Raw genomic sequence first — 57,072 nt, forward strand, 5'->3', positions numbered from 1 at the left:
TGGATCTGCTCCCGCATCTGCTCAATCAACACCTTCAACTCCACCGCCGACTGCGTCACTTGAGAGTTAATCGACTTCGATCCAAGCGTATTCGCTTCACGATTAAACTCCTGCATCATAAAGTCTAAGCGTCGCCCAATAGCCCCGCCTTGCTGCATAATCTTATTCGTCTCGCTCACGTGCGAACGCAAACGGTCAATTTCTTCGGTAATATCTGATTTTTGTGCAATCAGCACCATCTCTTGCTCTACACGCGTATCGTCTAATTCAATCTTCGCTTCTTTAAACTTGTTGCGAATGCGGTCTTTTTGCCATTCCAGAATTTCAGGCATATGGCTTTCAATTGTCTTTGCTTCATTTTCAATACCGGTGAGGCGTTGCTCAATTAGCACTTTCATGTTTTCGCCTTCACTAGCGCGTGATGCAATAAACTCTTTCAAGGTAGCGTCAAATAAATCAAGCAGCTCTTTTTGCACGCCATCCATGTCGGCTTCAACACTATTCATAACGCCGGGCCAGCGTAAAATATCGGTAGGATTGATGTCGCCGTTTGCCCCTTGCGTCTGGCTCCACTTTGCAGCTTCAATTAACTGCTTTGCGAGAGCTTCGTTCACGCTAAATCCGGCGCTGTTGCCGTCATCTAAATTGATGCGTAGGGCGCACTCTACTTTGCCGCGCTGCAGCTTTTTACGCAGGCGCTCGCGTAAACTTGGCTCAAGGCCTCTAAAATTTTCAGGTATGCGGTAGAAGGTTTCTAAATATCGTTGATTAACCGATCTAATCTCCCACACTGCAGTGCCCCAATTGGCTTTGTGTTCTTTGCGTGCGAATCCGGTCATACTGAAGATCATGGGTGAGTCCTTAGTTTTTAGTCGCGTGGTGCTTCTTCGAACTGCAAGTTTACAACAAGTGATTGTGTTTTGCGCGCTCTTAAACCATGTAATCTAGTATTTATATAGGCTATAATCTACGCTTCTTAAAGGCTGTTTGTTGTTGCACCGTTAAGGCGTACTTATATCGCTTTTACGGCAATTTTCATCCTTACTCATTTTTTCAACACCCTAGGAGCTTTGTTTTATGCGCCCAAGTAGCCGCACCGCTAGTCAAATCCGCCCTGTTACCATTACCCGCAACTTTACTATTCATGCTGAGGGCTCGGTGTTAATCGAGTTTGGCGACACCAAGGTCTTATGCAACGCCAGTGTGCAAGAAGGCGTACCGCGCTTCATGAAAGGCCAAGGCAAGGGCTGGATAACGGCTGAATACAGCATGTTACCGCGTGCCACCCATACTCGCTCCGATCGTGAAGCGTCGCGTGGCAAACAAGGCGGCCGTACCCTTGAAATTCAGCGCTTAATTGCTCGTTCACTGCGCGCAGCGGTTGACTTAAAGCTCTTAGGTGAAAATACCATTACCGTAGACTGTGACGTTATTCAGGCCGACGGCGGCACTCGCACCGCGTCTATTACCGGCGCCTGCGTTGCCATGGTTGATGCACTAAGTTGGATGCGCGCCAAAGGCATTTTAAAAACCAATCCGCTAAAGCACATGATTGCAGCGGTATCGGTAGGCATTTATAAAGGCAACCCTATTGCTGATTTAGAATATACTGAAGACTCGGTTGCCGAAACAGATATGAATGTGGTCATGACTGAAACCGGCAAGCTTATTGAAGTGCAAGGCACCGCTGAAGGCGAACCATTTAGCTTTGACGAAATGCAAGAAATGCTTGATTTAGCACATGCGGCTATTAAAGAATTATTTGAGCTTCAGCGTAGTGCGCTTAACTAATTAGCAGACCCTTTAAGGAATGTCATGAAAGATTACAAACGCGACTTTATACGTTTTGCTATTAAGCGCCAAGTACTTCGTTTTGGTGAGTTTACGCTTAAATCAGGAAGAGTAAGTCCTTACTTCTTTCATGCGGGGCTATTCAATACAGGCAAAGACTTAGCTAAGCTAGGCGGTTTTTACGCCGCCGCTTTACATGCCGAAGGAGTTGAGTTTGATATTATGTTTGGCCCAGCTTATAAAGGCATTCCAGCCGTTACCGCAACCGCAATTGCCATGGCAAATAACTACGGTGAAGACATCCCTTATTGTTTTAATCGTAAGGAAGCTAAAGCGCACGGCGAGGGCGGCAATCTAGTTGGCTGTGAGCTAAAAGGCCGCGTAATGCTAGTTGATGACGTGATTACTGCAGGCACCGCTATTCGTGAATCTATGCTGCTGCTTGACGCTAATGGCGCGTCATTAGCCGGCGTGCTGATTGCCCTTGACCGTCAAGAAAAAGGACAGGGCACGCTGTCTGCTGTGCAAGAGGTAGAGCGCGATTTCAGCACCAAAGTGCTTTCTATTGTGACTTTGGGTGATATTGTTGAACACTTGAAAGCCGATAAGAGTAATGAAGGATCCATTGCGTCTATTAATAAATACCGCGAAACCTATGGCATTTAGGGCTATTGCTTATAAATACGACAGTAAGCCTAGCCGCGCGCTTAAGGATCATAGCGCTTAAGTATCATAGCGTTAAATGCCATGACGGTAACCATAACAACCATAAACGCGATAGAGTGAGTGAAGCGTGAAAGATGAACCTAATGTAAGCCCATTGGCATTGCCCGAGCCATTTTCCAAGGCTGATAAACACCTAGATGCTTTAGGCCTTCGCTGCCCCGAGCCTGTCATGATGATTCGCTTACAAGTCAGAAATATGCAGCAGGGGGAAACACTCACTATTGTGGCAGACGATCCCGCTACTACACGTGATGTGCCAAGCTTTTGCCGTTTTATGCAGCACACGCTGTTAGCTAGCGACACTCAAAATATTCCCTACACCTATCTGATTAGAAAAGGGATCCAATAACTTTATCGCGCACACAAAAAAAGCCTGCAGGTTCTTAAATATTACACTCAAGACCCTGCAGGCTTTTTGTTATAAGGTTTAGGGCTTCATAAACTTGAGCGTCCAACGATCGCTGTTACCCGTTACCGTCTTTGCACCTACCTCAAACCGTAGCTCATCATCTTCACGATAATGCAGGTCGCTGTAGTCGACTAACACAAAGCCCGCGTCTTGAATTTCTTTAATCGCTTGCACCGGATCCATGCGGCGGCGGTTGCTGTTTGTGGCCGGCTCCATATGACGTGCCGTATGGTCAATAACACCGTATATACCGCCCGACTTTAAGGCATCAAACGCGAGTTTGTTCATAGTGGCGCGGCCTGCATCGTTGAAGTTATGGTAGTTTCTAAAGGTAAGCACCATGTCTACATCGTTTACTCCGAGGCTTGATGCTTCTAAGGTATAAAAACCAGTGCCGCCTTCCTCAAGCGCAATTTGTGCGTCTTTAGCAATGACATTCATGCGCTCAAAGCCAGGCGCTTCTGCTAAATTATTTTCTATGCGTGTGGCGCCTATCGCACCATAGTAATTACCTTTTTCGTTCAACAAAGGTACTAATAGTCGGGTATACCAGCCACCACCGGGAACAAGTTCGACTACCGACATGTCATCTTTAATGCCAAAAAAAGTCAGTGTCTCTAATGGCTTGCGATTATCGTCGCGCGCTAGGTCAGAGGCGCTGCGTACATCTGAGGCCATTGCTGCTTTTAATTTATCTTGTACGCTTGCAGTACTTGTAAATGCAGCGGCGCTCATTGCGCAAATTAGGACAATGTTGGTAAGTGTTTTTATAGATGTTTTCATACAGTTTCCCTGTTTAGATAATGTTCTGCTTGTACGTAAATTAAGCACTAGGCCAAAACTGCAGGCCAAGAAATAACAATACTGCCAGCACGCCAATTACTATGGCCTGGGATTTATACTGGCGGATCAGCGCTTCGGTTTTATCGCCAAAATAATAAACGAGCAGTGCTAGGCCAAAATAGCGAATTATTCTGCTGCTGGTCACTGCTATCATATACAGGATCAAAGAATATTGCGACACGCCTGCTGCTAGCATGGCCAACTGCAGGGGCACGGGCGTTATGCCGGTGCTAAATATCAACCAAAAGCCTTGGTCTTTCATAGTGCCTTGAAAGATTTCAAACTGCTCTTCGCTGGTGATATAGTCCATAATGAAGTCGCGCGCGATATCAAAAAGGTAGTAGCCTACCGCATAGCCTAAAAGTGCGCCTAACATGCAGCCTAAGGTGGTAACTGTGGCAATTATCCAAAGCTTTTCACGCCTTTTTTGCATGAGCGGCACCAAAATAGCCTCAAGGGGTATAGGCACAATCGTTGATTCTAAGAAGGAAGCCGTGAATATACCTTTGAGCATGTGCTTTGAATGTATAAAAGATTTAATGCGCGCTTTGATTGACATAAATGTGTGCTGCTATCCATATTTTTATACGCACTAGCCTGCATTGAAGGCTCGCTGCAGGCTAAGGCGTATCACCAATGGGCTTGAAACCACACTAGTAATTATGCAAATGTAAAAATGTATGTATAGCGCTACTCTTGCGTGTGCTTGTAAACCTTACCGTCTTTCATCACAAAGCCAATATTTTCTAGCAGTGAAATCTTCTCCAGTGGATTGCCTTTCACTGCGACTAAATCGGCCAGCTTGCCCACTTCAATAGTGCCTAATATGTCATCAATTTTCAGCAATTTAGATGCATTGTAGGTGGCGGAGCGTATTGCATCCATTTGCGACATACCGGCCTCAACCATCAGCGCAAACTCTTGGCCATTGTCACCGTGAGCAGATACGCCCGAGTCGGTGCCAAAGGCAATCATTACGCCGTTTGCATGAGCTTTGGCGAAAGTGCCTTGAATAAGGGGGCCAATGGCGGCGGCTTTTGGGCGCACTATTTCAGGGAAGTAACCATCAATTTTAGCTTTTTCGGCCACAAAGTTACCCGCTAAAATGGTGGGTACGTAATACACGTTGTGCTTGCGCATCAGCTTAAATATTTCATCATCCATGTAGGTGCCGTGCTCAATAGAATCAACCCCGGCTAAAATGGCGCGCTTCATGCCTTCTTTACCGTGGGCGTGCACCGCTACTGTCATCTCGTAGTCTTTTGCGGTTTGGACAATGGCGGCAAGTTCATCGTCCATAAACTGTGGGTTTTGGCCACTTTTAGCCACCGATAAAACGCCTCCAGTGGCGGTGATCTTAATTAAATCAGCGCCGTCTTTATAACGCTGACGTACCGCTTCGCGTGCTTCATCTGCGCCGTTAATAACGCCGTCTACTGGCTGTGGTGAACCCATCAAGCGTTTGCTAAATGAGTTCGTTGGATCGGCATGACCGCCGGTGGTCGCGATTGATTTTGCGGCAGTATAAATTCTTGGGCCTGGCACTTTTCCGGCGTTTATGGCATTGCGCAGCGCCACGGTTTCGTTTAGCGAGTCGCCTAAGTTTCTGACCGTGGTAAAGCCTGACATTAAGGTAGTTTGCGCATATACCACTGAGTCTATGGCATAGTCAGCTTCGTTGTTTGTAAAACGCTTCATGTAGCCGGCAGGGCCTTCATTTTGAAACGATAAGTGCGTGTGCATGTCCATGAAGCCGGGCATAAGCGTGTAGCCGCTTAAATCAATGAAGGTGTCATCGTTGTCACCCTCAATTCTGCCGTCTTCAATGCTCACTATTTTATTGTTTTCGATAATAATTGTTTTATCAGCGCGAATTTTTGTGTCTTTGCTTGAAATTAGTGTGCTTGCAAAAATATGCGTCGCGCTTTGAACGGGCATGGCGGCAAACAGAAGTGCGCTGACAACTAGGCCAGACATGGCTAAGGTGTGGGTTGTGGAAGTGCAGATTTTAAGCATTGTGATAACCTTTATATGTAGTTATCACACCATAAGACAAATTGAACAGCAAATCAAAGCTTTAGAATGGCTTGCTTGATTTATTTCAGAAAACCGTCGGCAAAATAAGAAAAGGTACAAGCCACTATATAAGTGCCACACGCAGCTTAGCGACGCTACGCCGCGATTTAAGGTGTATCCGCCACTGTCTTATATTTAGCTAGCGGCGCTTATCAACACCGCTACGCGACTATTCTTTAAATGTGCCAATGGCGAAACTATAGTCTCCACTGCTAAGATGCAGCGCGGTGGTGTTGTTTTGCTTAACTTGTTGGGCTTGATCGACCCATCTATACAGCACGTTTTGGTGCACGCGCGCCCACAAGTTTCGCCGAATGTGGCAATAGGGGACCAAATTCCCCTCAAACTCTCTTATTTCCACCGGATGCTCTTTACTTATGCGCACTGAGTCGCCGGTTAGGGTGTCTACTTGAATAAGGCCGCTAGCCTCATCAAGCGACGCATCTATTATCACAAATGGAACATCTTCTACGGTAATGCCTATCTTTTCACCGGGAGTGACTAAAAAGTACTTTTCGCCCTCTTTTTTTACCACACTTGCTAGCAGCGCAATTAGTTTAGCACGGGTAAAAGGAGTACCTTCGTGCCACCATTGGCCGCTTCGCTTTATCACTAGGTTCATGTCACCACAAAAAGGCGGATCCCATTTGTCTACTGGAGGCATTGATTGTGCGCCGCTGCCTGCCGCTGAAATTTGTTTTTGAAGCTGTGCTATATCCATACCTTCTCCAACTTACCTATTCATTTCTATCTTCTAAGCTTTCTCTTAAATTGTGCAATACATCTTTTATCCGGCGCATGTTCTCAGGGCCGGTTCTAAGCAATTGCTTTTGTGGCCCCGACAGTCGCTCTAGGCGATCATCTTTAAATTTAAACATAGCGCTTTCGGTATACACCTCAATTGGAACGGGCACCTGTGGCGTATCTAAAAGTGTATTTATAGCGTCAATGAGCGCTGAATCGAAGTTTTGGCCAGGACGGCTAATTTCCGCATATTTATTTTTGATATTAGCTTCATAGCTATCAAATAGCGCTAACAGCTGGTCAATATCAATAGATTCTAGTGCGTCAATGTATCGGTTATAGCGCTGAAAGCTAGCGATATCTATCCAGGTTCGGTCCGCCTGTTGATAGGTTTTAAATTGCTCAACTGGAGGTGTTAGCAAAGTGTCTTTCACAGAAAGCTGTGCGTTTGCCAGGTTGTCTACGTTGATAACAAATTTCTCAATTAAACGCTCGTTTACTAGCAGTGATGCTAGCGCTGGAGACGAGGCAACGGCCGCTATTGAAGATTTTACGAGAGCATCGTCTAAGCCAAGCACTAGGTCTACCTCTACTTCCACCACCTCAATTTGAGTCACTTCCATATCAGGTGAAATAACCATTTCGGCGGGTTTTGGCGGTGCTTCAAATACATCAGGTTCAGGCGCGTCGTTTATGTCATCGGCTTCAATGGTGGTTTGACCAAGGTCAATTGCAATAGGGACTGGGCCAGTCTTTGCATCGTCTGAGGTAGGCCACAATATAACTGTGAGTAATACCACAAATAGTAAGCCTGCCACGATTAAATACGGCTTCATTTTTTCTATCTGATTCGGTTCACTAGACATATAATTCTCCTTTTTCTGGCATAACGTGTGTGATGGGTTTGTAATACAATGCCATTTACCAACCTCAATGCGTACACCTAGTATACACAAAAAATACGACCCTATATTTATCAATTAATTCGCTGTTGCTAAATGTTTTTATGTCGCTATTTTTGAACTCCTCATATTTTTTGGCGTATACCAATATTACCAAACGCGCTGTGTTAAGGCTCAGTACGCACATTTATAGTCTAATAAGAGATGTAATTTTGATGATAAAATTCCTAATGTCGAGTATTGCGAAGCAGCCAATAAGTATCGACAAGCTTGAAGTACAATCGTTTGAGATGAACGTTTATTTGGTCAAACTGCACACACTACATAGTGCCGGTTTTGTATATGATAAAAACGACCGTCCTATGCGTTTCCACAACTCTCAGCAAGTGCGCGATGCGTTTGAACAATGTGATGTAAAAGAAGCGGTTATGGTGCACGATTCTCCTTATGACGAAATGGTGGGCAACCCCAATAAGGCTGAGCAGTCCACGGAAATGCCGTTTTCAATGCAGCAGCCTTATTAGTGTGCTAAGGCTGAACTTACGGTAAACCAATGCTTGCTCTATAGTTCAGCACTTAACAATTCAGCACTTTACAATTCAACACTTTACAATTCAACACTTGCAATAAACGGTGCCAGTAAGCAGCGCAGGCGAACATCAGCATTCACTTTATTGGCCAGCATCACTGCGCCGGTGATTTTGCGATTTATCAAGGCAATGTCAACGTCGGGAGATGCCACCGCGCTTTTATCACTTAGCAGTACCATGGTTTCTTGCTGCAGGCGCTTAATGATTAGGCTTTGTTTGAAATTATAGCGGTCGACCTTTAGGCTTTCACCCGCCATTAAGCAGGCACTTTTGACTATTTGCTTAACATGCGCGGGCGAATCACGTCTTAACAGTCCTAAATGAAGTAGCGCTGCTAACATGGCTTCCCCATCGCCTGCTTGCATTGCAGCGGCCATTTGCTTGTATGCCTTGCTTGCTTTATCGCTTATTGTTGTGCACGCGCCAAAGTCTAGCAGCACTAGCTTTTGGGTGTCTTGTTGATATAAAAAGTTAGCAAAGTTGGGATCGCTTTGGGTAAATTTAAACGTAAACAGCTCGTTAAACACCAGTTCCATTAAATGTTCAGTAATAGTGTTTTTAAGCTCGCTAGGGGCTTCATCTAGCTGCGCGATAGGGCTGCCTTCCACAAATTCCATGCACAAAATAAATTCATTGCTGAGCGCTTTGTAGGTGCTTGGCACTATGTAGCGCTCATCATGCTGCAGCAGGCTTTGGTATTTTTCTAAATAGGCTAGCTCAATGCGGTAGTCGGCTTCTTGTTTGAGTTGCGCTTTAGCTTGAATGAGTATGGTATCAATGTCGATGCTTTTGGGGATCAACCGAGCAAGCTTTAGCAGCCTAGCCACGTTGTCTATGTCGCTGTCGATAGAGGTGGATACGCCGGGATATTGCACTTTTACGGCTAAGTGTTCGCCTGTTTTTAGCTGCGCTTTATGCACTTGTCCTATAGAGGCTGCCGCAATTGGCTCAAACGAGAAATATTCGAATTTATCAGCCCAATCGCTGCCCCAGTGCAGGTTTAACATACTAAGTAACTGGTGTTTCGGCATGCTGTTAGCCTGTTCTCGCAGCAGCGCTAGTATAGGCTCCCAGGCAGGAGGCAGTATTTCACCGGCATCCATGGAAAGCATTTGTCCTATCTTCATGGCCGCACCGCGCATTTGCGCTAAATGCTTGGTAAGCGTTTGTGCATTGTTAGTATTTAGTAAGGTGTTTTGCACGTTGGGCTTTTGCGCACTAAACGCCGCCGATACCGAATTTTTAATCACGTTACCGGTGAGCGAGCCGGCTAAGCTTCCTAGCGAAGTGAAGCGAGCGATACGCGAGCTAGGCACTGATTTTTCGGTGAACTTGTTGGGCATTTTTACTCTTTTTTAACGGTGAGGTTCGATTTATATAGCCTCTACTAATAGTTTACACACAAGCTAAAGATCATACTATTACACATAGTGTGTGTGCACTGATTTATCGTACATTTTTTATAAACCGCCTTGCATTTTTTCTCGTTTAAAAAGGATATGAAGTAGTCTTGATAGTCGCTGCGCGAGCGCAAATAAAAAGCGAGTGCAGATGTGTACCTAAAACGGAAAGTTGACGGATATGCCGTATAAAATTGCCATAATATGTGTATTGTTACCTCTTATTACCGTTCATTTAACCTTAACGGTGTCTATTTCTTTTGATAATCTGCGCGCGTGTCTGCCGTATTGGTCGCACTGCCATTCCATAAGTGCCACGGGCCGTCAATATCCTGAATTCTTTGTGTTTAAAGCGTTCATGATACCTACCGCGGTATTTATGGGTATGTACTGGCTGCTGCTGCACACATGGCTAAAGCAAATAAGTGACAGCAACATCAAGCCTCATATAATCACCGCGTTTGGGTGCATGGCCGCGTTTATGCTCATTGTGTACACGGTAACGCTTGGCGCAGTGGGAGAGCCATATGCCTTAGCCAGACGTCTGGGGGTAACCGTATACTTTGGCTTTACTGCCGGTGGGCACCTGCTGTTGCTGCTCAAATTTAAGCAGGTGAATACGCAAATGTTGAATATAGCCGGTGAAGTCAAGGCTATGGCTTATTTGTGTTTCGTGATGCTTACCACGGCGCTTGCTTCAGCGGTAGCCGGGTTTTTATGGGAAGGCTGGGATAATTGGGAAAACGCATACGAATGGTGGTTTTCGATCATCATGATATCGCTTTTTTACTGTGTGGCGAGAATGTGGAAAAAAACCGGCTTTACGAGCGCGCTTTCTACTAAAGTGAAGGTTAAAAACACGGGGTAAATAAGCATTAACGCTTAAAAGTATACGTTTTAACGTTCAGTAATGGCTAAGAAGGTGTATTATTCAGATAACACATGACTTCTTATTTAGCCCGAATGACCCATAGCAGCCAAGAATATCCTCATCCATCCTCTAGCGTTTCGCATATTGCGCCTTGGCAACGCGCGGTGATTAAAGTAGGAAGCGCGCTGGTATCGCCCCACGGGAATGGTTGCTCAACGCAGTATCTAAGGGCTATTAGTGACTTTATTGTTGCCAGTATCAGCCAAGGTAAGGAAGTGATTGTGGTGTCCTCGGGCAGTATAGCAGCAGCAAGGGGCAGCATTAAAACCGGCTTAAAGCCGTCAATTGCCGAAAAACAGGCAATGGCCGCGATTGGCCAAATGCGAATGATGGCTAATTGGGCGGCGCTGTTTGCGCCTTTACCAGCGAATGAACACAGTCATAAGGCAAGCGCTATAAACTGCGCGCAGATTTTAGTGACGGTAGAAGATTTGGCTGATCGCAAGCGCTTTATAAATATTAAAAGTACCTTAGAAACGCTGCTTATCAATAAAATTATTCCCATTGTGAATGAAAACGACACCGTCGCCGTTGATGAAATAAAAGTGGGTGACAACGACAACCTAGCCGCGCACACCGCTATTGCCGCCCAAGCCGACTGCTTAATTATTTGCACTGACGTAGACGGTTTATTCACCGCAAACCCCAGAACATCGCCCAGTGCGCAATTAATAAAACACCTTAGCGTAATAGACGCAAACGTTATGGCACTTGCCGGTGGCGCGGGCTCGGCAGTTGGCACCGGCGGCATGATCACCAAGCTCCAAGCGGCTCAAAAATGCACGCAGTCGGGTATTCAAACTATATTAATAAACGGCACCAAAGCCAGTAGTTTCATAGCGTTGGCAAATAACCAATGTTCAGGTACAATTTTTATGCCTCACGCTAAACCAAAGCGCGCTAGACAAGACTGGCTTGCACACACCAGTAAAGTGAAAGGCAAAGTATTTATTGACGCCGGGGCAGCCAAGGCCTTATTTAATACAGGTGCGTCGCTGTTAGCCGCTGGAGTGGTAGGCACCCAAGGCGTTTTTAGTGCAGGTGATAGTATAGAGATCGTTCATGCTGATCACACTTGTGCTAAGGGCTTAGTCAACTATTCCAGCACCGAACTTACGCGCATATTAGGCCGTCCAAGCAGCCAAATTAAAGCTGTTTTGGGCTATTGTGAGAGCGAAGCGGTGGTGCATCGTGATAATTTAGTGCTTAGCGCGCTTGACGCTTAACTGCTTATAAAAGAGTGCTGTAGTCTTTAAAAAAAGTGTGTGTCTGCATTTTCACTCAGTTTTAGTTTTTCGGTTTACAACATGCCAGCTTATGATAGTAAACCTTTTATTATTGCCGCTTCAATCTTAAAGCTACGGGCTTTTACCTCAATATTAAGCCCTGTAAAATAGTGTAAAGATGTGGTTTATTCTTCATATACTATTGTTATTTATATACATTACGGAAACAATTAATGCACTCATTGAAATATTATCTCGCCACTGCCATCCTAATTTTTACGGTATCATCTTTCGCCCAAACAAAACCCATGTGGCCAGGCGCGGAATATTCTGCCGATATACCCACCGTTGAATCGGTGTTAGGCTATGCCATAGGCGAGCGTATTACCTCGCATGCAGATTCGCTTAAATACTTTGAGGCCTTAGTTGCGGCGGCCCCTAAGCGCATTACACTCGTAGAGTATGGCAAAACATGGCAGGGCCGCAGTCTTGTTTATGCGGTGCTAGGAAGTGGCGAAACACTGGCTAATTTACCCGACTTTCAAGCTAACATGCAGCGTTTGTCTGATCCACGCCTCACCAACAAAGTCGCAGCACAAGCGCTTATAAAAGCTTTGCCAGCCTCGGTATGGCTAGGCTACCCCATTACCGCAATTCGTGTCGCGCAATTAGATGATGCAGACTTAGCCCGCTATGACGTACTTATTTTGCCTTCCGGTGATTACCCTGATAATAAAGATATGATCAGCAGTATCCGCAGTTGGGTAAAAGCAGGCGGCATGTTGCTTACCTTAGGTGATGCCACCGAGTTTGCCGCTAGCAAAGACACCGGCCTGCTGGCGCTTAAGCTTGAGCTGGCGCTTAAACAAGACGGCGATGGCAAAGACGAAAAAGACAAAAACGGAAAAGACAAAAACGATTCTACTTCTCGTGAGGATGACGCAGTCGCCGCAAAACAGATAAACGCTAAAGAAGATTTCTTTAAGGCGATTGAAAGTCACAAAGATTCTCCTGATAGTGTGCCGGGGATCTTAGCTAAAATTGATATTGATACCGAGCACTGGCTAGCCGCAGGGGTAAGCAGCAAGGTGTATGGATTGGTCAGAGGTGACACTATATTTCAGCCTATTAAATTAGCCGACGGCATCAACGTTGCTTCATTTTCAGCGAAAGACACGCTACTGGCCAGCGGTTACATATGGGAAGAAAACTTAGCGCAAATGCCGTTTAAACCCTTTATGGTGCAACAACCATTGGGCAAAGGCATGGTTATTGCGTTTACCCAAGACATCGCGGTGCGTGCTTATCAAGACGGTTTGAATATTTTGTTAGCCAACAGTATATTTTTAGCCCCTGCGCACACTGATAAATTGCATTAGTGAATTGCTTGTAAGGATGGCAGCGCACTTTATAAGCAGCTTACGTTTAAATTGCCGCTGCAGGCCCCTAGCTGTTAAGGATTACAAAGCGTGCAAAAAGCAGCCGAAGCGCTCCCAGAAACTTCGCTGCTTTGCTTTTCAAAATGACAGGCATCGCACTTTAGCGCCCTAGGCGCTTGTTTTGTGGTTTTTGCGCCACAATATTCGCAGGGCAAAAATCTGACATCTTTATCACCATGTTTTTGCACAAAATTAACCGTCCGGCATCGTGGGCAATGGCTTTGCAGGCGCTTCACCACATCTTGCGCGGCCAGCGCAATAGTTTGTTGCCGGGCAGGGCAGTGGTGAGCTCTAAAGTCGGGTTCAACAACACAAGGCCATTGCTTCACTAATGGCAAAATATCGCTAAAGTCGAGGCCTTTATGCCACTGCTTACCCTGCAGAAGGAGCCATTTTTGGGACGAGCCGAATTGTGCTATAAAAGGCTGCATTTTTTCACCTAAGGCGATTTCGTTTTTGGCCTCAATGGCTTGTAAGCCTATAAACTGCTGCGCAAATCCAATTACTTCTATTTTTGTTTTTATATCAACAAATGCGATCACCTCCGTGTTGGTAGTTGCGCCGGTAATGAAGGTGCTAAAGCTTCCTTCGCTGCCAAGCCCTTGTGTGCGTTTGGTAAGTTCGCAGGCTAAGTAGGCTTTTTTTAAGGCGGCATCGACAGGCGAGAGTGTGCGTTTGATTTTGTTGTCAAACGTGCCTAGTTCATCTGTATCAAAGGCGCTGGTGCGCTCTATTTGTGCGCCAAATGCTGTATGAAAAATAGGTCTTAATAAATCTTCTTTGCCATGCTTTGTGAGCAGTGCAATGTGTTTTTCTATTAGAAAATGTGTTGTCATCTTTGGCACGTTTAATATATTGAGGCTTAGTTTATACAGTATAAACTAAGCGCGTGTGCAATAAGAAGAAAGTAGGGTGAATCAAAGTTATTAGCCGGGCTTTGCTTATGCTTTTAGTTTTAGTCGTCGCTGTTAAATTCTACTATAAATATATTCCAGAATACGAGAAATAGAGCTGCTATAAGCGGGCCTAAAACAAAACCAGTTATGCCAAATATCGACAATCCGCCTAGTGTTGAAAACAGGACCAGATAATCTGGCAGCTTGGTGTCACGACCAACCAAAATAGGCCGCAGTACATTGTCTGCCAAGCCAATTATAATCGCGCCATATGCCACTAATATGGTTGCTTCAATCCAACTGCCTGTGGCATATAAATAGACAGACACAGGCAACCAAACTAAGCTAGCACCCACTGCCGGGATCAATGACAAAAATGCCATTATCACGCCCCACAGAAGCGCCCCGGGAATACCCAGTAACTGGAAAATAATGCCGCCTAAGGCACCCTGCACAAAAGCAACCACTAAGTTACCCTTAACGGTCGCGCGGGCGACCTCGACAAATTTACTAAAAAGCTTATGTTCGCGCTCATCACCTAACGGTAATGCTTTAATGAGTAAGTTAGTTAATCGGTGGCCATCACGCAGCAAGAAAAAGGTCAAATAAATCATTAACGCCAAGCTGAGTAAAAAAGCGAATGTGTTTTGTCCTACTGTGAAAGCTTCTTCTGCTAAAAACTTACTGCCGCTAATAGCTGTTGCTGATATATTTTGTCGCACTACGCTTGCATCAATCCCAAAACGCTCAAGTACAGTGTTGACGATCGGGAATGCCGTTTGAACGTCATTGAACAACTTACCTGCATTAATATTTCCAGAGTCTAACTGCTGATAAAAGGCGACCCCTTCTTGTATAAAGGTGTATGCAATAGCCAGGGATGGGATTATCACAATAATAAGTGCGATAAACAAAGTGGCTAGGGCTGCTCGGTTTGGCTTATCACCCAGCTTACTGAGTAGTTTTTGGTACACAGGGTAAAAAATAACAGCCACCACACAGGCCCAAAAAATGGCGCCCCAAAATGGGATTAATACCCACACAAACGCAATACTGACAAAAGCGAGTGTGATTAAAAATGACCGCTTCTCTAAGGATTCGCGCATATTTTTGTACCTTGGTTTTAAAGAGTTTTGTACGAATATTCGACAAACTCTCAAATTGATAACAGTGACAATACAATTGATAATTTAATTTACCATAACTGATAAGAATAATCGGTATTTAAGCGGTAAAAGTGCGCGTTTTATTTATCTGTCTCAATACACGCTTTGTGCAGTAATTGCCCCAAAAGTGAGCGCTTAAGCTTACTTTATGGTACTCTGCTGGGCTGCTTTTTAGTCTTCTTATCAAACGAGTTATGTAAATCAATGGAAACCGCAAGAGTTAGCGTCAACCCGCCCGCCGCGGCTAGGTTGCCGCTAGTAGAATTTATTTTATTAATGGCCTTATTAACGTCATTAGTCGCCCTTAGCATAGACGCCATGCTACCTGCGCTTGATCAAATTGGCGCTGAACTTAATAGCACCAGCGCGCAGCAAACCTACCTTATTGTGTCTATATTTTTCGTTGGTATGGCCGCAGGTCAAATATTCTTTGGCCCGTTTGCCGACGCTCGTGGACGTAGGCTAACCATATTAGTCGGCTTAATCATCTTTTTAATTGGCACTGCGGTGTGTTATTTTGCCAACAGCATTGAGGTGTTACTGGCGGGTAGGCTTATTCAGGCCTTTGGCGTGTCGGGGCCGCGAGTTGCTTCAATGGCCTTGGTGCGCGACCTTTACGTAGGCGACGCGATGGCGAGAGTTATGTCCTTTACCACCGTTATTTTTATTCTGGTGCCCATGATAGCGCCGCTGATGGGTCAGGTGGTCATGGTGCATTATGGCTGGCGTCACATATTCACGGTGTTTGCGATTGTAGCGGTAATATCAGCGCTGTGGTTTTTCAGCAGACAAAAAGAAACGTTGCCGAGAGCGAAACGGGTTAAATTTAGCTTTCCTCATTTTGGCCGATCCTTAGTTTGGCTGGTAAAACAGCCAGCTGTAATGGGGCCTGCGGTTGGCATGGGATTCATTTTTGGTGCTTTTTTAGCCTACTTGAGCGGGTCACAAACTATATTTCAAGACATTTACGATACCGGCGAATATTTCCCTTTGCTGTTTGCGCTATTAGCCTTTGCCATAGGTGCGGCTTCATTGTTCAACGGTATTATGGTGGTAAGGCTTGGCATTCTTAAGCTGGTTGGCTTTGCCCTAAGCATGACGGTGGTATTTGGCTTTATGCTGGTCGGCATTAGTATTGCCTATGCGGGTATACCGCCGCTGTGGCTGTTTATCTCGGTTATGTTTTTTGGGTTTTTCTTTTTAGGCGTGCTGTTTGGTAATTTAAACTCATTGGCTATGGTGCCGGTGGGTCATATGGCAGGTGTAGGTGCTGCCTTTGTGGGATCATTCACGAGTGTGCTTGCGGTGCCTATTGCAACATTTATCAATATTTTTCTACAGGATGACATCGCGCCCATCGCCTACGGCTTCTTAATCTTTGGCATGATGACTTATTTTGCGGTAAAACTCGGCATTAAATACACGCCTCTAGACAGTTAATACACTGCATGTTTACGCGCCTTAACTTTTTACGTTTATGTGTGCGTGAAAGTCGTCTGTAATAATTTCCACTATCAAAAAAAACAAACCTGCCGACAGTGCATTGCCCGACACTTTGTTGCGCAGGTTGCTTGAGCTGAGCACCACGTCGCGCTGCTCTAATTTCTCGACTATGCCGTCGTAGGTCATTTCATACTCAACCATTAACTTTTTTATGTGTAACGTAGTTGCTTTAGCGTACGGTAGAATTGACTTCTTGTTATTGACGCTTATATTAACTTGGCTGTGATTACTTGTTTGCATAGTAGGATAGTCCTTTGCGATGATAAAACCGTACCTACAGTATAGCGGCCAACGCAATTTATACAACGCAAATGTTATGCATTACGAGCAGTTGCAATAAATAATAAATAATTGCAACAAATGTGTTGCAATTATTTCTAAACTCACTATTATAATCAACGTCAAACACAAAAAGTAAATTGCTTTTTAACGGAGACCAACATGACAACGAAGCGCGACCACATTCTTTCGCTGATGAACGAACAGATTAATTTTACAGCAGAAGTGGAAGGAGACTGCATTAGCATCTCTAATGACGAGGGCGTAGACGCTTTCTTGGTAGTAGGCGAACAACAGATTGTGGTGGAAACTATATTATTCCCCCTAAGCGCCGTGAAAGACGTGGCCGCCTTAGACCATGATATTTTACGTACGCACCGCTTGGTGCCTTTATCAACCATCGCAGTATCGCGCATTGGCGAAGACGAATATTACGTTGCGTTTGGTGCATTAAGCTTCGACAGCAAAGACGAAGTGGTCGTTGAAGAAGTAGAGGCTCTGTTTGCAAACGTGCCAGAGTTTATAGAATTATATTCAGAACATTTAAAATAGTAGGAGTCAGATCATGAGTTTAGGTAGATTATGGACAGCACTGAAAGGCCATACCAACAAATCCCTTGAAGATGCTGCAGATTCACAGGCGCTGACTATTTTGGATCAGCAAATACGCGAAGCCAAAAAGGAAATTCAACTGTGTGGGCAAAGTCTTCATTCCATCGCAGCGAAGCGCAAAATGGCGCAAAACAAGATAGAATCTTATAATGCTGATATTGACAAATACAGCCAAAGCGCCGCTCAGCATGCTGAAACTAATCGTGAACTAGCGCTAGAGTGCGCCCAGCGCGTTGGTGAAATTGAAAACCTAAAGGCAAGTGAGCAGAAAATTTTAGACAGCTATATGAAGAACGAAGGCTCGCTTAAGTCAAACCTAGTCACGGCAAAAAACAATTTGCGCATGCTAGAACAGCAGGTTGATCAGGTGAAGGCCACTCAAGCCGTACAAAAAGCCCAAGTAGCAGCTTCTACTCATTTTGAGGGCGGCAACAGCAAGGTAAAAACCGCGCTAGACAGTCTAGAGCGTATCAAGCAAAAGCAGGCTGAAAGAGAAGCCGCACTTGACGCATCAGCTGAATTAGCAGAAATTGAAACAGGGGCAGACCTTGACAATAAGCTGCGCCAGGCAGGCGGCAGCGCCGGCGGCGGTTCAAGTGAAGATATGCTGGCGAAAATTTTAGCAGGCAAAAAGTAGCCATTTTTTATTCACATATCACCTGTGGTATTAAACGCTACACAACAAAAACCATACAGATGCGCCCAACATAATGTTGTCGGCGCATCTATACATTCAGTCATTCGATGAGATGCTGACATGGTCGATAATTTTGTTAATTTTATTTTCGCTAATTCGGCCCATACTGGCAACTAACTAATAAGTCGCGGAGCCACCACATGTTCAATTTTTTCAAGAAAAAACCACCACCAGTCCCCTCTATCAATAAACCCGAAGTGATGGGTCTTTGCGTGGGCTCTAGCTTCGATATTGATAAACTTGCTTTTCAACTGATTCTAGAAGAACTGGTTATTAGCGGCATTGCCGACACACAGCTCATTCAAGGGGCGGGTAGGGTCGACTTAGGCTCAAGTGTATTGCTACGTTTTTATACCGACGATGAAGCCTGGCTGCAGGTAGTGTGTGAAGGCGGCGAGCTAGAAGAAAACATCGTGGATGTGACTTTATTTCATTACTACGACACCCTACACGTTAACGCCGCTGAATGGGACGACATTTTGGCGAATAAAATTGGCGCGCCTACCTATTCGCTCGAGGGTAGGGAGTATGAGCGAGTATGGACGAGCATTGCCACTTATCATCCGCCGGTGGCGATGCAAGAAAAAACCTTTGATGACACTAATGACATTAGCGAAACCGACCAGTTTGTTATGCTATTTGAACGCGCGCTTAGCGATGGCTCTTTTGAGCAATTATATTTGTCTGGCGAAGAAAGCCTAAACGATAATAATCAGCTAGAAAGATGTTTAGTCATTAGCACTGGTGTTAAGCTAACGTCAACTCAAATTAGGGTGAACGGCTAAGCTGCTCATTTTAAAATCGTTTTACGCAAACAGCGTGTAAATACTAACACTCAATGGAAAATACTATGGAAAACTACAACTTACTAATTGGCATATCACATTTTGCCCTGTACTTCGGTATTGCAATTTTGTTTTTGATTATATTCAAAACCGTGTATGCGTGGATTACCCCGCATGCTGAATGGAAGCTAATTAAAGAAGACAAAAACACCGCGGCAGCGGTTGCCTTTGGTGGCGCAATTATTGGATTTTCTGCCGCGCTTGGGGGCGCAGTAAGTAACTCTCAAGGATTAATCGACTTTGCTATTTGGGGCGTTGTCGCGCTGCTGGCGCAAATTATTGCCTTTGCAATAGTACGATTCGTGTTTATGCCAAAAATAAGTACCCGAATTGAAAATAACGAAGTAAGCGCTGGCCTAGTGTTAGGCTCAACAAATGTTGCGGTTGGTCTAATTAACGCCGCTTGCATGACCTATTAAGGGAGGCTTGTATGAAACGATCTTCAATACTCGATTTATCGGCATTAAGAAAGCGCACGCGTATATTTGTGCTAGCGCCGATTTCTTTGGCGGTTATGGCCGGTTGTTCAGGTGGTGGACAAAATGAGCAGGTAGCTTTCGTTACTTCTGTTGACAACTGCGCTAGTAGCACCAAACTGTCGGTTATAGAGTGTCAGGCTGCCTATGAAGAAGCGGTAAAAGAAGCCGAGTCTACTGCCCCGCGTTATCAATATCAGCGCGATTGCCAAGCCGAGTTTGGCAATTGTGAAAACCGAGGGGGCTTTTTTGTACCCTTTATGGCCGGCTACATAGTGTCTAATATCGTCAGCGATTCGATGGAGCGTAAGCATAGATTCACCAACTCGCATCCATCTTATATGTATCGGGGGCCGGGCCAGTTTCGCAATAAAATAATGACCAGTGACGGATTTGTGGTGGGTTCGCCAGGGCAAAGCTCATATCGTGTGCCCAGAGATGCTTTGAAACCTAAACCTGCCGTTACGCGCACTATTTCACGTGGTGGTTTCGGGGCAACGGCGTCGGCTAAAAGCAACTGGGGCAGTTCAAGGGCCACTAGCAGAAGCAGTTCAAGAGGCTGGGGCGGCTAAATGCTGAGAGTTCCTTGTGATGAGCGCAAAAACTGGGAAGCTATGGCGCAGGAATTCGGGTTCAAGTTTCACACTATGTACGGTGAGAAATATTGGGACGAATCGGCTTACTATCAGTTTTCCCTTGCGCAAATTGAGCAAGGCATTGAAGCCCCAACTGCTGATATTCACCAAATGTGCCTAGCAGTTGTAGAGCAGGTGGTAAATAGTGACGAGTTGCTCACGCGTTTCGCTATTCCCAAGGCGCAGTGGGCGTTTGTGCGCAAAAGTTGGCAAGACGGCGACCCTTCTTTATATTCACGGCTCGATTTTGCGTATAACGGTGAAGGCTTTGCTAAGCTGTATGAAAATAACGCTGATACCCCCACCTCTATTTACGAAACGGGCTTTTGGCAGTGGATGTGGCTTGAAAACAAAGTAGACAGTAAGCTTTTAGGAAGGCACGCCGACCAGTTCAACTCCGTTCAAGAAAAACTAGTGAATCGGTTTAAAGAACTGCATGCTCTTAACCCCCAAAGGTATTTGCACTTTGCCTGTAGCAAAAATACCGAAGAAGATCGCGGCACCGTGCAGTATCTTGAAGACTGCGCTAAGGCAGCGGGTGTGCAAACCAAGTTTGTATATATTGAAGACATTGGCATAGACAAAGACAAGCAGTTTGCCGATCTAGACAACAATGTGATCACGTGGATGTTTAAGCTTTACCCTTGGGAGTTTATGTTTGAAGACGCCTACGGTGCACTATTAGGCCAACAAAATATACGCTGGCTAGAGCCGCCATGGAAATCCATTCTATCAAACAAAGCCTTACTGCCGATGCTGTGGAAACTGTTTCCCGAGCATCCTAATTTATTGCCCTCGTTTTTTGAAGATGAATTACATTTAGTGCCCGATGACATGCTCTTGGTTAAAAAGCCAATTTTTTCGCGTGAGGGCGCAAATATTAGTTTTACCGATGCGCGTGGGAATGCTTTAGATGACAAGGATAATTCGGATGGTCCTTACGGTGAAGAGGGTTTTATTTATCAGCAAAAGTATTCACTGCCAGTGTTCGATGGCAATCACACGCTAATTGGTAGCTGGCTGATTGACGATCAGGCTGCCGGTATTTCAATGCGTGAAGACAACTACGCGATCACGCAAGATATGAGTCGTTATTTGCCGCACGTCATTTACTAAACACATCCTTGAGTTTACTTTTATCTTTTAAGTTTGTTCAACATTCGCGTTGAGTATAAGCAAGCATAAAAAAGCCCGACCAAACTGGCCGGGCAAAAGGAGCTTATAAAAAGCACCTAACGACAGAACTGCAGTGAATTACATTTGCGCTTACTTGACGATTGCCTGCATATCAGTCATGTAACCCCTCAAAACTTCACCAATTGACTCAACACCATGACTGCGAATGGCTTTGTTTATGGCCACTAATTTTGTGTTGTCTACGCAATTACTAGTAGTGCTTAAACCACCGCCAATGTGCTCTAAGGTAATCCGCGGCATTAATTTATCTTTTAACAACGGAATAGCAGCATTTGCGAATAAATAGTTACCGTATTCAGCTGTATCTGAAATAACTACGTTCATTTCGTACAAGCGTTTGCGCGAAATAGTGTTTGAAATAAGCGGTGTTTCGTGTAGCGACTCATAATACGCAGACTCAGGAAGTATGCCTGCGTCAACCATAACGTCAAACGCAAGTTCAACGCCTGTTTTAATCATAGCAACCAACAATATGCCTTTGTCAAAGAATTCTTGGTCTGAAATAGTGCCAGTATATACCGGTGCATTTTCAAATCCAGACTGTCCAGTTTCTTCGCGCCACTTAAACAGATTGGCATCGCCGTTGGCCCAATCTTGCATCATGTTGCGTGAAAACTCACCTGAAAGGATGTCGTCTTGATGTTTTTCAAACAGTGGGCGCATTAAATCGGTTAATTCTTCAGACAATTCAAAAGCGGCTACTTTTGCCGGATTTGACAGGCGATCCATCATGTTAGTGACGCCGCCAATTTTTAGTGCTTCGGTAATAGCTTCAAGGCCATACTGAATAAGTGCACCTGCATAGGCTGCATCGACGCCGTCGGCTACCATCTTTTCATAGGCCAAAATGGCCGCAGCCTGCTGCATACCGCATAAAATAGTTTGTTCGCCCATAAGATCTGATTTTACTTCTGCTACAAAACTGCTTTGTAAAACACCTGCTCGGTCACCGCCTGTCGCGCTAGCAAGTGCTTTTGCAATTTCAAGGCCTTCTCCCTGTGGGTCGTTTTCAGGATGAACCGCAATAAGGGTAGGCACGCCAAAACCGCGTTTGTATTCTTCGCGCACTTCTGTTCCAGGACATTTAGGTGCGCACATTACGACTGTAATATCGCTGCGAATTTGCTGGCCTTCCTCAACAATATTAAAACCATGAGAATAAGACAGCACTGCCCCTTTTCTCATTAAGGGCATTACCGCTTCAACGACACTTGCATGCTGTTTGTCGGGGGTTAAGTTATAGACTAAATCGGCATTTGGAATAAGGTTTTGATACGTGCCAACAGTAAAGCCGTTATCGGTGGCTCGCTTGAACGATTCTCTTTTTTCGTCTATGGCAGACTGCCTTAAAGCATAGCTTACCTTTAAACCTGAATCGCGCATATTTAAGCCTTGGTTAAGGCCTTGCGCCCCGCAGCCAACGATAACAATCGATTTTTCTTTGAGGATATCACAGCCTTTTGTGAATTCTTCACGCTGCATAAAACGGCACTGACCCAATTGGTCGAGCTGTTGGCGAAAAGCTAAGTTGTTAAAATAATTTGCCATGTGGTTTCCGAGCATTTAAGCATGCGTTAACGATAAAAAATGGTCTGCTACGATTCTTATCGTCATATTACGCTTATTGATTGTTTTATAAATTGAATTATTTGAAACTTAGTGTTTCAATATGTGAAACAGTTATCTTTTCTTACTTGATTCTGAAGCTGATGCAGCTTCAGAATCAATGGATGATACGCATATTTCACTCGCAAGTAAGCTTAAAAACAGTGGATTAAATACATTAAATGGATATAAAAACACTAAAACACTTTCAGCATTTAGCGTCTAGCTTAAGTTTTTCTCGAACAGCTGCGGCTATGTTCGTGTCTCCACCCACACTAACGCGCAGCATTATGCGCTTGGAGGACGAATGTGCTGCTTCACTATTTTTACGTGATAACCGCAATGTGCAGTTAACGCAAGCGGGACGAAAATTACTCGCGTTTGCCGACGATACCTTAGCAAAGTATCACCAATTAAAAAGTGAGGTGGCGCAGCAAAAAGATGCGCTCAGTGGTGAGCTGTCATTATATTGTTCAGTGACCGCCGCGCAAACCTACTTGCCCAAAATACTCGACAGCATGCGCAAGCTATACCCGCTTGTCGACATCAAACTAGACACCGGTGATCATGAACTTGCGCTAAGGCGGATAAGTGACGTGCAGCATGAGAACGTGGCCGACTTAGTCATTGCTATTCACACCCCTGACTTTCCAGCCCACATACATTTTCAGCCCATAGACACAGTGCCCTTAACCTTAATTGTGCCCGCTACTATGGATGTGAACAGTATTAATGATATAAGTTGGCAAGCGTCGAACGTGATCATGCCTGCGCGCGGGCCCTCTAGGCGCATTGTTCACCATTGGTTTGCTGAACAAAATATTCGTCCGCGTGTCTATGCGAAGGTATCGGGTAACGAGGCTATTGTCAGCATGGTTTCATTGGGGCTAGGCATTGGCTTTGTGCCACGCTTGGTGCTAGAAAACTCAACGGCTAAAAACAAAGTGAATAGTATCGCAGTAGACAACATTGAGCCCTATCAGCTTGGGCTTTGTTTTCTAAAAGAGCGCTCAAACGAACCTTTACTAAAAACGATCAGCCAGTTGTTTTCGCGCTAAGATTTACATTTTATAACTAGATCTCATGAGTAAGGCTTAATTTCCCGCCAGCTGCTTTAATAATTTGTCAAAGTTACGGTACGATAATGCTTCGGCTATGTGCTGTTTTTGAATATCGATACTTGTTTCTAAATCAGCAATTGTTCTGGACACTTTTAGAGTGCGGTGGAATGCTCGCATTGACAGTCCAAGCGCGTCAATTGCGTGAGTAATAAACTGCTGATTTACTTTAGATAATATCGCAAATTCAGCCAGCGTTTTGTTAGTTAAACCTGCATTTAAAGTACCTTGGCGCGCAAACTGTAGCTGTTGGGCTTTTGATACCAGCTTTTTAATGTGGGCGCTTGTGTGCGCTTTGGCATTTTCAGCTTTGCTGCTACGTTGCGTGCCCTTGGTGCCTAAAGCTTTGCTTATATCTACTCGCGGTACATGCACCTGTAAATCTATACGGTCAAGTAAGGGGCCTGAAATTTTATTCAAATAGCGCAATATTTGGTCGTCGTTTGAGCGCTGATCGTCCACATCACCGGTAGGACTTGGGTTCATGGCTGCAATCAGCTGAAAGTCTGCAGGGTAGGTCATTTTATGCTTGGCTCTTGACAGATTGATTTCACCCGTTTCTAGGGGTTCACGCAAAACGTCGAGAACATGGCGTCCAAACTCTGGCAACTCGTCAAGGAAAAGTACCCCTTTATGCGCCAACGTTATCTCACCGGGCATCGGGTAACTGCCACCGCCCACCAAGGCCGCCGCTGAACTTGAGTGGTGGGGTTGGCGAAAAGGTCGCCGACGCCAGTTGTCAGCGGATACTTGTTCACCCACTATTGAGCGAATTGAGGCTACCGTGAGCGCATCTTGCTCGGGTAATTCTGGAAGTATAGACAGTAATCGATTTGCCAGCATACTTTTGCCCGTACCAGCGGGGCCAAAAAGTAGCATATTATGGCCGCCTGCCGCACAAATTTGCAAGGCTCGCTTGGCATGCTCTTGTTCAATGATGTCGGCAAGATCGCCATATTTCTCAAGGTTGTGGTCAAGTGAAATATCAGCGTCTCGCACTTGCGCACGTTCCAGCATTTGCTTGTCAATTAAATGCAGATACACACCCCATAAATGCTTTGCTGATAGCACGTGAGCTTTACTGACTAAGGCGGCTTCTTGCGCGTTTATTTCAGGCAATATTAATTTTCGACCCGACTTTGCGGCGGCAAAGGCCATGGGTAATGCGCCCTGCACGCTGCGAAGATCGCCAGACAATGCAAGTTCCCCAACAAATTCATAGGCCTCTAAACAGCCAGCACCTAAGGCTTCGCTGGCACAAATAATACCAATGGCAATCGCAAGATCGAATCTTCCGCCGCCTTTAGGTAAATCAGCAGGGGCCATGTTAACCGTAATGCGCTTACTTGGGAATTCAAACCCAGCATTAATCATAGCGCTGCGAACTCTATCGCGCGATTCTTTCACGGTAGTTTCAGGTAAACCCACAAGGTGAAATCCGGGTAAGCCATTACTTAAATGCACTTCTATGGTGACAAGGGGCGCGTCAATCCCTAAGTTAGCGCGGGTATATACAACAGCAAGATCCATATGCTTTTCTGGTCTGTTTTGAGTACGCACATAATGCGATTTACCTATAAGATAAGCTACTGTCCTTCGGTAGCGTTTTTCTATTGTCCTTTGTGCTTGCGTTACAATGTGATTAGAGGCAGACTCTTGCGGCAACCATTACATGAGTACATAGCACACGCTGTTGAGCATATTTACGAATCAACTATTACGCGATAAGAGAATGCCATTGTCTACACAAACACTATCTTCCCCCCCGTCAAACTATGAGTATTTAATTAAGATCCTCAAAGCCCCTATTTACAATGCCGCTGTAGTGACAGACTTGAATAGACTGGCGACCCTGTCAAGCGCTTTGGGAAATGAGGTGTATTTAAAGCGTGAAGATCAGCAGCCCGTAAAATCGTTTAAACTACGCGGTGCCTTTAACTGTATGTCACAGTTGAACGAGCAGCAAAAAGCCGCTGGTGTGGTGGCAGCCTCAGCGGGCAACCATGCGCAAGGCGTCGCCTATGCAGCGAAAGCAATGAATATAAAAGCTACCATTGTAATGCCAGATACAACGCCTGAAATTAAAGTAAATGCGGTACGCACTTTCGGAGGCAAGCACATTAACGTGGTGCAATACGGTACCAGTTACGATCAGGCAAGTGCACATGCGCTGATGCTTTCACAGCGCCATGGCTTTACCATGATACCGCCCTTTGATCATCCCGATGTGATTGCCGGACAAGGTACTATTGCAAAAGAAATGCTAGAACAGTTAAGTGATTTTGATTATCTATTTGTGGCCGTAGGCGGCGGCGGCCTAGCCGCAGGGATGGCAGTTTACTTGAAGCAAATAAAACCCAGTATCAAAATTATTGGGGTTGAATCTGACCAGTCAGCTTGTTTGTCCGCGGCGCTTGCGGCTGGAAAACCCGTTACTTTGCCCCAAGTTGGTATTTTTGCTGACGGTGTAGCGGTCAAAACAATTGGCGAGGAGCCATTTAGGTTGTGTAAGCAGTATTTAGACGGCGTAATGACGGTTACTAACGACGAAATTTGTACCGCTATTAAAGATATTTTTGATGATACGCGCGTAATAGCAGAGCCTGCAGGCGCGCTTTCTGTGGCTGCAATCCGCAAGTTCTGCCGTGAAAATGATGTAAAAAACAAACGCCTAACCGGTATTCTATGCGGTGCTAATATAAACTTTCACACTCTTCGATATGTGTCCGAACGATGTGAATTAGGCGAGCAAAAAGAAGCAGTTTTTGCGGTAAATATCCCTGAAACTAAAGGTGCGTTTAAGTCTTTTTGTAGTCTGTTGGGCGGCATTGTTATTACAGAATTTAACTATCGCTTCAATGCACGCACCCAAAGTGTTGGGGAATCAGCCACCGGCAGCGCCCAGATTTTTGTTGGTGTAAAGCTGCGAAACGGTGCGTCTGAATATCATGAGCTACTTAAAAAGCTCGATGATAACGGCTATACGTACTGTGATCTTTCGCAAAATGAACTGGCCAAGCTGCATGTAAGGCACATGGTGGGCGGGCGTCCTCACCAAAAAATAGACGAAAGTATTTTTAGTTTCTCATTCCCAGAATATCCTGGTGCGCTGATGCACTTTTTGAATACCCTTGGCGAATCGTGGAATATTACTTTATTTCATTATCGCAATCACGGGGCGGCGCAGGGCCTTGTATTAGCTGGCTTTGAGATTGGAGAGCAGCAGCGATCCAGTTTCCAAGAGTACCTCGACAAGCTCGATTTCGAGGTGCAAGAGCATAAAGACGATCCTGCCTATACTTTCTTTTTATCTAGTAAAGGCTAATGCGATTATTTAGAAGACGGTTAACGTCATTTATAAATCCGCTAGTTTGGCTAAATAAGTCATCGCAGATGTCCGCGATTATTACATTGTCTATAAGCGTTCCAAATGCTGCACTATTTCAGGCCATACCAGCGGCATAATAGCGTGTTTTAAGACTAAACTTGACTCTGAAAATTCTAAACTACCATCTTCACGGCTGTGCACATGTTTGTTTTCACGCAGCGCGTTTACAAAGGAGGCCAACACGTTTTTATCGTAAAACTCAGGCGAGTGCATGCCAAACAAAGAAGACAAACGCTCAGCTACATCGGTAGACTGTCGCTCAAGTTGGGCACGCGCGATGATTTTTTCAGACTCCAGCACGCTCAGCACTACCGCATAGCGCTGCCAAGTTTCCTGCATACTTCGGCTTAATAGCCACGCGCTGTGAAATTTAGGTGAGCTTGGTTCAACCGGGGCTAAGTATTTGCCATTTTGCACCAGCATGCCGCAGGTCTTTAAATAGATAACCAACTCTTCAATATATACGACCACTTCGTCATGGCTAAAGTACATGAAAAACTCGCGTTTCAGAATTGGGTACAACTGCTCAACAAGACTCAATAAAGCGGTTCTGGTGAGGTTTCGATGAGCAAAAGCGGCAGCCATTATTAAGCTAGGCAACGCAAACATATGTAAAATGTTATTTCGGTAGAATGTCAGTAGCACGGCATTATCTTGTTTAGGAGACACCATTAGGCCGTATTTATCTTCGCTTTGTTGAAATCTGTTTAAGGCAAGCGTACGCTCTACTAAATATTCAGCGTCTTGGGTGGGAAACGTCGCGTCTGCGCTATAGGGGTTGGCTTTGAATAGACTCAGATAATCATCAATAGCGTTTATCAGATCATCTTTACTCATGACATGCGTTTTTGATGACAACAAACAAAGCGCTAGCAAGGCAGTGCCATTTAAGGCCGCATTTTTATTAATTCTTGCCATTATATCGTTGGCTAACACATTCACTGTAGGCGTAAGCCACGTTGGTTTCTTTTCATCATCGCTTATGTCGTCGCGCCAATCGGGTACTTGTTTGTCTAAAAACTTATGTAGGGAAATAGGCTCGCCAAAGTTAACATAGCCATGGCCATAGTTTTTAAGCTTACGAATGGCAGAGAAAACTTGTGTATTTGACTCTTTCTTTTTTCCCTTTCCCTTGAGTTCTTTCTGGTAACTTTTTACTTCCATTACGTGCTCGTAACCTAAGTAAACCGGTACCACAGACACCGGACGATTCACGCCTTTAGTGACCGCTTGCAGCGTCATAGCGAGCATGCCTGTTTTAGGTGGTAGTAATCTACCGGTACGACTTCTTCCCCCTTCTGGAAAGTACTTCACCGAATAGCCTTTGTTGAACAAAAGCTCTAAGTATTCTCTGAAAATACTGCTGTAAAGCTTGTTGCCTACGAAGCTACGGCGCAGGAAAAATGCGCCACAGCGTCTAAAAATGGGTCCAGCAGGCCAAAAATTTAAGTTGATACCGGCGGCAATGTGAGGGGTAACCAAGCCTTCTTGATAAATAACGTAGGTCAGTAACAAATAGTCCATATGGCTTTTATGGCAGGGTACGTAAATAATTTCATGTCCGTTGGCGGCTAATTCACGCACGCGTTCAGCGTGCTTGACTTCAATACCGTCGTAGATACGGTGCCAAATGCGTGCCAGCAGTCTTTCTCCAAGGCGCACTAGGCCCTCGCGATAGTCTGCAGCTATTTCATCTACGTATTTCTTCGCTTGTTTACGGACTTTTTGGGGGGAGATGTTTTTGTTGGCAACTTCATCTTCAATGGCTTGTTTTACGCCCCTTGCGCCTAAAATAGAGTTGTATAACTCTTGACGTTCAAGCAGCGTTGGTCCTGATAATACCTGGCGTTTACGCTGAAAGTGTGTGCGCGCTACGCGGATTAATTTATGTGCTATCTGTTGATCGCTGCCGCTTAGCGATGCCATTTGTCTTGTTGAAACAGGCTTTGAGTAACTGACAAAATTATCGCGGCCAAAAAATAGCACAATGAAACTTTTACGTAGCCAGTTTGGCGACGCTTTTGAGGCGATTAGCTGAGCCCAACCCGATTTACCTTTACCCGCCGAGCGTCCCCAGGAAATGAAAACTGGAATAAGCTGAACATCTAGATCGTCATATTGCCGGTGGTATTGAAACATCTCGGTAAAATTATCTTCAATAGTGGTGGGCTTTACTTTGCGCGTAAAGATGTTTTGCGGTCTATTGAGATAGTAGCTTCGTTTATGCTCGTGATCCACCAGCGCAAGTTTTTTACGTGGACTGGGAAGGCCAAGAAACGCAGTTGATTTTTCAAGCGCTATCGAGTCGGTGAATGATTTTGTTTGCAGTAAATATACAATAGGCCTGGTTTTGTCGATGCCAAGTTCATTTTCTAAGTCTGAGGGTATACTTTTTACTTTGACCAGCCAGCCGATTGGTTTGGTCAAGAACGAGCGTAAAAACGAGGCCATCCAATTCATAAGTACTCCATAACTAAGGCGGATGCAGCGGGATGAAAAAGCAAATTTCACTGCGGTTTTCTATATTTTGCGAAAATTTTGTTGTAATGTTAGCACGAAGATCCTTAATGTAATCAGCATTTGTCTCATTCGATGGGTATATTGCGCTATGCTGTGATATGGCATTACCGTTTACATCAAATAGACAAATACTTGTTGCTAAAACACTGTTTGTGGATATACTCAGATCTACTGTATAGAAAAACAGGCTGTTTATGCGTCCACTAACACCAAGGCAACAGCAAGTTCTAGAACTTGTAAAACGTACTATGATAGACACGGGAATGCCGCCTACACGAGCGGAAATCGCGCGCGAGTTAGGTTTCAAATCTGCTAACGCTGCAGAAGAGCATCTTAAAGCGCTCGCTAAAAAAGGCGTTATTGCAATTTTACCAGGGACGTCTCGCGGTATTAAGTTAAACGTAGAGCTTGAGGATCCCATTGAAGATGGCTTGCCATTAATTGGTCAAGTTGCTGCCGGTGAGCCTATTTTAGCCCAAGAACATGTTGAATCTAGATTTAAATGCGACCCTACCATGTTTACTCCTCGCGCCGACTTCTTGTTACGCGTGAAAGGTGAAAGTATGAAAAACATTGGTATAATGGACGGCGATCTGCTGGCTGTGCACAAAACAGACCAAGTTAACAATGGTCAGGTAGTGGTTGCACGCGTTGACGAGGACGTAACGGTTAAAAGGTTCGAGCGTAAAGGTAGCGAAATTTTGCTACACGCTGAAAACGACAGTTTTCCACCTATTCGTGTGGATCTTGCATCCCAATTTTTTACTATTGAGGGTTTAGCCGTAGGCGTAATACGCGATCACGTGGACTTGTAACTTACTCAGGAATTGACAAAAAGGTTCACTTCACAATGCCATTTGAGGGCCCGTAATAATAAACGGGCCCTTTTTTTTGCGTCTACTTTTTGAACAGTTCGGAAAATACGATGATTAGCAGCAAATAAAAAGATAAAAAACTAGACTAACGACGCCATTTGAACGATTATTGTCCTGTAATTAACAAAAATTATACAAATTACTTACTTAAAATTAAACTTGTTTCTACAAAAATGAAAGCGCCGCTTCGGTTAAAAAAGTTTTCATTAGCTGTAAACATAGGGGGAGTGTTAGCGTGAAGTTCAGCAGTTTTATCTCTTATATGTCCGTGCTTTTAATTGTGTGCTTAAGCTTTGCGGCGCAAGCGATAGATACAGGCCGGTCAAATTTAAATATGCGCCCCGGCGTATCCGGTATTAGTAACCAAGTCTATGATTTGCATATGCTTATGTTCTATGTGTGCATCGCAATAGGGGTGGTTGTGTTTACCTTTATGTTTTATTCGATGGTGGTCCATCGCAAATCTAAAGGGGCTAAAGCCGCTAATTTTCACGAAAATTTAACGGTGGAAGTGGTCTGGACAATCGTTCCCTTCGTTATTTTGATATTCATGGCCGTACCAGCGGCTTACACGCTGATAGATATGGAAGACGTCAGCAAACCTGATGTAACAGTGTTAGTCACCGGTTCGCAGTGGAAATGGCACTATAAATACATGGACAACGATGTTGAGTACTTTTCGGTTCTGGCAACAGAGCAAGGTCAAATACGTAACCAGTTAACAAAAACCCAAAACTATCTCCTAGAAGTAGACCGTCCCCTAGTTATTCCCACGGGTAAGAAAATCAGATTTTTAATCACCTCAGACGATGTTATCCACTCTTGGTGGATGCCTGACTTTGCCATTAAAAAAGATGCCAACCCAGGTTTCATCAACGAAGCGTGGACAAACGTAAACTCGCCTGGCGTTTACCGAGGACAATGCGCTGAGCTTTGCGGTAAAGACCACGGCTTTATGCCCATTGTGGTAGTCGCGAAAGAGCCCGCGCAATATGACGCGTGGGTAGCAGAGCAAGAGGCCATCGCGCAGCGTGCTCGTGACGAAGAACAGCGCTTGCTGTCTATGAACATGAGCATGGATGAGCTTATGAGCCAGGGTGAAAAAGTATATGGTGCCGTTTGCGCAGCCTGCCACATGCCAAACGGTGAGGGGTTACCCGGTGTATTTCCGGCGCTTAAAGGTTCTGCTCTTGCGCTTGAGGACATTCCCGGACATATCAGAATTATCGTTGAAGGCAGTCCAGGTACCTCAATGGCATCATTTGCTAAACAACTAACAATGTCAGAAATAGCGGCGGTAGTCACCTATGAGCGTAACGCTTGGGGTAATGATACTGGCGATATTGTGCAAGCAAAAGACATTAACGCAATTATGTATGGTAAGGAATAACAATGGTTAGCACAACTGATACAACCCATTCGGGCGACCACGACGCTGATACTCAAGACCACGTTGCTAGCGATCATATTGATGATCATCACCACCACGAGGCGCCATATGGTATATCGCGTTGGTTACTCACTACGAACCACAAAGACATAGGCACTCTATATTTGTGGTTCGCATTCATTATGTTTTTGGTGGGTGGGGCGATGGCAATGGTCATTCGCGCTGAACTATTTCAGCCAGGCCTGCAAATTGTAGAACCTAACTTCTTTAATCAAATGACCACCGTTCACGGATTAATAATGGTATTTGGCGCAGTAATGCCGGCCTTTACCGGCTTGGCTAACTGGATGATACCCTTGATGATTGGTGCGCCTGACATGGCCTTGCCACGCATGAATAACTGGAGCTTTTGGATTTTACCTTTCGCGTTCTTAATATTGCTTTCTTCTTTGTTTATGGAAGGCGGTGGTCCCGCATTTGGTTGGACCTTTTACGCACCTTTATCAACTACTTATAGTAGTGACAGCACCGCCTTGTTTGTATTTTCTGTGCACATAATGGGGATCAGTTCAATTATGGGAGCCATTAACGTCATTGTTACCATATTTAATATGCGTGCTCCTGGCATGACCTATATGAAAATGCCTCTGTTTGTATGGACATGGCTCATTACCGCATTTTTACTTATAGCAGTAATGCCAGTGTTAGCCGCGGCGGTGACCATGGTCTTAACCGATAAGTTCTTTGGGACCAGCTTTTTTGATGCGGCCGGCGGTGGAGATCCAGTCCTGTTCCAGCACATTTTCTGGTTTTTCGGACACCCTGAAGTGTACATAATGATATTGCCAGCCTTTGGTATTATTTCGCAAATAGTGCCTACTTTTTCACGTAAAAAATTGTTCGGCTACGCGTCGATGGTTTACGCGACCGGTGCAATCGCCTTATTGAGCTTTATTGTTTGGGGTCACCACATGTTTACAACGGGTATGCCTGTGGAGTACGAGATCTTCTTTATGTTTGCCACTATGCTAGTTTCGGTGCCAACTGGAGTGAAAGTGTTTAATTGGGTGGCTACTATGTGGCGCGGCTCAATAAGCTTTGAAATTCCCATGATGTTTGCTATCGCCTTCATCGTCTTATTCACCATTGGCGGTCTGTCAGGCTTAATGCTTGCGATAGTGCCAGCGGACTTTCAGTATCACGATACATACTTTGTGGTTGCGCATTTCCACTATGTGCTGGTTACTGGGGCCATTTTCTCAATTATGGCAGCTGTTTATTATTGGTTGCCAAAGTGGACCGGTAAGATGTTCGATATTACCTTAGCAAAATGGCATTTCTGGTGTTCGCTTGTGTCGGTAAATGTGTTGTTTTTCCCTATGCACTTTGTCGGCTTAGCGGGTATGCCACGGCGTATTCCTGATTATGCGCTGCAGTTTGCTGATTTTAATAAATGGATTTCAGTCGGAGGCTTCGCATTTGGTTTATCACAGCTAATTTTCTTAGCGCTTATTATAAAAGCGTGTCGTCACCAAGGTGAGTCAGTGTCTAGCCAAGTGTGGGAAGGAGCAGAAGGTTTAGAGTGGGAAATTCCTTCACCAGCGCCTTATCATACCTTTGAAACGCCACCAATAGTGAGGTAGGAGCTTTATATGCAAGATAATAAACATGATGATGAGGTAGATAAAAGTGCCCATGCTGGGGTAAGAACGCCGTTAGACCATACAAAAACGGTGAATAAAATCTTATTGCTCGTTGCTGGCATGTTTTGCTTCGCTTTTGCCTTAGTGCCGCTATACGACGTTTTTTGCAAAGTGACTGGCATTAATGGCAAAACAAACACCGAGGCTGCCGTATACACAGCCACCGATATTGACGAAACGCGCACTATTACGGTAGATTTTATCACTCGCACCAACTCGGGTATGCCATGGGAGTTTACTGCACAAACGCGTAAGATTGACGTTCACCCTGGGCAAATGAACGAAGTTGCTTTTTACGTTCGAAACCCAACAAACCGCGATATTATCGCGCAAGCGGTGCCTTCTGTGTCGCCTGGCACTGCCGCTTTATACCTCAACAAAACGGAGTGTTTTTGTTTTCAGCATCAGCCTTTAAAGGCAGGCGAAGAAGCGCTTATGCCCATGGTATTTTATGTTGATCCGCAACTACCCGAAGATATAACATTTTTTACCTTGCAATATACGTTATATGACATTACCAGAACGGTTGATAAAGAAACTGTCAATGTAGCGATGAATTAAGGAAGGAAGCATAAAATGGCTGAAGAAGAATACCAAAAATACTACGTACCAGCACAAAGTATTTGGCCCATTGTTGGCGCAGTTGCTTTATTTTTAATTGCGCTAGGCGCTGGTAATTTCATTATTGAATCAACCAGAGATAAAGATGGCTACGGTGCTTACACACTAATTGCTGGCTTAGGTTTACTGCTGGTAATGATTGTAGGGTGGTTTAAAAACCAAATTGATGAGTCAATGTCAGGTTTGTATAGCGCCCAGTTAGGTCGCTCTTACCGTCAAGGCATGGCATGGTTTATTTTTTCTGAGGTGATGTTCTTTGCGGCCTTCTTTGGTGCACTGTTTTATGCGCGAACCATATCAGTACCCTGGTTAGGCGGTGCTTCTAACAATGCAATGACCAATGAAGTGTTGTGGCCAACGTTTGAAGCTGTGTGGCCTTTACTTACTACTCCTGGTGGCGATACCTCTACTCAAATGGGCTGGTTTGGTCTACCACTTGCCAATACGATTATTTTGCTTATCTCATCAGTGACTTTGCACTATGCCCACACGAGCTTAGAAACCGATAAGCGCAATTCGGTTAAAATTTGCTTAGGTTTAACGATATTGCTGGGTGTAATATTTTTAGGGCTACAAGGATACGAGTATATTCACGCCTACGATATTGGTTTAACCCTCGATTCAGGTGTGTACGGCAATACTTTCTTTTTACTCACTGGGTTTCACGGGCTGCATGTTACCTTAGGTACTGTCATTTTAATGGTCTTGTTTTTCAGAGTAGTTTGGGGCCATTTCACCCCTAAAGAACATTTTGCATTTCAGGCCGGTGCTTGGTATTGGCACTTTGTTGACGTAGTGTGGGTAATGCTATTTTTCTTTGTTTATATTCTATGATTTAGTAAGGTCTCCGGTTAGGTGTTATTACGCCCGTGGCAAGTGCTAGCAGTAGAAGGGCGACAATTATGACAGACACCAACACCCTTCGTCCTATAAATTTGCTCATGGGCACGTCAGGGTCATTTTTAAGCATTATCATCATGGCGCGACATAAATTGTACACCATGAATACTAGTAAACCTGAAACAATAATTTTTATTGCCATTGTAATCCCGTTTTTATGAATAGACATCGCTTTTTATTTTTAGACAGTGTGTTGTTAGGTATTGAGACCAACTATTATATGATAATAAATACTTCACCAAAACAATTCCCCTACCTCGCTACAGTAGTCGCTTTTGTGGCAATTGTCATTATGGCGGGTCTAGGTTTTTGGCAATTAGATCGCAAAGCAGACAAAGATATTCGCTTGGCCAATATAGAAAAGGCCAATGACAGTGCGCACATTGATTTAGCTAAGGCCCTAGGTAACATTCAAAGCTACCAAGACTTTACAGTTGTTGCCAGCGGCAGAGCGCAAAACAAATATTTCTATATAGACAATAAACTGTTGGGCGGACGCGCGGGATTCCACGTGCTGGTGCCTTTTGAGGCAGACCAAGGCACCCTTATGATCAACCTTGGCTGGATACCCGGGACGGGTATGCGAGGCAGTTTACCAGAGTTTATAATGCCAAGGCTCACAACAGTAGAAGGCGTTGTTCACATACCGCTAAAAAATACTTTTATTAAAGAAACAAATATAGCCTACGGAAAATTTCCAGTGTTACTGCAGCAAGTTGATTTACAGGAAATAAGCTTGCATTTGGGCACGTCAGTGCTGCCGGTAACCCTTAGATTGCTGCCGCACGGGACAGATTTTGTTAGACAATGGCAAACCGTGATCATGAGCCCACAGAAGCATCTAGGCTACGCGGTGCAGTGGTTTGGCCTGGCAATTGCGGCATTAACCGTGTATTTGTTGTCTATGTTAAAAAGAATGCAGGGTTCGTCCTCGCGGGCAGAAAATGAATAAGCAATCAATGACTCTTAGCATTGGCTAAGGGGCGTCGATTTACCGGCAACGTACAATGAGATACAGGTTTATCAAACATGAGTGCACAAAATACAAAAAACAAACGCAGCCTTTTATTGTTAATCGCAGTATTTGTGCTACCCGTCATATTTGCTTTTATGGCACTGAAGCTTGACTGGTTTAATCAAGCGGTAACTAACCGCGGTGAACTACTGCAGCCGGTTATAGAGGCCTCATCATTAGTCAATGAGAGTGATACTAAATGGCATCTTCTTTATATTATTCCCGACATTTGCGACTTAGCCTGTGACAATGCCCTATATGCGGTGAAGCAGATTTTTTTGGCTACAGGTAAACACGCCGACCGTGTTAACGCGCTATTTATTTATAGCGATACGTCAAGCCCTGAAGCCGTGGCGAAGGCGAAAGCCTTCACTAGCGCTGATGTGTTAAATAAAAGTAATGAAAATGTAAGTGAAGTGTTTAAAAACACCGATATAAATGCTATTTTCATCTCAGATACCTTGCACAATGTTGTGCTTAGATACCCGGTAACCACCGACAAAGAACAAGCAATAATGGACAGTCGAGATATTCTCGCTGACCTAAAGAAATTATTAAAATTGTCGCGTATTGGTTAGCCTGTAGGATAAAGAGTTGTACATGAAGAAGTTAGTGCTCGTCAGTATTTTTTTAGCACTGGTTGTCATTATACTAGGTGCATACACACGCCTAACTGACGCAGGCCTAGGCTGTCCCGATTGGCCTGGTTGCTACGGGCAGTTATTAGTGCCTCAGTCAGACGCACTCATCGAACGTGCTAACCAAGCCTTTCCCGATCGCCCCTTAGAAGCTGAAAAAGCGTGGAACGAGATGATTCATCGTTATTTTGCCAGTGCTTTGGGCTTATTAATTATCATTATTGCCGCAGTCTCAGCGCTTAATAAACGCAAAGGTAAGGACTGTCCAGTCAAACTTCCTTTCTTAATTCTTGTGCTGGTTTGTTTTCAAGGTGCGCTTGGCATGTGGACAGTCACTCTTAACTTACTGCCGGTGGTCGTGATGGCGCACTTGCTGGGTGGGTTCACGGTTCTGTCTTGCCTATTTGTGCTGTATTTGCGTTTGAGTAACGTTAATATTTCCCGCAGTGATCCAAACATAAAAGGCTTCGCTAAATTCAGCATAATTGGCATTGTGCTGCTGGTGGGGCAAATTGCATTAGGCGGTTGGACTTCAGCAAATTACGCTTCCCTTGCCTGCACCGAACTTCCTATTTGTGAAGGGCAGTGGTCGGCTAGATTTGATTTGGCAGGCGCATTTAGTGTACCTGCTGCCGATAACTATGAATATGGAGTGCATTCATACGCAGAACGCATGACGATGCATGTAATGCATCGGTTTGGTGCAATAATTGTGTTTTTGTATTTGGTTGGGCTTGCCATCTCGCTTTTTTGGAAAACATCCTCAGGGATGATTAAACGAATTGTCGTTTTGATGGTAGTTGTGCTTAGCCTGCAAATTGCCTTGGGCATTAGCAATGTGGTTTATGCCTTACCACTCATAGTAGCGACTATGCACAACGCGGTAGCAGCGTGTTTGCTGCTGGTCATGATATTACTTTCCTACACTATGCGAAGGAGATTTTAGCATGATGCCTACCGTCTATTTTCTTAAGAGCTGCTACAGCAGCTCAACTTTCTTAAGGAGCCAAGCATGAGTAAGTCTGCCTTAGCAATAACAGCGAAAAAGATAGCGATACCACATCAGCGCGTGTCTTGGCGTGATTATTATGAGTTAACCAAGCCTAGAGTGGTCATGTTGCTTTTGTTAACTGCACTGGTGGGAATGTGTTTGGCGACGACTAGCTGGGTTGACCCCCAAATTTTAGTAGCAGGAATGCTTGGAATAGGCTTATTGTCATCGTCCGCAGCCGTTATAAATCATGTAGTTGACCATAAAATAGACTCGCTAATGGCGCGTACATTCAATCGTCCTGTCGCAAAAGGGAAGATTTCAGTGCAAAGCGCGCTAGGCTTCGCGCTCGTGCTGGCGATAATCGGTTTTGCGGCGCTGGCGGTGTTCGTCAATATGCTTACCGCGTGGCTTACACTTTTGGGCTTAGTGGGATATGCGTTTATTTATACCATGTATTTGAAACGTGCTACCCCGCAAAATATCGTTATCGGCGGTCTTGCTGGTGCCATACCGCCCCTTTTGGGCTGGACGGCGGTAACAGGTGAAATTCATGCCTACGCTCTTTTGCTCGTATTGATTGTGTTTACGTGGACTCCCCCACATTTCTGGGCCTTGGCTATTCATCGGGAAAAAGATTATGCAAAAGCTAAAATTCCAATGCTTCCGAATACCCATGGGATAGAGTTTACAAAAACATGCATTATTTTATATACGGTCCTTATGTGTTTAATTTGTGTGTTACCGTATTTAACGGGCATGAGTGGTGGCCTATATTTGGCAGGATCCACTGTGCTTAACGGCTATTTCTTATATATGGCCTTAAAACTTAAATTTAAACCGGAACCGGGCACGGCAATGGAAACATTTAGGTTCTCAATTATCCACTTAATGGTATTATTTGTTGTATTGTTAGTAGATCACTATATTCCTTACTGAGGTTTACAGGTTTGAGGCGTCATAATATATGCAAAATAAATGGTTAGGCTTGTTATTATTTTTGGTTTTTTGCGGCGGTATCTATGCCGCTCTAGTCATTGCACCGCCAGGACACGAAGTAGATAAAAGCAACAGCACTGCACTGAGCCAACAGACCAAGTACATGAGCTGGTTTCCTATGCCACGTAAACTCAGTGATTTTACGCTGTCAAAACATACAGGCGATGCATTCACTAATGAAGACTTACAGGGTAAATGGACCTTAGCGTTTGTTGGTTATACATTTTGCCCTGATATTTGCCCGGTTACATTAGCTGAAATAAACGCTGTGTATCCGCAGTTACAAGCAGCGCAGGCGTCTTCTGAGCTGCAGGTATGGTTTTTGTCGGTTGACCCAAAGCGCGACACTGTTGAGCGCTTAAATGAATACATCGGATTTTTCAACGATGAATTTGTAGCTTCTACAGGCCCTCACGAGCAATTGTTTCCACTGGTTAGGAGCATGGGCATGATGTATTCTATGAGCGAGAGCACCGATAACCCCAATTATCTAGTCGATCACAGTGCATCCATCGTGGTTATTAACCCTGATGGCAACGTGGTGGGTAGGTTCAAACCAAAGCATGTGCTGGGTGCATTATCAATTAGTGATACCGAACAAATTTTGGCGGACATGCCTATTTTAATGGGCAGTCGCTAGTGCTACTGTTTTAGGACTATGAAAAACCTATCGCGTTGGAATGATGCGAATAGCGCAAAAGTAGCGACCCTTATTTTATCATCAGCGCCGGTTTTACTGCCTTATTTATTTACGGATGAAAAAAAGGCACTGAATTTTTTGGTTAATGCTGCACAGCGAGAACATGGACAGTACAGCGCTGCGCGTCACCATTTTGCATACAGCGCCAATAGTAATGCGACACAATCTTAAGTAGGAAAAAAGCATATTATTTTAACTGCAAAACCCCATGCGCGCGTCCTTTATCTAGCATTTCCACTTATTTTGGCAAACGTTACCACCCCCATATTGGGCCTAGTAGATACCGCTATTTTAGGACGAATGGACGACGTCACAATAATGGCAGGCGCGGCAATAGGCAGTCTCATTATTACGCAGCTGTATTGGGTATGCGGGTTTATGAAAATGTCGATCACTGGTTTAAGCGCTCAGTCGATCAATAAAAACCCGATTGATAGCTGCAAAGTTTTGTTACAGGGAATCTTACTCGCGCTCGGACTAGCTGTCGCAATATTAGTGAGTCAAACCTTGGTGGTTAAAGGGGGTTTATATTTTGCACAAGCTAACGATGCACTCAAAATTAACGTTGAAGCCTATTTTTATACTCGCGTGTGGGGGGCACCGGCAACGTTAATCAATATGGTATTGATTGGCTGGCTAATAGGCCAGCAAAAAACCAAGTACGTGCTGATTCTGCAGGTTATTATAAATTTAGCAAACATACTGCTAAGTCTGACATTCGTGTACGGCCTAGGGTTTGGGGTAAAAGGCGTTGCAGCGGCAACCGTCTGTGCAGAATACCTAATGATGTTTATTGGGTTTTTCATGGTTCACAAATACCTCCTAAACCACAAATATTTTCGCCTTTTTTCTATCTCTGGACAGTCTAGATTGAAACTTATGCTGGTTAGGTCTTGGTTTACGTTTACGCAACTAAAGCAGATCCTGTCCTTAAATAGCCACATGTTCGTGCGTAATCTCATTCTGCAGTTTACCCTTGCTTTTATCACCTTGAAGGGGGCTCAATACGGTGCGCAGGCTGCTGCTGTGAACGCCATCATTATGCAGTTTTTTGCTCTAATAGCCTTAGGCTTGGACGGGGTAGCAAATGCGGTCGAGGCATTAATAGGAGAGGCAAAAGCTCAAAAGAATAAAGCTCAGCTTAATTTGTATGTGAACGTTGGGCTTATTTGGTCATCTTTTTTTGCGATTGTATATTCGTTACTTTTTTACTTTCTAGACAGTCTGATTGTTAACTTACTTACCCACCATCAAGAGGTGGTGAGCCTCATGGCAGACTATGCATTTATTGTAATACTAATTCCGCTGCTGTCTCATTGGTGCTATTTGTTTGATGGTGTATTTGTGGGCTTGAGTTTAGGAAAGCCGATGCGCGACAGTATGTTTATAAGTACCATAGTGGGTTTTTTACCTACATGGTGGTGGTGGCAGGACAGTGGCAATATGTCGCTTTGGTATGCGATGTTGGTATTTCTTAGTTTTAGGGGTATCTTGTTGGGTGGCTATTACGCTTATTTGTACACACAAAAGCCTGAATATTTACTATAAAAAAAGCGAGAAAAATCTCGCTTTTTGAAGTTCTGGTTATTTCTTAGTAGTATGAATGCTCACCGGCTTCATGCTCTGTGGCATCTTTCACACTGGTTATTTCACCTTTGAACTGCTCTAGCATTTGTTTTTCAATACCGTCTTTCAAGGTTACATCAACCATGGAACACCCATTACAGCCGCCGCCAAATTGAAGTACCGCTGCGCCGTCTTCGGTAACTTCAACTAGCGAAACCTGGCCACCGTGGCTGGCTAGCATAGGGTTTACATCAGACTCAATCATGTAGTTAATACGGTCAATAAGGGATGCATCGTCAGCAATTTTGCGCGCTTTTGCGTTTGGTGCTTTCAGCGTTAGCTGTGATCCCATCTGATCGGTCACAAAATCAATTTGTGCTTCTTCTAAAAACGGTATGCTCTCTTCATCAACAACAGCGTCAAAACCGTTGAAGTTTAGCCTTAAATCTTGTGGTTCAACCGCATCCGGTGGGCAGTAAGACACTCCGCACTCAGCTTTAGATGTTCCGGGGTTAATCACAAAAACGCGGATATGCGTCCCAGCTTCTTGTTGTGCTAAAAGCTTGCCAAAATGTGTTTGGGCAGATTCAGAAATATTTATCATGTTCACCTCTATCATGTTTGTGTGAGCATTGTAGCAAATATTACCCGAGTAAAACACTCAAGTATTAATCATTTTCTAAAATTACAATAAGAAATGTTTATTGTGGCTAAATAAAGATGAAATTATACTTTCGTAAGATTTTAAGCGACAATCAATATATGTTGTTTATTTTAAAATGATTATCTACAAGAGAGCCCACATGTTGAAAAGTTTTTTCAGACTTGCCATTCGTTCAATAATACTATTTGCTGTTTCATTTCAAATTTTTGCGACTACGCAATTAAGTGATTTACAGTACTTACCTCAAGACCAAAATTATGACGCCGATATTCCGCTGCCAGCAGATGTGTTGGGCTATCCTGTTGGTACCTGGCACGTTAGGCATGACCAATTAGTGCGTTATATGGAGCTGCTAGCTGAAAAGTCTGACAGGATCACGTTGACCGAGACAGGCCGAACCCATGAGCAGCGGCCGCTAGTGTTGTTGACCATAACATCACCCGAAAATCATGAAAATATTGATACCTTAAAAGCAACGCACATAGACAGCATTGCAAACGGAACAGCGAAAGAGCCTGACGCGCCGCTAATTATTTATATGGGATACAGTGTGCATGGAAATGAGCCATCGGGGAGCAATGCGGCTTTACTTATTGCCTATCATTTAGCGGCTTCAAATAGTCCTGAGGTAGACAAATTATTAAGTGAAAATGTTATTTTGCTCGACCCTGCTTTAAACCCTGATGGACTGGCTAGATTTGCGCAGTGGGCCAATATGCACAAGGGCCAAAACCTGGTGTCAGATCCTATGCATAGAGAACACATTGAGCATTGGCCGTCGGGTCGAACTAATCATTATTGGTTTGATCTAAATAGAGATTGGTTATTACTTACTCACCCTGAATCGCAAGCGCGTATTGAGCAATTTCATAAATGGCGCCCGCATATTCTGACTGATTTTCACGAAATGGGCACGAACAGTACGTACTTTTTTCAGCCTGGTGTTCCTTCGCGAAAAAATCCTTGGACGCCGTCACAAAATGTGACTTTAACGGCCGCACTGGGGGAGTTTCACGCAAAAGCATTAGACGCAGACAAACAACTGTATTACACGGAGGAAAGTTTTGATGACTTTTATTATGGTAAAGGGTCTACATATCCGGATGCTCATGGCAGTATTGGTATCTTATTTGAACAAGCCAGTAGTCGAGGGCATTTACAAGAATCTATGAATGGTCTATTGAGTTTTCCGCGCACCATACAAAATCAGATTACCACGACTATTTCGACCTTCGATGGCGCAGTGGCAAATAAAGCTGCCATTTTAGCTTATCAAAAGCAATTTTATAGGGATACTCGAAAGCTGATAAACGACGATGAACTAAGTGGTTTTTTAGTGAGCCAAGGCGCAGATGAGTCACGTTTCGAGCGTATGGTTGATATATTAAAGTCGCATAAAATAGAGCTGAAGTTAGTGACACAAGACATCGAAGTGGATGATTTTACCTACCGTGCTAACAATGCTATTTTTGTTCCATTGGCGCAAAATCAGTATCGTTTAATTCAATCTTTGTTTAGTGAGCGTCAGCGCTTTACCGACAACACCTTTTATGATGTTTCAAATTGGAATATTGGTCTGGCGTTTAACTTACCTTATGCGGCGATAAAGCCATCGTTAAGCCGTAAATTGAAGCTTGCCGATTGGCAGTCTCCACAGCCTAAAAAAGTGAATATAGTTGAAAATGAATATGCCTACGTGTTTGAGTGGTTTGATCATCAAGCGCCTACTATGCTGCAGAGCTTGCTAGAGCATGATGTACAAGTGAGAGCCGCAGGTGCAAATTTCACTGCAAAAACTCCACGCGGTGAGATAGCCTTTAGTAAAGGGGCAATCGTTATACCGGCAGCTTTACAACAGCCAGACGCCTTAGCCTCATTGCTTAATGGCTATGCTAAACAATATAATATTGAGGTGCACACGATTACGTCAGGCCTAACCACGACAGGAATTGATTTGGGTTCTCCTCAGCTTGCAAAAGTAGAAAAACCTGAGGTGTTATTGATTGGTGGAAAGGGCACTTCTAGCAATGAGGTAGGTGAAATATGGCACTATCTCGACACGAGCTTAGGCGTACCGGTGACCATTTGGGACTTATCTGATCTTGGCAGCAGAAGTGTTGAAAGATATTCACATATTATCTTTGCATCAGGTCGCTACGATGACTTGAGTGACTCGTTGACTAAGAGATTGGAGACGTGGATAACCGAAGGCGGCGTACTAATCGGCCAAAAATCGGCAGTGACTTGGTTTGCCAAAAATGATTGGATAAATAATGAAACTGTTTCTAAAGATACCGTGAACGCGGCATTTTCAACCAAAGCGCTAGCGTTTGGCGATCAAGACGCTTTGGCTGCTAAAAAGTTAGTGGCAGGTGCGGTTTATCAAAGTAATATTGATTTATCTCATCCTCTATTTTTTGGATTTGAACGAAACATGCTGCCTCTGTTCAAAACTGACAACATGGTGCTAAACGTTACTGACAACCCTTTTGAAGACATTGCAACATATTCAAGCGAGCCTTTAATGGCGGGATACTCAGCCGATGAAATGCAAGCGTTGATCCGCAACACCGCGGCGATTGTCGCCGTTAAGAAAGGGAGTGGCGTTGTGATTGGATTCGTAGATAATGTGCACTTTAGAGGCTATTGGGATGGTACTAATAAGCTGACGGCGAATGCCTTATATCTGTCGGGCCTAATGTAAAATAAACGTCGCTAGCCGAGAGTGGCGGCCACACACCACACACTAACGCTAATATCTGGGTAAGCCTGCTGTATTGTTGCACAGGCTTCATTCACCGTTGCTCCCGTGGTAATAACGTCATCGACAATGGCAATTGATCCTACGTCTAATGGTCGGTGAATAGCAAACGCTTGGCGGATATTAAGTTGGCGGTCTGCACGGTCAAGCGTTGATTGTTGATGGGTGTATTTTATTCTTTTTAGGCCGTCTATGCTCCTTATATTAAAGTGACTCGCCAGCGCACATGATAGCAGTCTGGATTGATTGTACTGTCTTTTTACATGACGTCTGTTAGCTAGTGGGATAGGCACCAAGGCTTCTGGTATAGAATGTTGCATCCTCATTCTAGGGCCTAAATAAGCAGTAAAAAGTTCTCCTAGCACCTGCGCGGCTAATGGTTTGCTAGAGAATTTTAGCTGATTAATTAGGCCTTTCAGCACTCCGCTATATTCTCCTAATGCAATTAACGATTCATAAGCAGCAGGCACTAAGTTGTCATAAACCGGCGGATAGTCTAATAAATTGTGTCCCGGCGCTGGGAACAGAGGTAATTTAGTTTCATGAAGACAACATTTGCACACTAATAGCAAGCTAGTTTGATGACAAAGAAAGCAACATCTATTGCCAATTGCATCTGATACCGCTTTAATTAGTTGTTTTAAAAGCTTATGTTTATTCATTTTGATCTATTATTTTTTGTGCCATTTACAGTAGGAGTTGCTGCTTCTAAAAGGTCATCTTCACTATGTAAAAAGTGTATCACTAAAATTGTTAAGTGAGAGCTGTTCGGGAGTATGGTTTGAGTAAGCAAAATAACTTGAATATAGTGTTCACGTATAGGTAGGTGTAAATAGGGGTATTTGGTCTGGCGCTATGGAGTGTTGCGAGTCTAGATTTAAAGCTAAAGCGCAGGCTTATGAAGCAATCAGCGCTTATCGGACGAGGTTTAGCGTGTCCATAAGCGCCTCACTATTACTTCCTGAGTGCTATTTTTTAGCCTTAGCAAAGGCGTCAGCAAATGCATTTCCCATCATCGCATTGTTTACCGGCACGGATTTTTGCGATGCGTGGCCTCTCGATGAAGAAGGGGCTCCACTTTTCTTGGCGCTAGGCTTGTCATGCTTTGCTTGCGGTCTTTCATTCTTGCTTGAAGAGGCTGTGTGTGCAGGCTCATCCAATCTCATTGTTAACGATATGCGTTTGCGGCTTATATCAAACTCTGTCACTTTTACCTTAACAATATCCCCAGTTTTAACGACTTCGCGCGGGTCTTTTATGAACTTGCTAGTAATCGCCGATATATGTACTAGTCCGTCTTGATGTACACCTATATCGACAAAAGCACCAAAGTTAGCAACATTACTGACCACACCTTCTAGTACCATGCCAATTTCTAAATCATTCATTGTAGAAACTGATTCGTTGAACTTGGCGGTTTTAAATTCGGGACGAGGATCACGGCCAGGCTTTTCTAATTCTGAAATGATGTCAGTAATAGTGGGTAGCCCGAATGCTGGTGTTACAAACTCCTTTGGATCAAGGTGTTGCAATAGGGTTTTGTTACCTAGTACGTCATTAACCGCGCCGCCAGTTTTTGCAATAATGGTAGTCACTATTTCGTAGGCCTCTGGATGCACGGCTGATTTATCCAGCGGATTTTTACCGTTCATAACGCGCAAAAAACCAGCTGCCTGCTCATAAGCCTTAGGCCCTAAGCGGGCAACTTTCTTAAGCGAACTGCGATCGGTAAATGCCCCATTGGTATCTCTAAAATATACGATATTATTTGCTAGTGTCTTATTTAAACCTGATACATGCGCTAGCAGGGCAGGCGAAGCGGTGTTTAAATCCACGCCAACCGCGTTCACACAATCTTCTATTACGGTATCAAGCGATGTGGCAAGCTTACTTTGATTAACATCATGCTGATACTGTCCAACGCCAATTGCTTTGGGCTCAATTTTAACCAGCTCGGCCAATGGATCTTGTAAACGTCTGGCAATGGAGACCGCGCCGCGAATAGATACATTCAGGTCCGGCAGCTCGTTAGACGCTAGTTCTGAGGCCGAGTACACCGACGCGCCGGCTTCACTCACGACTAGTTTTTGCAAAGCTAAATCAGGATTTGCTTTCATCATTTCGCCTACCAGTTTGTCGGTCTCGCGCGAGCCGGTGCCATTTCCAATGCTAACTAACTCAACTTTATGCTGCTTGCAGATATTGGCTAAGGTGCGCAAAGATTTGTCCCATTGATTTTGAGGCTGATGAGGGAATATTGTCGCGCTTGACAATACTTTGCCAGTTGCGTCTAACACAGCTGTCTTAACGCCGGTCCTTAAGCCAGGATCAAGGCCTAAGGTGACCTTTGGTCCCGCAGGAGCTGCCATGAGTAAATCTTGCAGATTTTTAGCAAAAACGTCAATTGCTTCGCTTTCTGACTTTTCGCGCAATTGAGCGAATAATTCGGTTTCCATATACTGACTAATTTTAACACGCCATGTCCACACAACGGCAAGCTTAAGCCATTCATCTCGTGCGCTTTGAGTATGGCAGTCTAAATTAAGCGTATGTAATATTATACGTTCGCATGCCTCGCCTTTGTTCTCGGGATTGGCAGGTTCACTGTCCAAAGTAACCTGAAGCATGCCCTCATTGCGACCTCTAAATATTGCCAATGCACGATGTGAAGGTACTAGGCTGAGTTTTTCTGAAAAATTAAAGTAATCTCTAAATTTTTCACCCTGTTTTTCCTTGCCAGGTACTACTTTGCTGGTGAAGTGAGCATGTTGCAATAAATACTGACGAACTTTCATTAATACAGAAGCATTTTCAGCAAACTCCTCCATTAAAATAAACTTGACGCCGTCTAATGCTGCTTTTATATCTTCGATACCTTTGCTGTTGTCGACATAATTGGTTGCACACGCCTGCGGATCAGCGTCTTTGTTGGTTAGGAGAATGTTTGCTAGTGGCGCTAAGCCAGCCTCAATCGCAATTTGACCCTTGGTGCGCCTGCGAGGCTTAAACGGTAAATATAAATCCTCCAGTTCAGTTTTATTTTCTACCGAGTTTATTTTACCTGCAAGCGCGTCGCTAAGCTTTCCTTGTTCACTAATGGATCTTAAAATAACCGCGCGGCGGGCTTCTAACTCACGCAAATAACCAAGGCGCTGTTCGAGCTTTCTGAGTTGAATATCGTCTAAACCTTGCGTAATTTCTTTGCGATAGCGGGCTATAAATGGCACGGTGGCGCCGTCGTCTAGTAAGGTCACTGCCGCTTTAATTTGGCCTGATGTGGCGCCAAGCTCTGCTGCAATTTTTTCAATAATCATTCAATAAAATCCAATAAAGACATGTAGGGTTAGGATGTAGTTGCAAGGGGCAACACTAGGACGAGTACTTGATTACGTGATCAATTTCTTCACCGTAATTATAGCGATAGATGACATACTTAGCATGTAGTTTCATGTTTTTGTATACCATATTTTTAATATTTTCCACTGCGATGTGCTTACTGGAGTTTTCACGACTGCACAGTCGCCTTCTTCTTTTTTCAATAGTGCTCTTGCCATGGGAGAGTCGATAGAAATAGCGTCCTTTTTACCAAAAATCTCATCATATCCTACGATCTGAAAAGATTTCACTGCGCCGTTTTCATTCTCAACTTTTACCCACGCGCCAAAAAACACACGCCCTTCTTGCTGCGGTGAGTAAGCTACCACCGTAGAGTTTTCCAAGGTTTTGCGCAAATAGCGCACGCGACGGTCAATTTCACGCAGTCGCTTTTTATTATACTGATAGTCTGCGTTTTCGCTGCGGTCGCCTAAACTGGCCGCCCATGTCACTTTTTTAGTCACCGCTGGTCTCTCGGTTCGCCATAAGTGGTCAAGCTCAGCGTTAAGTTGTATGAGACCATTACTGGTTAGAAGCGGTGTCCTCATAATCTAGAGTCATTCATTAAAAGCTGGTGTAATTGAAAAGCGTCTTGATATGTCTGAAGCTGTCTGCATACACAAAATATTAATTACCTTAAGAAAAAATCTTTTACATAGCGCTATTAATAGCTTGTAGGCTTGCGCATACAAAAACCAAAAAAAGCGCAGTATGTAAGCTACTGCGCTTAATATAAGGTCAATGTCACGCTGATCCGCGTTTACTTAATGAGTCTAATCAGTGAAAGGCGCTATTGCGAGTAATTCAACGTCAAAGATCAATGTAGAGTTAGCCGGAATTGCGCCTGTTGCGCGCTGACCGTATGCTAATTCACTTGGAATATAAAAGCGATACTTACTGCCTACTTCCATTAACTGCACGCCTTCTGTCCACCCTGGGATCACGCGGTTAAGCGGGAATTCTGCGGGCTCGCCTCTATTAACTGATGAGTCAAATACGGTGCCGTCAACTAATGTGCCATGGTAATGAACGCGCACGGTATCTCCAGCCTTAGGATTAGCGCCTTCAGCTTCGGTAAGGACTTCATATTGTAGGCCAGAATCAGTTGTAACCACTTCTTCGCGCTTAGCATTTTCAACTAGATAGTTTTTGCCTGCCTCAATAAGAGCGGCTTGCTCTGTTTGTTCCGCTGCTTGAAATTTCATAGCAAAAGCCTGAACATAAGCGTCTATTTCTTCATCACTGTACTGAGAGTTTCCGTTAAATCCATCGGTAAAACCAGCTAGAAGCGCGGCTTTATCGCTTTGTAAACCAAGCTCATCTTGAACAGCAACTTGTTCTTGTGCATATATACCCATACGAGCGCCAAGTGCATACGACTCTTGGCCAACTTCGGTGGTATAAGTTGTCAATGTATCATTGGCTTCTTGTTGTGCTGCATTGTCGTTGCTACATGCAGACAGCGCCAATGTAGTAGCGATTATTAGTGTAAGTGGTGCCTTCTTCATTAATTATCTCCTAACATATAAAAGGTATGCTTTATGGTGTTTTTATTTATTCATGGTTTATACTAAGCCATATGTTAATATTCTTCAAAGCAAAGTGAAACCCTTGTCAGTAAATAGACCGCATTTATTTTTGTTTTTATAGCACTCGCGCTACTTTTAGGCATCTGCACGATACCCGATACCCGATACGACCCCTATAAGCCGTACGAATCTATCCTTAAGTAGCGTACATGCGGCTGATATCGATTTTAAAAAGCAACTTGCGGTTGTTTCTGAGGTGAGTGGGAAGGCAAAAGTGTATGACTTGCGTTCAAATACACAGTTAGATTTATAGCGTCATCAGAGCGTGGGACTCAATTTAGTCGCCAGCGTGAAGTTTTAAAAAGACGGTGATTATGATGGTAGCACAACGGTATCAATAGCAAGCAACGGCAATTTTGAAAAATGGGCAGTTGATAACTAATCATAGGCGCCAAATTTATACATAAGGGTATGAGGTAAACAAGCAATGACAAACAATTCAATGAAAGATGCATTAGAATCACTTGAGATTAAACTTGCATATCAAGAAGATACTATTGAAATGTTAAACCTAACGATTATTCAGCAGCAAGATAAAATCAACAAAATAGAAGAAGTCCTGCGTAAAATGGCGGATAAGATCAAGTCAATGCCTTCATCTGAAGGGCACATTAATGAACAAGTAGAACTTCCCCCGCATTACTAATATAGATGTTACTCTTTATGTGTAGGTTAATCAGGCTTGAAAACCCCAATAACGCCGCTGTTTGTTTTACTCGCTTTTGTGACTTCTTTAGTGGTTTGAGTTTCTTTGTAATCACAACTCACACACGCTAGCTTCTCAACATTGTTTTCAAAATATAACATTAGTGTGTCAAGGCTCTTACAGCTTGGACACTTAGCTCCTGCGATAAAACGCTTTTTAGTCTTGTTTGTCATTGGCTCTATATTAGTTAGGTAACGTGTTACTAGTATACCTACATACAGTAACTAATGATCAACATGCGAAATTTTGTTATTCTGCGCGCCACCTTTATTTAAGTCGATGCTATGATTAAATTACAAAAACTGGGTTTACAACGCGGTATCAAAACGCTCATAGAGTCCTCTGACTTGGAGATTTTTTCTGGCCAAAAAGTCGCTATTATTGGTCCAAACGGCTGCGGTAAGTCGAGTCTTTTTTCTTTATTGCTGAATCAAATTACGCCTGACGCGGGTGAGTATTCAGTCGCAAAACATTGGCATGTAGTGGCAATTGCACAATACATTGATGACACGAGTCGCACCACACGTGACTATGTTATCGATGGAGATACGGCGCTTCGGGACATTGAGAAGCGTCTTGTGCTAGCTGAGGCGAATAACGACGGTGAATTAATTGCGCAACTGCATGAAAAGTTGGAACATGCTGGCGTCTATGACGTCCAAGCTAGAGCGTCTACTATACTAGCTGGTTTAGGTTTTAGTGAGGCAGATTTGTCATTACAGGTTGCGAATTTTTCCGGCGGCTGGCAAATGCGTCTAAATTTAGCCCGGGCGCTACTGTGCCCCTCAGATTTGTTACTGCTAGATGAGCCCACCAATCACCTTGATTTAGATGCGGTCATTTGGCTACAAGACTATTTGCAGCAGTACCCTGGTACCCTTTTGCTAATATCTCACGATCAAGCTTTTATTGATTCTTGTGCGAACGTGATTGTCAGTTTTGAAGACAAACAGCTTGTTAGCTATACGGGTAACTACTCAAGCTACCAAAAACAGCGCGCCGAACGAATGGCGCTAGCGCAAAAGCAATATGAAAAGCAGCAGCAGAAAAAACAGCATTTAACGTCTTTTATCCTGCGTTTTAAGGCCAAAGCGAGTAAGGCTAAACAGGCACAAAGTCGTGTGAAACAGCTGGAAAAAATGGAGGCTTTATTGCCTATTCAGGCTGCAAATGAGTTTTCGTTTGCGTTTAGAGATCCTGATAAACTGCCTAATCCGCTGATTAATATGGAAGATATTCAGCTTGGATATGACACGACTACTATTTTATCTAACATTCACTTAAATTTAGTGCCTGGCAGCCGTATTGGCTTGCTGGGTCGAAATGGTGCAGGTAAATCGACCTTTATTAAGTTATTGGCCGATGAAATTACCCCTTTGCAAGGGCGTTATACTACATCTGCTGGGCTTAAAATCGGTTACTTTGCGCAACATCAAGTGCAAGCATTAAATTTAGAAAACTCCGCTTTTGATCACCTACTTGCGCTTGACCGGCGCTTAACCGATCAGCAAATAAGAGATTATTTAGGCGGTTTTGGCTTTCATGGGGACGAGGCCTTAAAAAAGGTCGCGCCCATGTCGGGTGGCGAAAAAGCGCGTTTGGTATTGTCATTAATTGTGTATTCAAAACCGAATTTACTGCTGCTCGATGAGCCTACAAATCATCTTGACATGAACATGCGCGAAGCACTTGCTTATGCGCTGCAGTCATTTGAAGGCGCGATGGTAATTGTGTCGCACGACCGTTATTTACTTGAAAGCGTGTGCGATGATTTCTATTTAGTCGACAGCGGCGAGATCAGTGCTTTTTCAGGCGACTTAAGCGACTATCAAAAATGGTTGTTTGCGAATAAAACAGATAGAAAAACCATGGCGGTGACAGGTAAAAAAGATGAGACGCCAAGTATCGATAAAAAAGTACTCAAGAGAATGGAAGCGTTGTTTCGCCAGTCGACCAAAGCGTTTCGTGAAGATATTGCCAAGTGTGAAAAGCACATTGCCAAGTATCAAAGTATTTTACAAGAAAGTGAAACTAAAATGACTGATCCAGCCTTATATGATGCTGATAATAAAGATTTATTAAATGCGATAATAGCCAAACAAGTTGACGCGAAAAATCAAATAGATGAATTAGAAATGCAGTGGCTAGACTCTCAAGAAGGGCTAGAGCAGGCTCAAGCTGAATTTGACCGTGACAAGGCCGCTAGTTAATGCGCGAAGCGTTAATTCCTAGACTGTCTAGCGACGAGTTTTTCGACTACTCGCTGCAGTTTTACTTTCCAGGTAGTAATCAAGAAAATTTGATGTTGGTACAAGATAACGCTGATTTGAACGTAAATATTGTGCTGTTAATGATGTACCTGCGCACTAAAAACGTGGGTTTGACAACTGACAATATTTACGCAATAAACGATAATAATCAGATTCTGGACAGTCTAACCTCAAACATTCGCCAAAAAAGAAGGTCGCTTAAAGCTGATAATATTGCCCAGGGTTTGACGGATTATAAGACCCTAGAATATAAGGATTTGCTAGCTCAGGAGCTTGCTCTTGAAAAAAAACAGCAAGCTTTAATGATTGATCTTGTAACGTTTTTTGTAAGCGAATCTCAATCATATGTCACTAGCGGATTCTATGATGATACTTTGTTAGCAGCCATGAAAAGCCTCGCTGGGGAAGATAAGCGCTCAATAATATGCGATATTGCAGATATATTAGAAGAATTTCTCAATGCGCAAAAAAAAGCTAGCCAGCACCTTCGTTGTAACCGCCAATGATTGATTCAGTTAAGACGAAATTTGGCCGTATTAGTGCGGCTAACTTTAAGCCTAAGCCATGGTTGCAAAACGCGCATGTGCAAACAGTACTGTCGAAAATGTTGGTTCGCTCACCGCAAATTAACTATATTAATGAACGCATTCAAACGCCCGACAGTGATTTTATCGATTTAGCTTGGGCAATGCCGCACAAGTCAGTCAATGTGAGGGGTATAGCGATACTTTTTCACGGCTTGGAAGGTTCAAGCCAATCGCATTACATCAAACATGTAATATTTGAATTGAACGCAATTGGACTGGGCTGCGTGGTAATGCATTTTCGGGGCTGCAGCGGCGAGCCTAATTTGATGCCTATAGCCTATCATTCTGGGGCAACTTTTGATGCGCAGTTTTTGGTGCCTATTATAAAAGCACGATACGCAGATAAACCGCTTTTTGCGGTCGGGTTTTCCTTAGGTGGTAATATGTTGATGAAACTTATGGCGCACCATGCCTATTTACCCATTAAAGCCAGTATTTGTGTATCGGCCCCGCTAAATTTGGCAGCCTCATCAGCTGCAATTCAAGTAGGCTTTTCTCGCGTGTATCAATGGCATTTGATGAAAAGCATGAAACGTAACCTTCTTACGAAAATGCAAACAGTCGATATGACGGCTAGCTTGAAGGTGTCATTGGCGGATATTGCTAAAATGACGACCTTTTTTGAATTTGACGAGCATATAACTTCCGTGCTGCATGGTTTTCGTGACGCGAATGACTATTACGAAAAATGTAGTGCTTTACATGATCTGGTGCTTATTGATAAGCCAACCTTAATTCTTCATGCAAAAGATGACCCTTTTATGGATGACAGGGTTATACCAGGTCCGCCGTTAATTAATAAGCATGTAGCGTATGAACTGAGCGAGTTCGGCGGTCATGTGGGCTTTTTAGAAAGCTTAAGTGCAAGGAGCAAGCTTTGGCTACCGCAGCGCATTACCCATTTTTTGAGTGAGTTTTTATGTTAGTCCCCCATCAAGATTTAGATCCTGACACCCTAAGCAGTTTAATTGAAAGTATTGTATTACGCGATGGCACCGACTATGGCGAGGTAGAAATGTCCTTAGATGAAAAGGTTGCTATGGTAAAACGCCAGCTAAATGACGGCGTCGCCGCCATTGAATATTCAGAGGAACATGAGTCGGTAAATATTATCGCGCATGAATGAACTTTTGAAGTGTTTGAAATAAAAATAAAGTTAACCTCTGGACTGTCCAGAATTAGGCCAGAGTTATCTTCTAGACAGTCTAGAGGTTAACTTCGTTTAGGTTTCAGACTGTCCAGGACATAAAGAACCTATGCAATTGCAAAGGCTTCAAAATTTTCGAGGCTCTTCAGCTAAGAACAAATTAAGTTTATCTATATTGAATTACGCTGTTCCAAGCGACTCTTTTGTCGCCCAAAACAACGAAGTCTGGATTAGTCACACTTTCTCGCTGATTGTAGGTGATAGGGTCAAAAGTGGCAGCCATGATAGCTCCCCCAGCTTCATTTATGATGCATTGCGAAGCACCTGTATCCCATTCGCCCGTTGCCCCCAAACGCAAAAATACATCAGCGGCGCCTTCAGCGATAAAGCAGGCTTTGAGTGAGCAACTGCCTGCAGGTAATGTTTGATATGAACGTTTATCGCTTAAGCGCTCAAAGATTTTTTCCCGTGACTGCCTTCGGCTAATAGCAATCATTATTACGTCTTCACTTGGCACACTGAAGCGTCTAACGCTGATTGGCTTGGTTTCACGTGAGCAGCGCTTATATGCACCGCTCTCCTTACTTGCGAAATACAGTGACTCTCCACATGGCCAATAAATCACTCCAATAACGGGCTGATGGTCTTCAATCAGCGCAATATTGATAGCAAAATCACCCGAACGTGCAATAAATTCCTGCGTTCCATCAATAGGATCAATTAACCAATAGCGAGTCCAATTGGCTCTGTCTTTAAGCGCCGGAATAGGCGATTCTTCTGACATAATCGGAATGTTTGGGGTGAGTCTTGCCAACATCTCCATGATGATTTCATTGGCGCAATAGTCAGCACTAGTAACGGGGCTTTCATCCTCCTTTTGATACTCCTGGAAATCACCTTTATCGTATATGGCTAATACTTCAATACCCGCCTTAGTTGCCGCTTGTTTTGCTATTTCCAGTAAGTCGCTAAGAGACTGCGACATCATTGAGACTTTCTCCAACGTTCCAACAAAAGCAGTGCAGCAACGCTTCTTGCCTCATTAAAATCTTCTTGGCCAAGTAATTCATCAATATTATCTAGCGACCATCTTACCACTTGAAGAGGCTCAGGCTCATCACCCTCTAAGTGGGATTCAGTTAAATCTTGGGCTATTAGCACATTCATTTTTGCATCAAAAAATGTAGGTGCCATGGAGAGATCTTTTAGCGGCAAAAATTGCTCAGCTTTAAACCCAACTTCTTCCTGCAGTTCTCTATTACCGGCTTGAATAGGAGTTTCTCCAGGATCTATTAGGCCTTTAGGAAAGCCTAGCTGATATGAGTGAGTGCCTGCCGAATATTCCCTTATGAGTAGAATATGGTTGTCGTCAGTTAATGGGATTACCATCACTGCACCTCGGCCGCTGCCTGACATACGCTCAAACTCTCTGGTTGCCCCATTGCTGAAGGTTAAATCAACTCTCTCTACTTTAAAAAAACGGCTTTTGGCGACCACCGCTCGCGCATTTATTTCGGGTAATTTATTTTCTTGGTTTGTTTTACTCATTACGACTTCACAGGATATAATACAAAATTAATATATGACTTTAGCATAAGGATAAACGCTTGGCACTCTTACCTTGGCATAAGATTGAAACTGTTTTATTGGACATGGATGGCACCCTCTTAGATTTGCACTTTGATAATCAATTTTGGCTGCATCACTTGCCTAAAAAGTATGCTGAAAAGACAGGAAGGTCACCGCAGTCATGTCACAAAGAACTTAAAGAAGCTTTTGCGCAAGTTCAAGGTAAATTGCAGTGGTACTGCTTGGATTATTGGGCCGATCGCTTGCAACTCGATATAATGGAAGCAAAATTAGAGCTTGCGCACCTCATTACTATCCGCAAGGACAGTATCGCTTTTTTAGATGCTTTACGTGAAAGTAATCGCAGAGTTGTTTTAGTCACAAATGCTCACCCAGACAGCCTATCGTTAAAAGTTGAAAAGACGCAGTTGAACGATCACATTGACACACTTATATCAACGCATCAGTTTGGCGTACCTAAGGAGTTTCAGCTTCTTTGGAAGAAGTTACATAACCATCTCAAGTTTGAGCCCCAAAGTACCCTGTTTGTTGACGATGGCGAGCGGATCCTCGATGCAGCTAAAGAGTTTGGTATTGCCTATACTTTAGGCATTACCAACCCAGATAGCCAACTGCCAGATACGACAATAGCAAATCATCTGCATACCAATAATTATTACGATTTATTACAGTCTATTATAGATGAGCCGTATGTGGCTTAAGCATTACTAGGTGTATAGATACATCGTGGTTACTAAGGTTTAAAATGACAAAAAACCGTTCGACTTCTTCTCTTATCGTTGCCGTTGCATCCGCAAACCCTGTGAAAATAAATGCCGCTAAAGAGGCCTTCTCACTGGTATTTAACAGGTCAGTGGAACTTATCACTATAGATGTCGATTCAGGTGTTTCCAATCAGCCTATGAACTTTGAGGAAACGCATTTAGGTGCCAATAATCGTGTAGATAGAGCTATTGAGTCTCAGCAAGCAG

General features: G+C 44.0%; 58 protein-coding genes (1 of these 58 only partly in view). 36 read left to right on the forward strand and 22 right to left on the reverse strand.

The annotated features are described in order from the left end of the window. A partial coding sequence (locus BAE46_RS06020; RefSeq protein WP_070111986.1) for a YicC/YloC family endoribonuclease occupies window positions 1–851 on the reverse strand: 851 nt, incomplete at its 3' end. A gap of 226 nt (window positions 852–1,077) precedes the next feature. On the opposite strand from BAE46_RS06020, the gene rph reads away from it, so the two are divergent. The 3 genes from rph (at window position 1,078) to tusA (ending at window position 2,866) form a co-directional block, all read left to right on the forward strand. Then, window positions 1,078–1,791: a ribonuclease PH gene (gene rph / locus BAE46_RS06025; RefSeq protein WP_006004327.1), complete on the forward strand. Its 714-nt coding sequence runs from the start codon at window positions 1,078–1,080 to the stop codon at window positions 1,789–1,791. Window positions 1,792–1,815: 24 nt separating this feature from the next. Next, complete coding sequence (pyrE, locus tag BAE46_RS06030) at window positions 1,816–2,457, forward strand: orotate phosphoribosyltransferase (RefSeq protein ID WP_070111987.1); 642 nt, start codon at window positions 1,816–1,818, stop codon at window positions 2,455–2,457. 127 nt (window positions 2,458–2,584) lie between these two features. Beyond that, window positions 2,585–2,866, forward strand: coding sequence for a sulfurtransferase TusA (gene tusA / locus BAE46_RS06035; protein WP_425307100.1), 282 nt, complete (start codon window positions 2,585–2,587; stop codon window positions 2,864–2,866). 78 nt (window positions 2,867–2,944) lie between these two features. Here tusA and BAE46_RS06040 read toward each other — a convergent pair whose 3' ends face one another. From BAE46_RS06040 to BAE46_RS06060, 5 genes are all read right to left on the reverse strand, one after another. Next, the gene (locus tag BAE46_RS06040; protein ID WP_070111988.1) at window positions 2,945–3,709 is read right to left on the reverse strand and encodes a class I SAM-dependent methyltransferase; all 765 of its coding nucleotides are present in this window, start codon (window positions 3,707–3,709) and stop codon (window positions 2,945–2,947) included. 40 nt (window positions 3,710–3,749) lie between these two features. Then, window positions 3,750–4,328, reverse strand: a complete 579-nt coding sequence (locus tag BAE46_RS06045; protein WP_070111989.1) for a YqaA family protein — start codon at window positions 4,326–4,328, stop codon at window positions 3,750–3,752. A 131-nt stretch (window positions 4,329–4,459) separates the two neighbouring features. Continuing rightward, complete coding sequence (locus BAE46_RS06050) at window positions 4,460–5,785, reverse strand: metal-dependent hydrolase family protein (RefSeq protein WP_425307101.1); 1,326 nt, start codon at window positions 5,783–5,785, stop codon at window positions 4,460–4,462. Between the two features lie 229 nt (window positions 5,786–6,014). Beyond that, window positions 6,015–6,566, reverse strand: a complete 552-nt coding sequence (locus BAE46_RS06055; protein ID WP_070111991.1) for a DUF1285 domain-containing protein — start codon at window positions 6,564–6,566, stop codon at window positions 6,015–6,017. A 16-nt stretch (window positions 6,567–6,582) separates the two neighbouring features. After that, window positions 6,583–7,455 carry a DUF3014 domain-containing protein gene (locus BAE46_RS06060; RefSeq protein WP_006004344.1) on the reverse strand — a complete coding sequence of 291 codons (873 nt, stop codon included), beginning with the start codon at window positions 7,453–7,455 and terminating at the stop codon, window positions 6,583–6,585. A gap of 251 nt (window positions 7,456–7,706) precedes the next feature. Here BAE46_RS06060 and BAE46_RS06065 point away from each other — a divergent pair, with 251 nt between their 5' ends. Next, window positions 7,707–8,015 (forward strand): DUF6482 family protein, encoded by a 309-nt coding sequence (locus BAE46_RS06065; RefSeq protein ID WP_006004348.1) that lies wholly within the window; start codon window positions 7,707–7,709, stop codon window positions 8,013–8,015. Between the two features lie 83 nt (window positions 8,016–8,098). Here the strand turns inward: BAE46_RS06065 and BAE46_RS06070 are convergent, their stop codons facing one another. Then, window positions 8,099–9,424: an ABC1 kinase family protein gene (locus BAE46_RS06070; protein ID WP_070111992.1), complete on the reverse strand. Its 1,326-nt coding sequence runs from the start codon at window positions 9,422–9,424 to the stop codon at window positions 8,099–8,101. A gap of 238 nt (window positions 9,425–9,662) precedes the next feature. Here BAE46_RS06070 and BAE46_RS06075 point away from each other — a divergent pair, with 238 nt between their 5' ends. The 3 genes from BAE46_RS06075 to BAE46_RS06085 all read left to right on the forward strand — a co-directional run bounded on the left by BAE46_RS06075 (window position 9,663) and on the right by BAE46_RS06085 (window position 13,017). Further along, complete coding sequence (locus tag BAE46_RS06075; protein ID WP_006004351.1) at window positions 9,663–10,349, forward strand: hypothetical protein; 687 nt, start codon at window positions 9,663–9,665, stop codon at window positions 10,347–10,349. A gap of 74 nt (window positions 10,350–10,423) precedes the next feature. Further along, window positions 10,424–11,638, forward strand: coding sequence for a glutamate 5-kinase (proB, locus tag BAE46_RS06080; protein WP_006004353.1), 1,215 nt, complete (start codon window positions 10,424–10,426; stop codon window positions 11,636–11,638). Window positions 11,639–11,871: 233 nt separating this feature from the next. After that, window positions 11,872–13,017 (forward strand): hypothetical protein, encoded by a 1,146-nt coding sequence (locus BAE46_RS06085; RefSeq protein ID WP_070111993.1) that lies wholly within the window; start codon window positions 11,872–11,874, stop codon window positions 13,015–13,017. Window positions 13,018–13,091: 74 nt separating this feature from the next. Here BAE46_RS06085 and BAE46_RS06090 read toward each other — a convergent pair whose 3' ends face one another. Then, entirely contained in the window at window positions 13,092–13,913 is an 822-nt protein-coding gene (locus BAE46_RS06090) for a DUF6671 family protein (protein WP_006004357.1), read from the reverse strand. 119 nt (window positions 13,914–14,032) lie between these two features. Beyond that, window positions 14,033–15,079, reverse strand: a complete 1,047-nt coding sequence (locus BAE46_RS06095) for an AI-2E family transporter (protein ID WP_070111994.1) — start codon at window positions 15,077–15,079, stop codon at window positions 14,033–14,035. 264 nt (window positions 15,080–15,343) lie between these two features. On the opposite strand from BAE46_RS06095, the gene BAE46_RS06100 reads away from it, so the two are divergent. After that, window positions 15,344–16,579, forward strand: coding sequence for a multidrug effflux MFS transporter (locus BAE46_RS06100; RefSeq protein ID WP_006004361.1), 1,236 nt, complete (start codon window positions 15,344–15,346; stop codon window positions 16,577–16,579). Window positions 16,580–16,600: 21 nt separating this feature from the next. Here the strand turns inward: BAE46_RS06100 and BAE46_RS06105 are convergent, their stop codons facing one another. Further along, window positions 16,601–16,882: a DUF6471 domain-containing protein gene (locus BAE46_RS06105; protein WP_070111995.1), complete on the reverse strand. Its 282-nt coding sequence runs from the start codon at window positions 16,880–16,882 to the stop codon at window positions 16,601–16,603. 201 nt (window positions 16,883–17,083) lie between these two features. On the opposite strand from BAE46_RS06105, the gene BAE46_RS06110 reads away from it, so the two are divergent. From BAE46_RS06110 to BAE46_RS06135, 6 genes are all read left to right on the forward strand, one after another. Then, window positions 17,084–17,473: a DUF2170 family protein gene (locus tag BAE46_RS06110; protein ID WP_006004364.1), complete on the forward strand. Its 390-nt coding sequence runs from the start codon at window positions 17,084–17,086 to the stop codon at window positions 17,471–17,473. A gap of 13 nt (window positions 17,474–17,486) precedes the next feature. Further along, on the forward strand, window positions 17,487–18,170 hold the full coding sequence (locus BAE46_RS06115) for a PspA/IM30 family protein (protein WP_006004366.1): 684 nt from the start codon (window positions 17,487–17,489) through the stop codon (window positions 18,168–18,170). A 200-nt stretch (window positions 18,171–18,370) separates the two neighbouring features. Further along, the gene (locus BAE46_RS06120) at window positions 18,371–19,015 is read left to right on the forward strand and encodes a YjfK family protein (RefSeq protein ID WP_006004368.1); all 645 of its coding nucleotides are present in this window, start codon (window positions 18,371–18,373) and stop codon (window positions 19,013–19,015) included. A 65-nt stretch (window positions 19,016–19,080) separates the two neighbouring features. After that, a complete protein-coding gene (locus BAE46_RS06125) occupies window positions 19,081–19,494 on the forward strand; it encodes a DUF350 domain-containing protein (protein WP_006004370.1) in 414 nt (137 codons plus the stop codon). An 11-nt stretch (window positions 19,495–19,505) separates the two neighbouring features. Next, window positions 19,506–20,123 (forward strand): DUF1190 domain-containing protein, encoded by a 618-nt coding sequence (locus BAE46_RS06130; protein ID WP_006004372.1) that lies wholly within the window; start codon window positions 19,506–19,508, stop codon window positions 20,121–20,123. Then, on the forward strand, window positions 20,124–21,302 hold the full coding sequence (locus BAE46_RS06135; protein WP_070111996.1) for a glutathionylspermidine synthase family protein: 1,179 nt from the start codon (window positions 20,124–20,126) through the stop codon (window positions 21,300–21,302). Between the two features lie 150 nt (window positions 21,303–21,452). Here BAE46_RS06135 and ilvC read toward each other — a convergent pair whose 3' ends face one another. Then, complete coding sequence (gene ilvC / locus BAE46_RS06140; RefSeq protein ID WP_006004378.1) at window positions 21,453–22,931, reverse strand: ketol-acid reductoisomerase; 1,479 nt, start codon at window positions 22,929–22,931, stop codon at window positions 21,453–21,455. A gap of 239 nt (window positions 22,932–23,170) precedes the next feature. On the opposite strand from ilvC, the gene ilvY reads away from it, so the two are divergent. After that, window positions 23,171–24,046 (forward strand): HTH-type transcriptional activator IlvY, encoded by an 876-nt coding sequence (gene ilvY / locus BAE46_RS06145; RefSeq protein WP_070111997.1) that lies wholly within the window; start codon window positions 23,171–23,173, stop codon window positions 24,044–24,046. A gap of 36 nt (window positions 24,047–24,082) precedes the next feature. Here ilvY and BAE46_RS06150 read toward each other — a convergent pair whose 3' ends face one another. Beyond that, a complete protein-coding gene (locus tag BAE46_RS06150; RefSeq protein WP_040520429.1) occupies window positions 24,083–25,636 on the reverse strand; it encodes a YifB family Mg chelatase-like AAA ATPase in 1,554 nt (517 codons plus the stop codon). Between the two features lie 202 nt (window positions 25,637–25,838). Here BAE46_RS06150 and ilvA point away from each other — a divergent pair, with 202 nt between their 5' ends. Then, the gene (gene ilvA / locus BAE46_RS06155; protein ID WP_051987297.1) at window positions 25,839–27,431 is read left to right on the forward strand and encodes a threonine ammonia-lyase, biosynthetic; all 1,593 of its coding nucleotides are present in this window, start codon (window positions 25,839–25,841) and stop codon (window positions 27,429–27,431) included. Window positions 27,432–27,521: 90 nt separating this feature from the next. On the opposite strand, the gene plsB is transcribed toward ilvA, so the two are convergent. After that, on the reverse strand, window positions 27,522–29,954 hold the full coding sequence (plsB, locus tag BAE46_RS06160) for a glycerol-3-phosphate 1-O-acyltransferase PlsB (RefSeq protein ID WP_070111998.1): 2,433 nt from the start codon (window positions 29,952–29,954) through the stop codon (window positions 27,522–27,524). Between the two features lie 254 nt (window positions 29,955–30,208). Here plsB and lexA point away from each other — a divergent pair, with 254 nt between their 5' ends. The 5 genes from lexA to BAE46_RS06185 all read left to right on the forward strand — a co-directional run bounded on the left by lexA (window position 30,209) and on the right by BAE46_RS06185 (window position 35,437). Continuing rightward, complete coding sequence (gene lexA, locus BAE46_RS06165; RefSeq protein WP_006004388.1) at window positions 30,209–30,829, forward strand: transcriptional repressor LexA; 621 nt, start codon at window positions 30,209–30,211, stop codon at window positions 30,827–30,829. A 322-nt stretch (window positions 30,830–31,151) separates the two neighbouring features. Next, window positions 31,152–32,279, forward strand: a complete 1,128-nt coding sequence (coxB, locus tag BAE46_RS06170) for a cytochrome c oxidase subunit II (protein WP_040520447.1) — start codon at window positions 31,152–31,154, stop codon at window positions 32,277–32,279. A 2-nt stretch (window positions 32,280–32,281) separates the two neighbouring features. Further along, window positions 32,282–33,922: a cytochrome c oxidase subunit I gene (gene ctaD, locus BAE46_RS06175; protein WP_070111999.1), complete on the forward strand. Its 1,641-nt coding sequence runs from the start codon at window positions 32,282–32,284 to the stop codon at window positions 33,920–33,922. A gap of 9 nt (window positions 33,923–33,931) precedes the next feature. Then, window positions 33,932–34,543 (forward strand): cytochrome c oxidase assembly protein, encoded by a 612-nt coding sequence (locus BAE46_RS06180; protein WP_083256812.1) that lies wholly within the window; start codon window positions 33,932–33,934, stop codon window positions 34,541–34,543. Between the two features lie 15 nt (window positions 34,544–34,558). Further along, window positions 34,559–35,437 (forward strand): cytochrome c oxidase subunit 3, encoded by an 879-nt coding sequence (locus tag BAE46_RS06185; RefSeq protein ID WP_070112001.1) that lies wholly within the window; start codon window positions 34,559–34,561, stop codon window positions 35,435–35,437. A 1-nt stretch (window position 35,438) separates the two neighbouring features. Here the strand turns inward: BAE46_RS06185 and BAE46_RS14315 are convergent, their stop codons facing one another. Then, window positions 35,439–35,645, reverse strand: a complete 207-nt coding sequence (locus tag BAE46_RS14315; protein WP_083256827.1) for a DUF2909 domain-containing protein — start codon at window positions 35,643–35,645, stop codon at window positions 35,439–35,441. A gap of 15 nt (window positions 35,646–35,660) precedes the next feature. On the opposite strand from BAE46_RS14315, the gene BAE46_RS06190 reads away from it, so the two are divergent. The 7 genes from BAE46_RS06190 (at window position 35,661) to BAE46_RS06220 (ending at window position 41,394) form a co-directional block, all read left to right on the forward strand. Beyond that, complete coding sequence (locus BAE46_RS06190; RefSeq protein ID WP_083256813.1) at window positions 35,661–36,455, forward strand: SURF1 family protein; 795 nt, start codon at window positions 35,661–35,663, stop codon at window positions 36,453–36,455. Window positions 36,456–36,532: 77 nt separating this feature from the next. Then, window positions 36,533–37,096, forward strand: a complete 564-nt coding sequence (locus BAE46_RS06195; RefSeq protein WP_070112003.1) for a hypothetical protein — start codon at window positions 36,533–36,535, stop codon at window positions 37,094–37,096. Window positions 37,097–37,118: 22 nt separating this feature from the next. Further along, entirely contained in the window at window positions 37,119–38,102 is a 984-nt protein-coding gene (locus BAE46_RS06200) for a COX15/CtaA family protein (protein WP_006004404.1), read from the forward strand. 66 nt (window positions 38,103–38,168) lie between these two features. Further along, complete coding sequence (gene cyoE / locus BAE46_RS06205; protein ID WP_006004406.1) at window positions 38,169–39,086, forward strand: heme o synthase; 918 nt, start codon at window positions 38,169–38,171, stop codon at window positions 39,084–39,086. Window positions 39,087–39,114: 28 nt separating this feature from the next. Next, window positions 39,115–39,786, forward strand: a complete 672-nt coding sequence (locus tag BAE46_RS06210) for an SCO family protein (RefSeq protein ID WP_006004409.1) — start codon at window positions 39,115–39,117, stop codon at window positions 39,784–39,786. Between the two features lie 18 nt (window positions 39,787–39,804). Continuing rightward, window positions 39,805–40,017 carry a hypothetical protein gene (locus tag BAE46_RS06215; protein WP_006004411.1) on the forward strand — a complete coding sequence of 71 codons (213 nt, stop codon included), beginning with the start codon at window positions 39,805–39,807 and terminating at the stop codon, window positions 40,015–40,017. 72 nt (window positions 40,018–40,089) lie between these two features. After that, the gene (locus BAE46_RS06220; protein ID WP_006004413.1) at window positions 40,090–41,394 is read left to right on the forward strand and encodes an MATE family efflux transporter; all 1,305 of its coding nucleotides are present in this window, start codon (window positions 40,090–40,092) and stop codon (window positions 41,392–41,394) included. A 43-nt stretch (window positions 41,395–41,437) separates the two neighbouring features. Here BAE46_RS06220 and nfuA read toward each other — a convergent pair whose 3' ends face one another. Further along, a complete protein-coding gene (nfuA, locus tag BAE46_RS06225; protein ID WP_006004415.1) occupies window positions 41,438–42,016 on the reverse strand; it encodes a Fe-S biogenesis protein NfuA in 579 nt (192 codons plus the stop codon). Window positions 42,017–42,215: 199 nt separating this feature from the next. Between nfuA and BAE46_RS06230 the strand changes: the two genes are divergently transcribed. Next, the gene (locus BAE46_RS06230) at window positions 42,216–44,780 is read left to right on the forward strand and encodes a M14 metallopeptidase family protein (RefSeq protein ID WP_070112005.1); all 2,565 of its coding nucleotides are present in this window, start codon (window positions 42,216–42,218) and stop codon (window positions 44,778–44,780) included. An 11-nt stretch (window positions 44,781–44,791) separates the two neighbouring features. Here the strand turns inward: BAE46_RS06230 and BAE46_RS06235 are convergent, their stop codons facing one another. From BAE46_RS06235 to fkpA, 4 genes are all read right to left on the reverse strand, one after another. Next, window positions 44,792–45,499: a ComF family protein gene (locus tag BAE46_RS06235; protein WP_006004418.1), complete on the reverse strand. Its 708-nt coding sequence runs from the start codon at window positions 45,497–45,499 to the stop codon at window positions 44,792–44,794. A 306-nt stretch (window positions 45,500–45,805) separates the two neighbouring features. Then, window positions 45,806–48,151 carry a Tex family protein gene (locus BAE46_RS06240; RefSeq protein ID WP_070112007.1) on the reverse strand — a complete coding sequence of 782 codons (2,346 nt, stop codon included), beginning with the start codon at window positions 48,149–48,151 and terminating at the stop codon, window positions 45,806–45,808. A gap of 132 nt (window positions 48,152–48,283) precedes the next feature. Then, window positions 48,284–48,760 (reverse strand): transcription elongation factor GreB, encoded by a 477-nt coding sequence (greB, locus tag BAE46_RS06245; protein ID WP_070112009.1) that lies wholly within the window; start codon window positions 48,758–48,760, stop codon window positions 48,284–48,286. A gap of 225 nt (window positions 48,761–48,985) precedes the next feature. Next, window positions 48,986–49,720, reverse strand: a complete 735-nt coding sequence (fkpA, locus tag BAE46_RS06250; RefSeq protein WP_006004426.1) for an FKBP-type peptidyl-prolyl cis-trans isomerase — start codon at window positions 49,718–49,720, stop codon at window positions 48,986–48,988. A gap of 508 nt (window positions 49,721–50,228) precedes the next feature. On the opposite strand from fkpA, the gene BAE46_RS06255 reads away from it, so the two are divergent. Further along, on the forward strand, window positions 50,229–50,447 hold the full coding sequence (locus BAE46_RS06255) for a SlyX family protein (protein WP_006004427.1): 219 nt from the start codon (window positions 50,229–50,231) through the stop codon (window positions 50,445–50,447). Between the two features lie 26 nt (window positions 50,448–50,473). Here the strand turns inward: BAE46_RS06255 and BAE46_RS06260 are convergent, their stop codons facing one another. After that, window positions 50,474–50,680, reverse strand: a complete 207-nt coding sequence (locus BAE46_RS06260; RefSeq protein WP_040520433.1) for a YheV family putative zinc ribbon protein — start codon at window positions 50,678–50,680, stop codon at window positions 50,474–50,476. A 111-nt stretch (window positions 50,681–50,791) separates the two neighbouring features. On the opposite strand from BAE46_RS06260, the gene BAE46_RS06265 reads away from it, so the two are divergent. The 4 genes from BAE46_RS06265 to BAE46_RS06280 are packed head-to-tail and all read left to right on the forward strand — an operon-like array spanning window position 50,792 to window position 54,490. Then, the gene (locus tag BAE46_RS06265) at window positions 50,792–52,717 is read left to right on the forward strand and encodes an ATP-binding cassette domain-containing protein (RefSeq protein ID WP_070112011.1); all 1,926 of its coding nucleotides are present in this window, start codon (window positions 50,792–50,794) and stop codon (window positions 52,715–52,717) included. Then, entirely contained in the window at window positions 52,717–53,283 is a 567-nt protein-coding gene (locus BAE46_RS06270) for a DUF2390 domain-containing protein (RefSeq protein ID WP_070112013.1), read from the forward strand. The genes BAE46_RS06265 and BAE46_RS06270 overlap by 1 nt, the downstream gene beginning before the upstream one ends. Then, the gene (locus tag BAE46_RS06275) at window positions 53,280–54,290 is read left to right on the forward strand and encodes a hydrolase (protein WP_006004435.1); all 1,011 of its coding nucleotides are present in this window, start codon (window positions 53,280–53,282) and stop codon (window positions 54,288–54,290) included. Before BAE46_RS06270 ends, BAE46_RS06275 begins: the two co-directional genes overlap by 4 nt. Beyond that, window positions 54,284–54,490 carry a YheU family protein gene (locus BAE46_RS06280; RefSeq protein WP_070112015.1) on the forward strand — a complete coding sequence of 69 codons (207 nt, stop codon included), beginning with the start codon at window positions 54,284–54,286 and terminating at the stop codon, window positions 54,488–54,490. Before BAE46_RS06275 ends, BAE46_RS06280 begins: the two co-directional genes overlap by 7 nt. Window positions 54,491–54,677: 187 nt before the next feature. On the opposite strand, the gene cysQ is transcribed toward BAE46_RS06280, so the two are convergent. Beyond that, complete coding sequence (cysQ, locus tag BAE46_RS06285; protein WP_006004441.1) at window positions 54,678–55,499, reverse strand: 3'(2'),5'-bisphosphate nucleotidase CysQ; 822 nt, start codon at window positions 55,497–55,499, stop codon at window positions 54,678–54,680. After that, window positions 55,496–56,059, reverse strand: a complete 564-nt coding sequence (nudE, locus tag BAE46_RS06290; RefSeq protein WP_006004443.1) for an ADP compounds hydrolase NudE — start codon at window positions 56,057–56,059, stop codon at window positions 55,496–55,498. The genes cysQ and nudE overlap by 4 nt, the downstream gene beginning before the upstream one ends. A gap of 59 nt (window positions 56,060–56,118) precedes the next feature. Between nudE and yrfG the strand changes: the two genes are divergently transcribed. Both yrfG and yjjX read left to right on the forward strand, forming a co-directional pair. Next, window positions 56,119–56,802: a GMP/IMP nucleotidase gene (gene yrfG, locus BAE46_RS06295; RefSeq protein ID WP_083256814.1), complete on the forward strand. Its 684-nt coding sequence runs from the start codon at window positions 56,119–56,121 to the stop codon at window positions 56,800–56,802. 44 nt (window positions 56,803–56,846) lie between these two features. Beyond that, on the forward strand, window positions 56,847–57,072 hold the start of the coding sequence (yjjX, locus tag BAE46_RS06300; protein ID WP_006004447.1) for an inosine/xanthosine triphosphatase. The gene runs 323 nt beyond the window's last position; only the first 226 of its 549 coding nucleotides appear in the window; its start codon is at window positions 56,847–56,849; the stop codon falls past the right edge of the window.

This window comes from Glaciecola punicea, assembly GCF_001756615.1.
Lineage (GTDB): Bacteria > Pseudomonadota > Gammaproteobacteria > Enterobacterales > Alteromonadaceae > Glaciecola > Glaciecola punicea.

Bases quoted from the DNA above. Each gene is read 5' to 3' on its own strand.
- BAE46_RS06215 (WP_006004411.1), top strand. From the start codon at position 39,805: ATGAAAAACCTATCGCGTTGGAATGATGCGAATAGCGCAAAAGTAGCG.
- BAE46_RS06060 (WP_006004344.1), bottom strand. From the start codon at position 7,455: ATGTCTAGTGAACCGAATCAGATAGAAAAAATGAAGCCGTATTTAATC.
- nfuA (WP_006004415.1), bottom strand. From the start codon at position 42,016: ATGATAAATATTTCTGAATCTGCCCAAACACATTTTGGCAAGCTTTTA.
- fkpA (WP_006004426.1), bottom strand. From the start codon at position 49,720: ATGAAGAAGGCACCACTTACACTAATAATCGCTACTACATTGGCGCTG.
- BAE46_RS06240 (WP_070112007.1), bottom strand. From the start codon at position 48,151: ATGATTATTGAAAAAATTGCAGCAGAGCTTGGCGCCACATCAGGCCAA.
- pyrE (WP_070111987.1), top strand. From the start codon at position 1,816: ATGAAAGATTACAAACGCGACTTTATACGTTTTGCTATTAAGCGCCAA.
- BAE46_RS06120 (WP_006004368.1), top strand. From the start codon at position 18,371: ATGTTCAATTTTTTCAAGAAAAAACCACCACCAGTCCCCTCTATCAAT.
- BAE46_RS14315 (WP_083256827.1), bottom strand. From the start codon at position 35,645: ATGGCAATAAAAATTATTGTTTCAGGTTTACTAGTATTCATGGTGTAC.
- BAE46_RS06130 (WP_006004372.1), top strand. From the start codon at position 19,506: ATGAAACGATCTTCAATACTCGATTTATCGGCATTAAGAAAGCGCACG.
- BAE46_RS06180 (WP_083256812.1), top strand. From the start codon at position 33,932: ATGCAAGATAATAAACATGATGATGAGGTAGATAAAAGTGCCCATGCT.
- BAE46_RS06090 (WP_006004357.1), bottom strand. From the start codon at position 13,913: ATGACAACACATTTTCTAATAGAAAAACACATTGCACTGCTCACAAAG.
- BAE46_RS06190 (WP_083256813.1), top strand. From the start codon at position 35,661: ATGAATAGACATCGCTTTTTATTTTTAGACAGTGTGTTGTTAGGTATT.
- BAE46_RS06230 (WP_070112005.1), top strand. From the start codon at position 42,216: ATGTTGAAAAGTTTTTTCAGACTTGCCATTCGTTCAATAATACTATTT.
- BAE46_RS06185 (WP_070112001.1), top strand. From the start codon at position 34,559: ATGGCTGAAGAAGAATACCAAAAATACTACGTACCAGCACAAAGTATT.
- BAE46_RS06040 (WP_070111988.1), bottom strand. From the start codon at position 3,709: ATGAAAACATCTATAAAAACACTTACCAACATTGTCCTAATTTGCGCA.
- BAE46_RS06085 (WP_070111993.1), top strand. From the start codon at position 11,872: ATGCACTCATTGAAATATTATCTCGCCACTGCCATCCTAATTTTTACG.
- nudE (WP_006004443.1), bottom strand. From the start codon at position 56,059: ATGAGTAAAACAAACCAAGAAAATAAATTACCCGAAATAAATGCGCGA.
- BAE46_RS06135 (WP_070111996.1), top strand. From the start codon at position 20,124: ATGCTGAGAGTTCCTTGTGATGAGCGCAAAAACTGGGAAGCTATGGCG.
- proB (WP_006004353.1), top strand. From the start codon at position 10,424: ATGACTTCTTATTTAGCCCGAATGACCCATAGCAGCCAAGAATATCCT.
- coxB (WP_040520447.1), top strand. From the start codon at position 31,152: ATGTCCGTGCTTTTAATTGTGTGCTTAAGCTTTGCGGCGCAAGCGATA.
- ilvA (WP_051987297.1), top strand. From the start codon at position 25,839: ATGCCATTGTCTACACAAACACTATCTTCCCCCCCGTCAAACTATGAG.
- BAE46_RS06100 (WP_006004361.1), top strand. From the start codon at position 15,344: ATGGAAACCGCAAGAGTTAGCGTCAACCCGCCCGCCGCGGCTAGGTTG.
- BAE46_RS06200 (WP_006004404.1), top strand. From the start codon at position 37,119: ATGAAGAAGTTAGTGCTCGTCAGTATTTTTTTAGCACTGGTTGTCATT.
- BAE46_RS06110 (WP_006004364.1), top strand. From the start codon at position 17,084: ATGACAACGAAGCGCGACCACATTCTTTCGCTGATGAACGAACAGATT.
- lexA (WP_006004388.1), top strand. From the start codon at position 30,209: ATGCGTCCACTAACACCAAGGCAACAGCAAGTTCTAGAACTTGTAAAA.
- ilvY (WP_070111997.1), top strand. From the start codon at position 23,171: ATGGATATAAAAACACTAAAACACTTTCAGCATTTAGCGTCTAGCTTA.
- BAE46_RS06150 (WP_040520429.1), bottom strand. From the start codon at position 25,636: ATGGATCTTGCTGTTGTATATACCCGCGCTAACTTAGGGATTGACGCG.
- BAE46_RS06125 (WP_006004370.1), top strand. From the start codon at position 19,081: ATGGAAAACTACAACTTACTAATTGGCATATCACATTTTGCCCTGTAC.
- BAE46_RS06235 (WP_006004418.1), bottom strand. From the start codon at position 45,499: ATGAATAAACATAAGCTTTTAAAACAACTAATTAAAGCGGTATCAGAT.
- plsB (WP_070111998.1), bottom strand. From the start codon at position 29,954: ATGAATTGGATGGCCTCGTTTTTACGCTCGTTCTTGACCAAACCAATC.
- BAE46_RS06210 (WP_006004409.1), top strand. From the start codon at position 39,115: ATGCAAAATAAATGGTTAGGCTTGTTATTATTTTTGGTTTTTTGCGGC.
- ctaD (WP_070111999.1), top strand. From the start codon at position 32,282: ATGGTTAGCACAACTGATACAACCCATTCGGGCGACCACGACGCTGAT.
- BAE46_RS06055 (WP_070111991.1), bottom strand. From the start codon at position 6,566: ATGGATATAGCACAGCTTCAAAAACAAATTTCAGCGGCAGGCAGCGGC.
- BAE46_RS06195 (WP_070112003.1), top strand. From the start codon at position 36,533: ATGAGTGCACAAAATACAAAAAACAAACGCAGCCTTTTATTGTTAATC.
- BAE46_RS06265 (WP_070112011.1), top strand. From the start codon at position 50,792: ATGATTAAATTACAAAAACTGGGTTTACAACGCGGTATCAAAACGCTC.
- greB (WP_070112009.1), bottom strand. From the start codon at position 48,760: ATGAGGACACCGCTTCTAACCAGTAATGGTCTCATACAACTTAACGCT.
- BAE46_RS06105 (WP_070111995.1), bottom strand. From the start codon at position 16,882: ATGCAAACAAGTAATCACAGCCAAGTTAATATAAGCGTCAATAACAAG.
- BAE46_RS06275 (WP_006004435.1), top strand. From the start codon at position 53,280: ATGATTGATTCAGTTAAGACGAAATTTGGCCGTATTAGTGCGGCTAAC.
- BAE46_RS06050 (WP_425307101.1), bottom strand. From the start codon at position 5,785: ATGCTTAAAATCTGCACTTCCACAACCCACACCTTAGCCATGTCTGGC.
- BAE46_RS06065 (WP_006004348.1), top strand. From the start codon at position 7,707: ATGATAAAATTCCTAATGTCGAGTATTGCGAAGCAGCCAATAAGTATC.
- BAE46_RS06270 (WP_070112013.1), top strand. From the start codon at position 52,717: ATGCGCGAAGCGTTAATTCCTAGACTGTCTAGCGACGAGTTTTTCGAC.
- BAE46_RS06075 (WP_006004351.1), top strand. From the start codon at position 9,663: ATGCCGTATAAAATTGCCATAATATGTGTATTGTTACCTCTTATTACC.
- cyoE (WP_006004406.1), top strand. From the start codon at position 38,169: ATGAGTAAGTCTGCCTTAGCAATAACAGCGAAAAAGATAGCGATACCA.
- cysQ (WP_006004441.1), bottom strand. From the start codon at position 55,499: ATGATGTCGCAGTCTCTTAGCGACTTACTGGAAATAGCAAAACAAGCG.
- rph (WP_006004327.1), top strand. From the start codon at position 1,078: ATGCGCCCAAGTAGCCGCACCGCTAGTCAAATCCGCCCTGTTACCATT.
- BAE46_RS06095 (WP_070111994.1), bottom strand. From the start codon at position 15,079: ATGCGCGAATCCTTAGAGAAGCGGTCATTTTTAATCACACTCGCTTTT.
- ilvC (WP_006004378.1), bottom strand. From the start codon at position 22,931: ATGGCAAATTATTTTAACAACTTAGCTTTTCGCCAACAGCTCGACCAA.
- BAE46_RS06070 (WP_070111992.1), bottom strand. From the start codon at position 9,424: ATGCCCAACAAGTTCACCGAAAAATCAGTGCCTAGCTCGCGTATCGCT.
- BAE46_RS06255 (WP_006004427.1), top strand. From the start codon at position 50,229: ATGACAAACAATTCAATGAAAGATGCATTAGAATCACTTGAGATTAAA.
- BAE46_RS06280 (WP_070112015.1), top strand. From the start codon at position 54,284: ATGTTAGTCCCCCATCAAGATTTAGATCCTGACACCCTAAGCAGTTTA.
- BAE46_RS06045 (WP_070111989.1), bottom strand. From the start codon at position 4,328: ATGTCAATCAAAGCGCGCATTAAATCTTTTATACATTCAAAGCACATG.
- BAE46_RS06260 (WP_040520433.1), bottom strand. From the start codon at position 50,680: ATGACAAACAAGACTAAAAAGCGTTTTATCGCAGGAGCTAAGTGTCCA.
- BAE46_RS06115 (WP_006004366.1), top strand. From the start codon at position 17,487: ATGAGTTTAGGTAGATTATGGACAGCACTGAAAGGCCATACCAACAAA.